The sequence below is a fragment of the Geodermatophilus sp. SYSU D01176 genome, assembly GCF_054050015.1.
The window spans coordinates 1-57,671 of record NZ_JBJGYN010000004.1; the positions used below are offsets into that span (position 1 = coordinate 1).

A 57,671-nucleotide genomic window follows, 5' to 3' on the forward strand; every position below is an offset into this window, starting at 1 on the left:
GTATAAGGGGTGCTTGGGGTGTCCGGCCGTCCACTCCAATCTATCAGGTCAGGTGGACGTGCCGGGTCGAGGCACCCGGGCGACGGGGACCCAGGACGCACGGCGGTGAGCTCAGCTGGTCATCCGGCGGAGGACCGGGCCGGGTCAGCGGCCGGCGCCGACCACCGTCAGCGCGCCGGGCACGCAAACGCTCGCCGCCGGCAGCGGGGCCACCGGCTCGCCGTCGGCGTAGGTGCTCAGCCCCTCCCCCGCCAGCTCCACCCGGCGGGCGCGGTGCACGGTGACCGCCGGGTGGTCGACGTGCGTGCCGGCGGTGAGCCGCGGGCGGGTGCGCACCAGGTCCCGGCGGCTGACCGGGCCGACGACGGTGACGTCGAAGGTCCCGTCGGCGGGGTCGGCGGCCGGGCACACGCGCATGCCGCCGCCGTAGCAGGGGGTGTTGCCGACGGCGACCAGGGTGACGGGGCCGGCCCGCGGCTCGCCGTCGAGGACGAGGGTGAGCGCGCGGGGCCGCAGCCGGGCCAGCTCGGCGAGGACGGCCACGTCGTAGCGGCGCGGCCCGCGCGGCCAGCGCAGCCGGTTGGCCCGGTCGGTGACCGCGGAGTCGAAGCCGCAGCACAGCACGGTGGCCCACCAGCGGTCCCCGGTGCGGCCGGCGTCGAGGACGCACCCCCGCCCGGCCCGCAGATCGGTGGCGGCCGCCTCCGCCGCGGCGCCCGGGTCGGCCGGCACGCCGAGGGCGAGGGCGAGGTCGTTGCCGGTCCCGGCCGGGACGACGGCCAGCGGGGTGCCGGAGCCGGCGACGGCCTGCAGGGCGGCGTGCGCGGCGCCGTCCCCACCGATCGCGACGACGGCGGCGGCGCCGGCGGCGACCGCCTCGGCGGCCTGGCGCTCCGCGGCGGTGCGCGTGGCGGCGGGCAGCACCCGCGGGCGCAGGCCGGCGGCGCGCAGCGCGTCGAGGACGGCGCCGGCGACCGCGCGGGCCCGCCCGCGCCCGGCCGCCGGGCTCACCAGGACGGCGACGTCGTTCCCGGCGCCGTCCCCGCTCAGCGGCGGGTGCGCGCCGGGCCGTCCAGCGACGCGGCCGGTGCCTCCGCGGTGGGGTCCTCCCGGCGCAGGTCGTCGTAGGGGGTGGGGGCCGCGTCCAGCCGGGACGGCGCGGCGTCCAGGGGCGAGGCCTCGTCGTCGGCGAGCTCGTGGAAGTGCTCGGCGGCGTCCCGCTTGGCCCGCCGCCGGTCGACCAACCGGGCGACCTGGATCGCCAGCTCGAACAGCACGATCATCGGCCCGGCCATGAGCAGCATGGTGAACGGGTCCTGCGTCGGGGTGACGAAGGCGGCGAAGACCACCGTCAGGAAGAAGATCCACCGCCGGGCCCCGCGCAGCGCCTCGTAGGTGAGGACGCCGGCCAGGTTCAGCGCCACCGCGATCAGCGGCACCTCGAAGCTCACCCCGAACGCCACGAGCAGGGAGAGCATGAAGCCGATGTAGTCCGGGGCGGTCAGCGCGATGACGGTGCCCTCGCCGGCCAGGCCGAGCAGCAGCTCCAGGCCCGCCGAGAGGGAGACGTAGGCCAGCACCGCGCCCAGCGCGAACAGCGTCGTGGAGACCGCGACGAAGCCGAACCCGTAGCGCTTCTCGTTCCGCTTCAGCCCCGGGGTGACGAACGCCCACAGCTGGTACAGCCACACCGGCGCCGACAGCACCGCCCCGGCCAGCAGGCTGACCTTGAGCCGGATGAAGACCCCACCGAAGACGTCGGTGATCAGCAGGCCGCAGCTGTCGTCGGCCGCTCCGCCGTACCGCAGGTCCGCCGGCAGGCCGCAGTACGGCGCCCGGATGAAGTCGCCGAGGCCCTGCTCGTACCACCAGAACGCGACGGCGGTGGCCAGCAGGAGGGCCAGCAGCGCCTTGGCGATCCGGTTGCGCAGCTCGGTGAGGTGCGCGACCAGCGTCATCGTCGCCGCGGGGTCCCGCGGCGGGCGGCGCCGGCGCAGGCCGGACCGCTTCCGGGCCGGCTCGCCCGTGCCACTGTCGCTCATGGTGGTGCCGGGGGTGGGGGTCAGCGGGTGCTGTCGGCCGGGCCGGCCTGGGTGGCGCGGGCGCGCAGCTCGGCGGCCCGGGCCTCGGCGGCGCGCGCCTCGGCCTCGAGGGCCTCGCGCTCGCGGTCCGCGGCGGTCGCCGGCGGCAGCACCTCACCGCGCACCGGCGCGGTCCGGGCGGCGTCCTTGGTGCGGACGTCGTCGTCCTTCATGCCCTTCATCTCGCCCTTGAAGATGCGCAGCGACCGGCCCAGGGAGCGCGAGGCGTCCGGCAGCTTCTTGTACCCGAAGAGCAGCAGGATGGCCAGGATGATCAGGCCGATCTCGAGCGGTCCGAGGTTGGGCATGGCGGTCCTCCGTGGGTGGGTGGCGTCGTCGATGCTACGTGCCCGCAGGCGTCCTGCCGCCCCCGAAACGGGGGGTGTGGCGGCCCTGGTCAGGAGGGGCGGCGGACCTCGGCGGCGCGGGCGGCGGTCGCCTGCGCCCCGGTGAGCAGCGGGCGGACGTCGTGCTCCAGCGCTGCGAGCTCCCGGCGCAGCCGGCCCGCGGCGCCGAGCAGCCCGTACGCCAGCGCGCCCAGCACGACGACGGCGAGCACGGCGACGGCGATCCACACGACGGTCAGCAGCACGGCTCTCGACCCTAGCCGCCGGAGGTGGACGGGAGCTGTCCGCCGGCTGCATACCGGGTGAGCGCGGCGCGGGCGTCGGCGGCCACGGCCGCGGCCAGCTCGGCCGGCTCGTCCACGGTGGCGGCCCCGCCGAGGGAGGCCACCAGCCGCCGCGCCCAGGCCATGTCGGCGGTGCGGACGGCGACAGCGAGCCCGCCCGGCGGGTCGTCGACCTCGCGCACGTCCTCCACCGGGTAGTACTCGGCCACCCAGCGGGCGGTGCGGGCCAGCCGCAGCCGGACCACCGGCGAGCCCGGCTCGGGCTGGTAGAGGCCGGCGTCCACGTCGCGCAGGTGCACCCCCGGCGGCGGGGACGACGGCTCGTCGAGGACCTGGACGTCGTCGATCCGGTCCAGCCGGAACAGCCGGACGCCGGCGACCTCCCGCGACCACGCCTCGAGGTACCAGCGGCCGTCGACCAGCAGCAGCCGCAGCGGGTCGACGGTGCGCTCGGTCCGCTCGTCCCGGGTGGGCACGTAGTAGTGCAGGTGCAGCGCCCGCCCGCGCTCCAGCCCCTCCCGGACGACGGCCAGCGCCTGCTCCTTGGCGTCCACCGACAGCGCCACCGGCGTGACCCGCTCGGCGGCGTGCCCGGCGGCGGCCGACACCTTGGCCAGGGCGCGGCTGACCGCCTCCCGCTCGGCGAGGCCGGGCAGCTCGAGCAGGGTGCGCAGCGCCACCACCAGCGCGACCGCCTCGTCGGTGGTCAGCCGCAGCGGGCGCACCATGCCCGCGGTGAAGGTGACCCGCACCCGGTCGCCCTCGAAGGCCAGGTCGATGAGGTCCCCGGGCCCGTAGCCGGGCAGCCCGCACATCCACAGCAGCTCCATGTCGCGGCGCAGCTGCCGCTCGGGGACGCCGAAGTCGCGGGCCACCTCGGCCAGCGGCACCCCCTCGGGGCGGGCGGTGAGGTACGGCACCAGCGAGAGCAGCCGGGTCATCCGTTCGGTGGTCGTGGGGGCGCTCACGCCGCCCCCTCCGGTGCCATCGCGGCGAGCCGGGTCAGCCGCTCGACCACCGCCGCCCGCACCGCGGCCGGGGCCTCGACGACGACGTCGGCGCCGTAGGAGGCGATCTCGCCGGCCAGCCGCATCGGCTCGGTGGTGCGCAGCTCCAGCCGGTCGTCCCCGTCCTCGGCCGGCCCCAGCGGAACGGCGTGCCGGCGCAGCCCGACCGCGGTGCCGGGCCGCGCCCGCACCACCACCAGCTGCTCCTCGCCGCGGGCCTGCCCGGCCACCATGGCCGCCAGGTCGACGTCCGCCGGCGGCTCGAACACCCCCGGGGGGCCGACCGCCTTCGGCGCGCCGACGACGCGGGAGAGCCGGAACACCCGCGGCGCCTGCCGGTCGAGGTCCAGCCCGCCGAGGTACCAGCGGCCGTGCCAGGCGACGACGCCCCACGGCTGCACGCGGCGGCGGGTCGGGGCGTCCTCGTCGGGACGGCGGTAGTCGAAGGTCAGCTCCCGGCGGTCGCGGGCCGCGGCGTAGCTGGGCTCGAAGGCCGGCTCGTCGGAGTCCAGCCGCGGCCGCAGCGGGATCGCCCGGGAGGTGTCGACGTCCACCCCGGCGGCCTTGAGCTTGACCAACGCGCTCTGCGCGGCGCCGGCCAGCTGCGCGGACTCCCACAGCCGCAGCGCGAGGCCCACCGCGGCGGCCTCCTCGCCGGTGAGGGTGATCTCGGGCAGCTCGTAGTCGGCGCGGGCGATGCGGTAGCCGTCCTCGGTGTCGAACACGCTGGTGCGGCCGGTCTCCAGCGGCACGCCCATCTCGCGCAGCTCGGCCTTGTCCCGCTCGAACATCCGCTTGAACGCCTCGTCGGCGCGGGCGGTGCCGTCGTCGGGCTCGTACCCGGGGACGGTCGCGCGGATCTTCGCCGCCGTCACGTACTGCCGGGTGCCGAGCAGGGCGATGACCAGGTTCACCAGCCGCTCCGCCCGCTTCGCCGCCACGGCCCCAGGCTAGTTGAAGGACCCCCTGCCCCCCGCCACTCGGCGGCCTCGTCCAGAGGCTCGCCGCGAGCGTGCGAGCGGTGAGGAGGACGGGGGCCTTGTACCTGCAGGGGGCCGGGCGACCCGCGAGCGCGCTGGCTAGCCTGCCCGGGTGGGGGAACACGGGACGACACAGCAGCGGATCCGGTGGCGACGGGGCACGGTGACCGCCCTCGGGCGCGCCTGGCGGGACGCCCAGGAGCTCACCGCCCAGGTCGACGGCGACGGCGAGGTCCGCGCGCTGGCGCACCCGTCGCTGGTCGGCGTCCCGGAGGTCGGCGACACCGTGCTGCTCAACACCACGGCCTGGGCGCAGCGGCTGGGCACCGGCGGCTACGCGCTCGTGGTCGCCGTCCCCGACCGGCTGCCGCCGGACCCCGCGGGCCCCGGCCACCTGGTCAAGGCCCGGTACACGCCGCTGCAGGTGAGCGTGCAGGGCGTCGACGAGCAGGACACCGAGCACCACCGCACGATCGCCGACGCCGAGGACCTCGCCGGGATGCCCGTCGTCGTCGCCGACCTGCACTCGGCACTGCCGGCCGCGCTGATCGGCGTCCTGGCCACCGACCCGGACCTGAGGGTCGCCTACGTCATGACCGACGGCGGCGCGCTGGTCGCCGGCTTCTCCCGGACGCTGTCGTCGCTGACGCCGTCGCTGGCCGGCGTGGTGACCGTGGGTCAGGCGTTCGGCGGCGACCTGGAGGCGGTCACCCTGCACACCGGGCTGCTGGCCGCCAAGCACGTCCTCGGCGCCGACGTGGCGATCGTCAGCCAGGGGCCGGGCAACCTCGGCACCGGCACGCCGTGGGGCTTCTCCGGGGTGGCCGCCGGCGAGGTGTGCAACGCCGTCACCGTGCTCGGCGGGGAGCCGGTCGGGGCGCTGCGCATCTCCGACGCCGACCCGCGGCCCCGGCACCGCGGGGTCTCGCACCACTCGCTGACCGCGTTCGGGCGGGTCGCCCTGGGCGGGGTGACGCTGGTGGCCCCGCGCGGGCTGGGCTCGGAGCTGGGCAGCCAGGTCGAGGAGGACCTCGCCGGCCAGCCGGAGCGCAACCGGGTGGTGTGGATGGACGTCGACGGCCTCGAGGAGGCCCTCGGCCTGTCCCCCGTGCCGCTGTCGACGATGGGCCGCGGCTATCCCGAGGAACGCGCCTACTTCCTGGCCGCGGCCGCCGCGGGCCGCTACGCCGCCCTGCAGGTCCCGCTCGACTGACCGTCGGCCCCTCGGCCCGCGCCGAGTGCGACGAACTCGTGGTGATCAGCCCCTGATGGCCACGAGTTCGTCGCACTCGGCGGGCGTCACATGCTGGCGATGAGCTTGTCCACGCGCTCGTCGACGGCCTTGAAGGGGTCCTTGCACAGCACGGTGCGCTGGGCCTGGTCGTTGAGCTTGAGGTGCACCCAGTCGACTGTGAAGTCCCGGCGCTTCTCCTGGGCCCGCCGGATGAACTCCCCGCGCAGCCGGGCGCGGGTGGTCTGCGGGGGCACGTTCTTGGCCTCGAACACCCGCGGCTCGTGGGCCACCCGGTCGACCTGGTTGTTGCGCTCCAGGAGGTAGTACAGCCCGCGGGTGCGGCTGATGTCGTGGTAGGCCAGGTCCATCTGGGCGATCCGCGGGTGGCTCATCGGCAGGTCCCGCTTGGCCCGGTAGCGCTCGATGAGCTGGTACTTGGTGGCCCAGTCGATCTCCCGGTCGATCAGCGACAGGTCGCCGGTGTCGACGGCCTTGAGCACCCGGCCCCACAGCTCCAGCATCTGCCGGTGCACCGGGCCGAAGCCCTCCCGGTCGACGAACTCCGCGGCCCGGGAGTGGTACTCCGACTGGATCTCCAGCGCCGACATCTCCTTGCCGTTGGCCAGCCGCACCTTGCGCCGTCCGGTCATGTCGTGGCTGATCTCGCGGATGGCGCGGATCGGGTTCTCCAGGCTCATGTCCCGGATCGGCACCCCGGCCTCGATCATCCGCAGCACCAGGTCGGTGACGGCGACCTTGAGCAGCGTCGTCGTCTCGTTCATGTTGGAGTCCCCGACGATCACGTGCAGCCGCCGGTAGCGCTCGGCGTCGGCGTGCGGCTCGTCGCGGGTGTTGATGATCGGCCGCGAGCGGGTGGTCGCCGACGAGACGCCCTCCCAGATGTGCTCGGCGCGCTGGGACACGCAGTAGATCGCCCCGCGCGGGGTCTGCAGCACCTTGCCCGCGCCGACGACGATCTGCCGGCTGACCAGGAACGGGATGAGCACGTCGGCCAGCCGGCTGAACTCCCCGTGCCGGCCGACCAGGTAGTTCTCGTGGCAGCCGTAGCTGTTGCCGGCGGAGTCGGTGTTGTTCTTGAACAGGTAGATGTCGCCGGTCACGCCCTCCTCGGCCAGCCGCTGCTCGGCGTCGACCAGCAGCCCCTCGAGGATCCGCTCGCCGGCCTTGTCGTGGACGACGAGCTCGGTGAGGTCGTCGCACTCGGCGGTGGCGTACTCCGGGTGGCTGCCCACGTCCAGGTACAGCCGGGAGCCGTTGCGCAGGAAGACGTTGGAGCTGCGCCCCCACGACACCACGCGGCGGAACAGGTAGCGGGCCACCTCGTCCGGGGACAGCCGGCGCTGGCCGCGGAAGGTGCACGTCACGCCGTACTCGGTCTCGATGCCGAAGATCCGTCGTTCCACGGACCGACTCTAGGCGCCGGATGCGACGAAAGCTCCCTCTCCGCGCCCGCGTCGCCCCGGGCCGTGGCGGGTGGACCCGATCAGCCCTGCCGGTGCGCGTCGAGCCGTTGCAGCAGGTCGGCGGCCACCTCCTCGACGGTGTCGTGGTCGTTCTGGCTGGCCCGTTGCCGGGCGTGGATCAGCGCCGCGCGGTTGACGGTGCGGAAGTCGCCGTACGGGAAGGCGTAGCGTCCCTTGGTGCCCTCCGAGGCGTCCGGGTCTTCGGCCAGGTGCCATGCGGCGAAGGCGCCGAAGCCCTCGGCTTCGATGAAGGCGTTGGCGGCCGCGGCGTCCGGCGCGACGTCGGACCACGCGGTGTCGTCGTCGTACGTGCCGTCGTCGATCAGCTTCTGCGCCTGCGCGACGGCGGCCCTGTTCACCCGGTACTCCGGCATGCGACCGTCCTACCCGTCCCGGGAGCCGAGGGGCAGGCCCGGGGCACCCGTGCCCCTGCGACCCCGCGCTCCCAGCTGTTCCGTCATCCGGGTCAGGTGGTGGGTGCCTCTCCCCCGCTGCCGGCCGTCCCGCCGCTGTCGGGGGCCGACGGCTCGCCGAGCCCGGCCGGGGTGCCCGGCTGCGGCACGCTGGGCGAGTGCGCGGCGGTGTGCGGCTCCTCGCCACCGACGGCCTCGGGCTCCTCCCGCCGCTCCAGCAGCGGGCGCAGCGCCGCACCGGTGATCCGCCGGAACGCCCGCTTGGGCCGCCGCCGGTCGAGGACGGCGACCTCCAGCTGCTCGGCCGACAGCAGGCCGCCGGGACCGCCGTTGCCGGCCGCGGTGGCCGGGCTGACCGCCGACAGCGCCTGGACGCCGACCTGCAGCGCCTCGGCCAGGGACAGGCCCGGCAGGAAGTGCTCGCGCAGGTTGGCGCTGACCGCCTCGGCCTGGCCGCCCATGACGACGAAGTCGGGCTCGTCGACGACCGAGCCGTCGAAGGTCAGCCGGTAGAGCTGGTCGGTCTCCGGGGTGTCGCCCACCTCGGCCACGCACAGCTCGACCTCGTAGGGCTTGGTCTGCTGGGTGAAGATCTCGCCGAGGGTCTGCGCGTAGGCGTTGGCGATCACCCGGCCGGTGACGTCGCGGCGGTTGTAGCTGTAGCCGCGGACGTCGGCCAGCCGCACGCCGGCCACCCGCAGGCTCTCGAACTCGCTGTAGCGGCCGACGGCGGCGAAGCCGATCCGGTCGTAGAGCTCGCCGACCTTGTGCAGCGTGGAGCTGGGGTTCTCGGCGATGAACAGGACGCCGTCGGCGTAGGTGAGGACGGCGACGCTGCGACCGCGGGAGATGCCCTTGCGGGCGTACTCCGAGCGGTCGCGCATCAGCTGCTCGGGCGAGGCGTAGTACGGCAACGTCATGGCGCTCAGCCCTGCCCCTCGGCGGCGGCCCGCTCGTCGATGATGGTCTTGGCGACGGCGGCGACCTCGTCGTCGGTCAGCCGGACCGCGCCCTCGGCGTCGACCCGGTAGACGATCGGGTACAGCCGGCGCACCGGGTCGGGCCCGCCGGTGGCGGAGTCGTCGTCGGCGGCGTCGTAGAGCGCCTCGACCAGGCTGCGCGTGGCGGCGTCGCCGTCCAGGCCCGGCCGCCAGGTCTTCTTGAGCGAGTTGCGGGCGAACAGCGACCCGGAGCCGACGGCGGCGTAGCCGCGCTCCTCGTAGTTCCCGCCGGTGACGTCGTAGCTGAAGATCCGGCCCGGGATGGTGTCCGGCGCGGCGTCGAGGTCGAAGCCGGCGAACAGCGGGACGACGGCCAGGCCCTGCAGCGCCGCGCCGAGGTTGCCGCGGATCATCTGGGCCAGCCGGTTGGCCTTGCCGTCGAGGGAGAGGGTGAGGCCCTCGATCTTCTCGTAGTGCTCGAGCTCGACCTGGTAGAGCCGCACCATCTCGATGGCGATGCCGGCCGCACCGGCGATGCCGATGACCGACCAGGCGTCGGCCGGGTAGACCTTCTCGATGTCCCGGCTGGAGATCAGGTTGCCCATGGTCGCCCGCCGGTCGCCACCCATGAGGACGCCGCCCGCGTAGGTGACCGCGACGATCGTGGTGCCGTGCGGCGTGATGTCACCGACCGGCAGCTGCGGCACCGGACGGCGGCCCGGCAGCAGGTCCGGCGCGGCCGTCGCGAGGAAGTCGGTGAACGAGGAACCCACCCGGTCCAGGTAGGCGGGCGTGAACCCGCTCCGACCAGCTGACGTCTCGTTCACCCATCCGCCTCTCACCCGCGTGCCGGTATCTCCCGCGCTGTCGCTGGCGACCCTACCGGCGACCCGGACCGGTGGCTGTCCGGCCGGGGCGAACAGCGTGCCGCCTCGGCACCGGAGCCGATCGAGACGGTGGTCCGACGGTCAGCCGCTCGCCTGCATGGCCCTCCAGCGGGCGAAGCCGTGGCTGCACCGCCGGTCACGGGCACGGCCAGGCCGGCCCTGACCGCGCGGGTCGCCGGGCTCCGGCCGGCTGCCGACCGATCGCGGCAAGGCCCGGTGTCGGTCGACGTAGTGGGCGGCTGCACGGAGGACCTCAGGGTCGTCCTTGAACTGCCCGAGCCCACCGTTGCAGTTGAAGCACAGCAACTCGCGGACCTCGCCCGTGTCGTGGTCGTGGTCCACGTGAGCCGCCGGCGCTGTTCGACAGATCGCGCAGAGTCCGCCCTGCGCCTCGAACATCACGTCGGCCTCCTCCGCCGTGATGCCGTACCGCCGCTTCAAGTGGTACGTACGTGCACCACCGACCTTGTCCTTGGACGCCTTGCCCCGGGCGTTGTGACAGGGCTTGCAGTACGTGTGAACGCCGCTACGACTGGCTCGGGACCCAGGGAATTCAGCATGGGGCTTCACCGCATCGCAGTCCGGGCACCACTTGAACCCGTCCGGAACACTCCGCCCCACCGGATATCGACGCGTCGGAGGTCCGATTCGCCGGGCCTTCGACTCCCTGAGCCTGCGTCGGGCATGCTCACGGCAGTAGAACGCCAACCCGTCACGGCGTCGCCTGTCCTTGGTGAAGTGCTCGAAGGGTCGTTCCTCGCCACAATCCGGACAGAACTTCGTCACCGCAACTTCTCATCTCACTGGAATTGCGAGACAGGAATGGTCATTGGCCCCCTTTTTGTACATATGACCTAACGAATTCCTCGCTGTTCTCCTCCAATACCTCGTCAATTTCATCGAGGATGGAGTCGAGGTCCTCGGAGACCTCCTTGTGGCGCTCGGCGACCTCGGTGTCGACCGACGCCTCGACCTCCTCGGTCTCCTCCCGCGTGCGCGTCGAGCGCTGCTGACCGCCGCTGTCCCTCGTGGCCATGGGTTCCTCCCGGTGCAGGTCGTGGCTGGTGCCTGGTGCAGAAGTTACCCGCGAGGTGCGACGTTCGGAGGTCGACCGACCCGGGGGTCAGCCGCCGGTGATGGTGTCGACCAGCTCCTGGGCCGAGGACGTCGACTCGAACAGCGCGCCCACGTGGTCGCGGGTGCCCCGCAGCGGCTCCATCGTCGGGATGCGGACCAGGTTCTCCCGGCCGAGGTCGAAGACCACCGAGTCCCACGACGCGGCGGCCACCTGGGCCGGGTAGCGACGCAGGCACTCCCCGCGGAAGAACGCCCGGGTGTCCGTCGGCGGGCGCAGCATCGCCCGCGTCACCTCCTCGTCGGTGAGCAGCCGCTGCATCGAGCCGCGCGACACCAGCCGGTGGTACAGCCCCTTCTCCGGCCGGACGTCGGAGTACTGCAGGTCGACCAGGTGCAGCCGGGAGTCGCCCCACCCGAGGCCGTCGCGCGAGCGGTAGCCCTCCAGCAGCCGCAGCTTGGCCGGCCAGTCCAGCCGGTCGGCGCAGCGCATCGGGTCGACCGCGAGGTCCTCGAGCACCTCGGCCCACCGGCGCAGCACGTCGGCGGCCTGGCCGTCGTCCTCGCCCCGCCGGTCGACGTGCCGCTGCGCCATCTCCAGGTACGCCTGCTGGACCTCCAGGGCGGTCATCCGGCGCCCGTCGCGCAGCCGCACCTGGTGGGTCAGCGACGGGTCGTGGCTGATCGCCTGCAGCGCCTGCACCGGCTCCTCGATGGAGAGGTCCTGGGTGAGGGTGCGCGCCTCGATCATGTCCAGCACCAGCGCCGTCGTCCCGACCTTGAGGTAGGTGGACAGCTCGGCGAGGTTGGCGTCGCCGATGATCACGTGCAGCCGGCGGTACTTGTCGGCGTCGGCGTGCGGCTCGTCGCGGGTGTTGATGATCGGCCGCTTGAGGGTCGTCTCCAGGCCCACCTCGACCTCGAAGAAGTCCGCGCGCTGGGAGAGCTGGAAGCCCTGCGTGCGGCTCTCGGTGCCGATGCCGACCCGCCCGGAGCCGGCCACCACCTGGCGGGTCACGAAGAACGGGATCAGCCCGCGGATGATGTCGAGGAACGGCGTCCGCCGGTCCATCAGGTAGTTCTCGTGGGCACCGTAGGAGGCGCCCTTGCCGTCGGTGTTGTTCTTGTACAGCTGGATCGGCTGGGTGCCCGGGATGCGCGCGGCGCGCCGGGCCGCCTCGGCCATCACCTGCTCCCCCGCCTTGTCCCACAGGACGACGTCGCGCGGGTTGGTGACCTCCGGCGTCGAGTACTCCGGGTGCGCGTGGTCGACGTAGAGGCGGGCTCCGTTGGTGAGGATGACGTTGGCCATCCCCGAGTCCTCCTCCAGGTCGTTGTGGTCCAGCGCCTGGGCCGGGGAGAGGTCGAAGCCGCGGGCGTCGCGCAGCGGCGACTCCTCCTCGAAGTCCCAGCGCGGCCGCCGCGGCGTGGGGGCCTCGGCCACCGCCCACGCGTTCACGACCTGGCTGGAGAGCGTCGTCGGGTTCGCCGTCGGCTGCCCGGGCACCGAGATGCCGTACTCGACCTCGGTGCCCATGACCCGCCGCACGCTCATGTCGCCACCCTAGGCGTCCGCGGCGACACCGTCCGGGGACGGGCGGGTGTCGCCGCCGGGGCCCGCCACCGGTGGCGGGACGGGTCCCGGGACGGCGGACGGCCCGGCCCCCGCGGTGCGGGAGCCGGGCCCTCGTGCGGCCCCGTCCCGGGTCCCGCCCGGAGCCTGCGGAGGGTGGGAGGACGGGGTCCTCCTGCTACAGGTACTGGCCGGTGTTGGTCGCGGTGTCGATCGCGCGGCCGCTCTCGGTGCCCTTGCCGCTGATGAGCGTGCGGATGTAGACGATCCGCTCGCCCTTCTTGCCCGAGATCCGCGCCCAGTCGTCGGGGTTGGTGGTGTTGGGCAGGTCCTCGTTCTCCTTGAACTCGTCGAGGCAGGCTGCCATCAGGTGGCCGACGCGCAGCCCGCCGGCGCCGGTCTCCAGCCGCTCCTTGATCGCCATCTTCTTGGCGCGGTCGACGATGTTCTGCAGCATCGCGCCGGAGTTGAAGTCCTTGAAGTACAGGACCTCCTTGTCGCCGTTGGCGTAGGTCACCTCGAGGAAGCGGTTCTCCTCGCTCTCGGTGTACATCCGCTCGACGGTGCGCTGGATCATCCCGGCCACGGTCGCCTCGCGGCTGTTGCCGTGCTCGGCGAGGTCGTCGGGGTGCAGCGGCAGCGTGGTGGTCAGGTACTTGCTGAAGATGTCGCGGGCGGCCTCCGCGTCCGGCCGCTCGATCTTGATCTTCACGTCGAGGCGGCCGGGCCGCAGGATCGCCGGGTCGATCATGTCCTCGCGGTTGGAGGCGCCGATGACGATGACGTTCTCCAGCCCCTCCACGCCGTCGATCTCGCTGAGCAGCTGCGGCACGATCGTCGACTCGACGTCCGAGGAGACCCCGGACCCGCGGGTGCGGAAGATCGAGTCCATCTCGTCGAAGAAGACGATGACCGGCGTCCCCTCCCCGGCCTTCTCGCGGGCCCGCTGGAAGACCAGCCGGATGTGCCGCTCGGTCTCGCCGACGTACTTGTTGAGCAGCTCGGGGCCCTTGATGTTGAGGAAGTAGGACTTCGCCTGCCCCTCCCCCTTCACCGCGGCGACCTTCTTGGCCAGCGAGTTGGCCACCGCCTTGGCGATGAGCGTCTTCCCGCAGCCGGGCGGCCCGTAGAGCAGGATCCCCTTGGGCGGGCGCAGCTCGTACTCGCGGAACAGGTCCGCGTGCAGGAACGGCAGCTCGACGGCGTCGCGGATCTGCTCGATCTGCCGGGCCAGCCCGCCGATGTCGCCGTAGTCGATGTCGGGGACCTCCTCGAGGACCAGCTCCTCGACCTCGCTCTTGGGGATCCGTTCGTAGACGTAGCCCGAGCGGGTCTCCAGCAGCAGCGAGTCGCCGCTGCGCAGCGGCTGGTCGGTGAGGGAGTCGGCGAGGTGGACGACGCGCTCCTCGTCGGTGTGCCCGATGACCAGCGCGCGCGGCGCCTCGCCCTCGACCGGCTCCAGCAGCTCCTTGAGCATGACGACGTCCCCGGCACGCTCGAAACCGCACGCCTCGACGACGTTCATCGCCTCGTTGAGCATGACCTCCTGGCCGTGCTGGAGGCCGTCGGTCTCCACGGCCGGGGAGACCGACACGCGCAGCTTGCGGCCGCCGGTGAAGACGTCGACCGTGCCGTCGTCGTGCCGGGTGAGGAAGACGCCGTAGCCCGACGGCGGCTGGCCGAGCCGGTCGACCTCCTCCTTGAGCGTGACCAGCTGGTCGCGCGCGTCGCGCAGCGTGCCGGCGAGCTTGTCGTTGCGCTCCGACAGGAAGGCCGCGCGGCCCTCCGCCTCCGCCACCCGCTCCTCGAGCAGCCGCAGCTGGCGCGGGCTCTCCGCCACCTTGCGGCGCAGCAGGCCGATCTCCTCCTCCAGGTAGGAGATCTGGCTGAGCAGCGCCGTCACGTCACGCTCGCGCCGCGCTCTGAACTCGTCGGGACCATTGCCAAGACCGGGGCCCATCGCGCACCTCCGACACATCGGGAGAGCCAGGACGCAAATCTATACACGGCCGGCCACAGCCTGCCCGGGGCTCGCCCACCAGCGGTCCGGTGCAGGGTCGCGCCGCCGGCCCCGTCCAGGGGCTCGCCGCGAGCCGGCGAGCGGTGGGGAGGGGGGTCCCCTCACTTCTGCGCCCGCCGCTGCCGCAGCGGGGCCACGACCCCCTCGGCCAGCCGCCGCGCGGTGACGAGGAACGCGGTGTGGGCGACCATCCGGTGTTCGGGGCGGACGGCGAGCCCGACCGCGTGCCAGGGCCGCAGCAGCGACTCCCAGGCGTGCGGCTCGGTCCACACGCCCTGCGCCCGCAGCGCCTCGACGTAGGTGGACAGCTGCGTCGTCGTCGCCACGTACCCGACCAGCACGCCGCCGGGACGCAGCGCGGCGGCCACGGTGGGCAGCACCGCCCACGGCTCGAGCATGTCCAGCACGACCCGGTCCACGACCTCCTCGGCCGGGTGCTGGTCCAGGTCGCCCAGCCGCAGCGACCACGTGCCGGGCACCTCGCCGAAGAACGCGCCGACGTTGGCGCGGGCGACGTCGGCGAAGTCCTCCCGGCGCTCGTAGCTGGTGACGCGGCCGTGCTCCCCCACCGCGCGCAGCAGCGAGCAGGTCAGCGCCCCGGACCCGGCGCCGGCCTCGAGCACCCGCATGCCCGGGCCGATGTCGCCGAACCCGACGATCTGGGCGGCGTCCTTGGGGTAGATGACCTGCGCCCCGCGGGGCATGGAGAGCACGAAGTCGGCCAGCAGCGGCCGGAACGCCAGGTAGCCGGTGTTCGCCGTCGAGTGGACGACGGAGCCCTCCGGCGCGCCGATGAGGTCGTCGTGCGCGATCGCGCCGCGGTGGGTGTGGAACAGCTTGCCGGGCTCGAGGACGACGGTGTGCAGCCGGCCCTTGGGGTCGGTCAGCTGCACCCGGTCGCCGGCGACGAAGGCCCCGGGGGCCGGCTCCCCCCGCGGGGCCTCGGGCGTGTCGTCGGTCGGCTCGGCGGTCTGCTGCTGCGCGTCCACGGGCGGCCAGCCTACGGAGGCGCGGCGAGTGCCCGGCGCGCGCGCTCGGAAGTGTCGGTATCCCGGCCTAGCCTCGGACAGGTGACGACGATGGTGCAGACCGGGCAGCCCGCGGACGCGGCTGCCTCTTCCCCGGACGCCCCCGTCGCCGACACGGGGACGGTCGGGGGGCGGCCGCCGCGCCGCCCCTCGCTGTCCCCGAGCCGGGCGGCCGACTTCAAGACCTGTCCGCTGCTCTACCGCTTCCGCACGATCGACCGGCTGCCCGAGCGCAGGAGCCTCGCGGCGGTCCGCGGCACGCTGGTGCACTCGGTGCTCGAGCGGCTCTACGACCTGCCCGCCCGCGAGCGCACGCCGGAGGCGGCGCGCGAGCTGGTCGCCCCGGCGTGGGAGGAGCTGCGGGCCGACCCGGAGGTCGCCGAGCTGTTCGCCGCGGGCGGTGCGGCGGACGACGCCGCGGCCGAGCAGTCCGTGGACGCCCCGTCCCTGGAGGCATGGCTGGCGTCGGCCGGCACGCTGGTGGAGAACTACTTCGCCCTGGAGGACCCGTCGCGGATCGAGCCCGACGGCCGCGAGGAGCTGGTCGAGGTCACCCTGCCCGACGGTCTGCTGCTGCGCGGCTACGTCGACCGGCTCGACGTGGCCCCCAACGGCGCCCTCCGGGTGGTCGACTACAAGACCGGGTCGATGCCGCGCGAGGCGTTCGAGGGCAAGGCCCTGTTCCAGATGAAGTTCTACGCGCTGGTGCTGTGGCGCACCCGCGGCGTGGTGGCCAGCCAGCTCAAGCTGCTCTACCTGGGCAACGGCGACGCGCTGACCTACGCCCCCGACGAGGCCGAGCTCGTCCGGTTCGAGCGCACCCTGCAGGCGATCTGGGCGGCCATCGAGCGCGCGGTCGCGACCGGCGACTTCCGGCCCAACCGCACCCGGCTGTGCGACTGGTGCGACCACCAGGCGCTGTGCCCGTCGTTCGGCGGCACGCCGCCGCCCTTCCCCGCCGAGGCCGCGGCCGCCGCGGGGTGGGCGACGCTCCCGGTCGTCGAGCGCGACTGAGAGAGGACCCCCTGCCCCCCGCCACTCGCGAGGTCGCGGCGGGACCCTGCAGGGGGCCACGGCCCCCGGCCCGGGACGGGGCCGACCTGATCTGGACCGCGGGCGCCGTGACGCGGGAGCATCGCGCATGCGCGGATACCGGGCACCGCGGGCCTTCGACGGCGAACGCTTCCTCCCCGGCGGGGCGCTGGTGCTCGTCGAGGGCCGCACCATCGCGGGCGTCGAGCCCGGCACCGCGCCGGCGCCGGACGGTTGCGCGGTCACCGACGTCCCCGACGGCACGCTGCTGCCCGGGCTGATCGACACCCACGTGCACCTGTGCGCGGACGGCGGCCCGCGGGCGCTGGACCAGGTTCCCGAGCTGGACCCCGCGGAGCTCGACGCCGTCATCACCGCCGCGGAACAGGCGACCCTGCGGGCGGGCGTCACCGCCGTCCGGGACCTGGGCGACCACCACTGGACGGTGCTGGAGCGCGCCGGACGCGACGGCGAGCGGCCCACCGTGGTCGCCGCCGGGCCACCGCTGACCTCACCCGGCGGGCACTGCTGGTCGATGGGCGGCGAGACGACGGGGGTCGAGGCGCTGCGCCGGGCGGTGCGCGAACGGGCCGAGCGGGGCGCGGGCGTGGTCAAGGTCATGGCCAGCGGCGGCGTGCTCACCCCCGGCACCGACCTCACCGCGTGCCAGTTCAGCCTCGAGGAGCTGCGCGCCGTCGTCGACGAGGCGCACCGGCTCGGCCTGCCGGTCACCGCCCACGCGCACGGCCTGGCGGCGGTCGAGCGCAGTGTCGCGGCCGGCGTCGACGGGATCGAGCACGGCAGCTGCCTGACCGGCTCCGGCGTCCACCTGCCCGCCGAGCTGGCCGCCGCGCTGGCCGCCGCCCGCATCGACGTCTGCCCGACCGTCGGGTTCCTGCCCGGCCTGGACCCGCCGCCGCACGTGCAGGCCCGGCTGGCGGCGGTCGGCGCGACGATCGAGGATCACCTGCCGCACGTGGCGGCCCTGCACCGGGCCGGGGTCAGCCTGCTGGCGGGCACCGACGGCGGGGTCGGCCCGCCCAAGCGGCACGGTCAGGTGGCGTACGCGGTGGCCGACCTGGTCGGCCCCTGCGGCGTGCCGCTCGAGGAGGCGCTGACCGCGGCGACCGCCCGGGCCGCCCGTGCCTGCGGGCTGGGCGACCGGACCGGGCGGCTGGCGGCCGGGTACGACGCCGACCTGCTGGTCGCCGACGGGGACGTTGCCGCCGACGTCACCGCCCTGCAGCGGCCGCGCGTCGTCGTCTCCCGCGGCCGGGAGGTGCCGCTCTAGACGCCCGCGTCCACCGCGTCGCGGGCGGCGAGCACCGCGTGCAGCTCGGCCAGGTCCACGCCGACGAGGGTGTCGCGCAGCACCAGGCCGGGTGCCGGCGCGAGCGGCTGCAGGGACGGCACGCCGAGCACGGCGGCCCCGGCCGCCAGGCCGGCGGTGGAGCCCGCGACCGAGTCCTCCAGCACCACGCAGCCGGACGGCTCGACGCCGAGTGCGGCCATCGCCTGCAGGTACGGCGCGGGGTCGGGCTTGCGGGCGGGGACCTCGTCGCCGCAGACGGTGGTGTCGAACGGGGGGACGTCGGGGAACGCGCGGCCGATGGCGTCGAGCACGAGGTCGGCCAGCCGGCGCGGCGTGGTGGTCACCAGCGCGGTCGGGACGGCGGCGTGCCGCACCTCGCTCAGCAGCTCGCGGGCGCCGGGCCGCCAGTGGATCTCCCCGGCGAGCAGCTCCGCGGTGCGGTCCTCCACCCAGCGGGCGTCCGCCAGGAACTCCTCCTCGCTGCGCGCCACCCCGATGTCGGCGTAGAGGACGCCGAGCGCCGTCCGCATGCTCGTGCCGACCGTCTGCTCCCGGGCGGCCTCCGACAGCTTCCCGCCCAGCTCCCGGGCGAGGGCGAACATCGCCTCGCCCCAGTACTGCTCGGTCTCGACGAGGGTGCCGTCCATGTCGCACAGCACCGCCTGCAGCCGCGCGCCGTTCAGTCCGCTGCTCTCCGGGGTGCCCACTGGATCCACGGTACGGCGCGGCCGGGGCCCGGGCCGGTCCCCGGCCGGAGCACCGGCGTGACGGTCACCTCACTCGTCGTCGGTGCGGTACCCGAGGTTCGGGGACAGCCAGCGCTCGGCCTCCGCGAGCGTCCAGCCCTTGCGCCGCGCGTAGTCCTCCACCTGGTCCCGGCCGAGCCGCCCCAGCACGAAGTACCGCGACTGCGGGTGGGCCAAGTACAGGCCGCTGACGGCGGCGCCGGGCCACATGGCCATGCTGTCGGTGAGCGTGATGCCGGTGGCCGCCTCGACGTCGAGCAGCTCCCAGATGGTCCGCTTCTCGGTGTGCTCGGGGCAGGCCGGGTAGCCCGGCGCGGGGCGGATGCCGCGGTACTTCTCGGCGATCAGCGCGTCGTTGTCGAGGTGCTCGTCGACGGCGTAGCCCCAGAACTCCCGGCGCACCCGCTCGTGCAGCCGCTCGGCGAACGCCTCGGCCAGCCGGTCGGCCAGCGCCTCGAGCAGGATCGCGCTGTAGTCGTCGTTGGCCGCCTTGAACGCCGCGACCCGCTCGGCCGAGCCCAGGCCCGCGGTGACGGCGAACGCGCCCACGAAGTCGCGCAGCCCCGTCTCCTTCGGCGCCACGAAGTCCGCCAGCGAGGTGCGCGGCGAGCCGTCGCGGCCCTCGGTCTGCTGGCGCAGCTGGTGCAGCGTCGTCCGGACGGCGGTGCGCGTCTCGTCGGTGTAGACCTCGATGTCCTCGCCGTCCACCCGGTTGGCGGGGAAGAGGCCGAACACGCCGCTGGCCGTCAGCCAGCGCTCGGCGACGATCCGGTCGAGCATCTCCTGGGCGTCCTGGTACAGCCGCCGCGCGGCCTCGCCGGTCGCCGGGTTGTGCAGGATGTCGGGGAACCGGCCGCGCATCTCCCACGCGTTGAAGAACGGCTGCCAGTCGATGTAGTCGCGCAGCTCCTCCAGGGGGTAGTCGGCGAACACCCGGGTGAACTGGGTCGCCGGCCCGTGCAGGTGGTCGCAGTCGGCGCCGGTGCACACGTCCCGGGCCTGCTGCAGCAGCATCCGCGGCCGCGGCGGGACGTAGCCGGTCCAGTCGACCGGCGGGGCGGCGGCGCGGGCGGCCTCCAGCGGCAGCAGCGCGCGGGTGTCCTGGCGGGCGGCGTGCCGCTCGCGCAGGCCCGCGTACTCGGTGTCGACGTCGGCCAGCAGCTTCGGCCGCTGCTCGTTGGACAGCAGCGCGGCGACGACCGGCACCGAGCGGGAGGCGTCCTTCACCCAGATGACCGGCCCGTGGTAGCGCGGGGCCACCTTCACGGCGGTGTGCGCGCGCGACGTGGTCGCCCCGCCGATGAGCAGCGGGATGTCGAAGCCCTGCCGCTCCATCTCGGCGGCCAGGCTGCTCATCTCGTCCAGCGACGGGGTGATCAGCCCGGACAGGCCGATGACGTCGGCGCCCTCCTGCTTGGCGGTGTCCAGGATCTTCTGCGCGGGCACCATGACGCCGAGGTCGACGACGTCGTAGTTGTTGCACTGCAGGACGACGCCGACGATGTTCTTGCCGATGTCGTGGACGTCGCCCTTCACGGTGGCCATCACCACCTTGCCGTTGCTGCGCTCGGCGTCCCCGGGCTGCTTCTCCGCCTCGATGAAGGGCACCAGGTAGGCGACGGCCTTCTTCATCACGCGGGCGGACTTCACGACCTGCGGCAGGAACATCTTGCCGGCGCCGAACAGGTCGCCGACGACGTTCATCCCGCCCATCAGCGGGCCCTCGATGACCTCGATCGGCCGGCCGCCGCGCGCGGCGATCTGCGCCCGCAGCTCCTCGGTGTCGGCCTCGACGAACCCGTCGAGGCCCTTCACCAGGGCGTGGGTGATGCGCTCCTCCACCGGCAGCGCGCGCCACTCCTCGGAGGCCACCTCCTTCGCGCCGCCGTCCCCGGCGTACTCGCCGGCGATCTCCAGCAGCCGCTCGGTGGCGTCGGGACGGCGGGCGAGGACGACGTCCTCGATCCGCTCGCGCAGCCGCTCGGGCACCTCGTCGTAGACCTCGAGGGCCCCGGCGTTGACGATGCCCATGTCCATCCCCGCGGCGATCGCGTGGAACAGGAACACCGCGTGGATGGCCTCGCGCACGCGGTTGTTGCCGCGGAAGGAGAACGACACGTTGGACACGCCGCCGGAGACCAGCGCGCCCGGCAGGTTCTCCTTGATCCAGCGGGTGGCCTCGATGAAGTCCAGCCCGTAGCGGGCGTGCTCCTCGATGCCGGTGGCGACGGCGAAGACGTTGGGGTCGAAGATCACGTCCTCGGCCGGGAAGCCGACCTGGTCGACGAGGATGTCGTAGGCCCGCCGGCAGATCTGCTGCCGCCGCTCCAGGGAGTCGGCCTGGCCCTGCTCGTCGAAGGCCATGACGACGACGGCGGCGCCGTGCTTGCGGCACAGCCGGGCGTGCCGGACGAACTCCTCCTCCCCCGCCTTGAGGGAGATGGAGTTGACGATCGACTTGCCCTGCACGCACTTCAGGCCGGCCTCGATGACCTCCCACTTGGAGGAGTCGACCATCACCGGCACGCGGCAGATGTCGGGCTCGGCGGCGACCAGCTTGAGGAAGCGGTCCATCGCCTCGACGCCGTCGATCATCCCCTCGTCCATGTTGACGTCGATGACCTGCGCGCCGGCCTCGACCTGCTGGCGGGCGACGGCCAGCGCGGTCGGGTAGTCGCCGGCGCGGATGAGGTTGCGGAAGCGGGCCGAGCCGGTGATGTTCGTCCGCTCGCCGACGTTGACGAACAGCGAGTCCTCGTCGACGGTCAGCGGCTCCAGGCCCGACAGGCGCAGCGCCGGGCGCACCCGCGGCGGCGTCCGCGGGGTGCGGCCCTCGACGGTGGCGGCGATCGCGGCGATGTGCGCCGGCGTCGTCCCGCAGCAGCCGCCGACCATGTTGACGAAGCCGGCGTCGGCGAACTCGGCCAGCACCGCGGCGGTCTCCTCCGGCGCCTCGTCGTACTCGCCGAAGGCGTTGGGCAGGCCGGCGTTCGGATAGCAGGAGACGAAGGTGTCGGCGACCCGCGACAGCTCGGCCAGGTAGGGCCGCATCTCCGCGGCGCCCAGGGCGCAGTTGAGGCCCACCAGCAGCGGGCGCACGTGCCGGATCGAGTGCCAGAACGCCTCGGTGACCTGGCCCGACAGCGTCCGCCCGGAGGCGTCGGTGATCGTGCCGGACACCATCACCGGCCAGCGCCGGCCGCGCTGCTCGAACAGCGTCTCCAGCGCGAAGACCGCCGCCTTGGCGTTGAGCGTGTCGAAGACCGTCTCGATCAGCAGGACGTCGACCCCGCCGTCGACCAGGCCGTCGGCCTGCTCCAGGTAGGCCGCGACCAGCTCGTCGAAGGTGACGTTGCGGGCGCCGGGGTCGTTGACGTCCGGGGAGATGGACGCCGTCCGGCTGGTCGGGCCGAGCGCGCCGGCGACGTAGCGCGGCCGGTCCGGCGTCCGGGCGGTCATCGCGTCGGCCTCGGCGCGGGCCAGCCGGGCCGACGCCACGTTGATCTCGTAGGCGAGGTCGGACATGCCGTAGTCGCGCAGCGAGATCGCCGTGGCGTTGAAGGTGTTGGTCTCGACGACGTCCGCGCCGGCTTCGAGGTACTCGCGGTGGATGCCCGCGATGACCTGCGGCTGGGTGATGCTCAGCAGGTCGTTGTTGCCCTGCACGTCGGTGGGCCAGTCGGCGAAGCGCTCGCCGCGGTAACCGGCCTCGTCGGGCCGGTTGCGCTGGATCGCCGTCCCCATGGCCCCGTCGAGCACCATGATCCGCTGGCGCAGCACCGCCGTGAGCTCCGCGGTCGCGTCCGGGCGGAGGGCGGGCGACTCGATGCGGGACTGCACCGAGCCAGGGTAGCCGCCTCCGCGGGCGGCCCGGTCGCCCGCGCGGGCGATGCGGGTCCCACCGTCCGTGTCGAACAGCGCGGCCGGGGAGCGCGACCGACGTAGGCTCGCAGGGGTGATCGACCCGAAGTCCACCCCTGAGGACCTGCCCCGGCTCGACGACCCGGTGGTGGTCGTCGCCTTCGAGGGCTGGAACGACGCCGGGGACGCCGCCACCGGGGCGCTGGAGCACCTGGAGCTCATCTGGGACGCCACCCCGCTCGCCGCGCTGGACCCCGAGGACTACTACGACTTCCAGGTCAACCGGCCCACCGTCTCGCTCATCGGCGGGATCAGCCGGCGGGTCGAGTGGCCCACCACCCGCATCTCCGTGGCCCGCCCGCCGGACTCCGGGCGCGACGTCGTGCTCATCCGCGGGATCGAGCCCAACATGCGCTGGCGCAGCTTCTGCGAGGAGCTCATCGAGCTGTGCCAGGAGCTGGACGCGCGCACCGTCATCGGCCTGGGCGCCCTGCTGGCCGACACGCCGCACACCCGGCCGACCCCGGTGACCGGCTCGGCCTACGACGCCGAGTCGGCGGAGAGGTGGGGGCTGGGCACCTCCACCTACGAGGGGCCCACCGGCATCCTCGGCGTCTTCCAGGACGCCTGCGTGCAGGCCGGGCTGCCGGCGATCAGCTTCTGGGCCGCCGTCCCCCACTACGTGTCCCAACCGCCGTCCCCGCGGGCCACGGTCGCGCTGCTGCAGCGGGTGGAGGAGGTCCTCGAGCTGCACGTGCCGCTGGGTGCGCTGCCCAAGCAGGCCGACGAGTGGGTGCGGACGGTCGACGAGATGGCCAACGAGGACGCCGAGGTCGTCGAGTACGTGCGCTCGCTCGAGGAGCGGGCCACCGAGACCGACCTGTCCGAGGCCGACGGCGACCAGATCGCCCGCGAGTTCGAGCGCTACCTCCGCCGCCGCGGCTCCTCCCCCAACTGAGCCCCGCGCGCTCTCCTCGGCGAGATCTCGTGGTGTCGCACGTCCCGACGGCCGCGGGCGTGCGAGATCACGGGATCTCGCCGTCTCCGCCTCCCGTCTCATCGCTTGTCGCACCCCTTCCTGCGTCGCCCGTGAGTTGGGGATAACGGTCATCGGTGGCGTGGACCGGGCCCGCTGGCGCGGCGGCGGGGTTCAGCGGGTCCGCAGCAGCGGGCGCATGGCCGACGTCGCGTCGGCGTCGAAGAGCCGGTCGTGCGTGGACAGCGCGTACCGGTCGGTCATCCCCGACACGTAGTCGACGACCTGGGTCACCGGGTCGGCGGAGGTGTCGCGGTAGGTGGGCGGGATCAGCTCGGGGTGCGCCAGGTGGTGGTCGACGAGCCTGCGGGTGACGTCGATGGCCAGCTGCTTCTGCCCGGCCGCGGTCTCCGAGGCGTACACCCGCTGGAACATGAAGGCCCGCAGCTCGTGCATGGCCTCCAGCGGCTCGGGCGCCATGACCACCACTCCCCCGTCGGCCAGCGAACCGGCGACGACGGCGTCGATCATCGCGCCCACCATGGAGCTGCCCGGATCGCCGAAGACGGCGCGCGCCCGGGCCGGGAGGTCGCGGACCTGCAGCACCCCGGCACGGACGGCGTCCAGCGCGTCGTGGGACAGGTAGCCGATCCGGTCGGCGTAGCGCACGCACTCCGCCTCGCGGGTGGTGGGCGGCGGGGTGATCTTCCAGCTGTGCGCCCGGATGCCGTCGCGGACCTCCCAGGTCAGGTTGAGGTGCTCGAGCACCTCGACGATCCGCACCCCCTGCGCCGCGTGGTGCCAGCCGCCGGGGACGTAGGGCTCCAGCGCGTCCTCGCCGATGTGGCCGAACGGCGAGTGGCCCAGGTCGTGGCCGAGCGCGATCGCCTCGGCGAGGGGCTCGTTCAGGCCGAGCGCGCGGGCGAGGGAGCGGGCGACCTGGGTGACCTGCAGCGTGTGGGTCAGCCGGGTGACGAAGTGGTCGCCGTCGGGGTTGAGGAAGACCTGCGTCTTGTGTTTGAGCCGGCGGAAGGCCTTGGCGTGCAGGATCCGGTCGCGGTCGCGCTCGAAGGCGGTGCGCAGGTCGTCCTCGGTCTCGGGGACGGCGCGGCCGCGGGTGGCCGTGGACCGGGTGGCCGCCGGCGCGAGGGCCTCCTCCTCGCGCTCGCGGGCCGCCCGACCGACCAGGCGGAAGGACCCCCCGCCCATCAGCGCGACCGGGGCGCCGGCTCGTCGAGGGCGACTCCGAGCAGCGCGTCCACGGCGTCGCAGACGATGCGCGGCGACTCCTCCTCCTGGTCCGCTCCCCCGGCCAGGGTCTGCGCCGCCCAGGAGTCGACCAGGGCGATGGCGCCGGGGCTGTCCAGGTCGTCGGCGAGCCGCTCGCGCAGACCCTGCAGCACGGGGGCGGCGGGGGCGCCGGCGTCGCGGGCCACGGCGCGCCGCCAGGTGTCCAGCCGCCGCTCGGCGTCGGCCAGCAGGTCCGGGGTCCAGGCGCGGTCGGTGCGGTAGTGGCCGGCCAGCAGCGCCAGGCGGATGGCCATCGGGTCGACGCCCTCGCCGCGCAGCTTGGAGACGAAGACCAGGTTGCCGCGGCTCTTGCTCATCTTCTCGCCGTCCAGGCCGATCATGGCCGCGTGCACGTAGGCCCGGGCGAAGGGCTTGGTGGCGGTCAGCGCCTCGGCGTGGACGGCGGAGAACTCGTGGTGCGGGAAGATCAGATCACTGCCGCCGCCCTGGACGTCGAAGCCCATCCCGATCGTCTCCAGGGCGATCGTGGCGCACTCGACGTGCCAGCCCGGGCGCCCGGTGATGCCCCGCGGCCCCGGCCAGGACGGCTCTCCCGGCCGCTCGCCGCGCCAGAGCATGGGGTCGAGCCGGTTGCGCTTGCCGGGGCGGTCGGGGTCGCCGCCGCGCTCGGCGGAGAACCGCAGCATGGTGGCCTCGTCGTAGCCGGACTCGCTGCCGAAGCCGGGGGCCTGCGCGACGTCGTGGTAGACGTCGCCGGTGCCGTCGTCGAGCACGTAGGCCAGCCCCTCGTCGAGCAGGAACTCGACGTGGGCGACGATCCGCGGCACCGACTCCACCGCGCCGACGTAGTCGTCGGGCGGCAGCACCCGCAGCGCGGTCATGTCCTCCCGGAACAGCGCGGTCTCCCGCATCCCCAGCACGACCCAGTCCTCGCCGTCCCGCTCGGCCCGCTCGAGCAGCGGGTCGTCGATGTCGGTGACGTTCTGCACGTAGTGGACGGCGTGGCCGGCGTCCCGCCACACCCGGTTGACCAGGTCGAAGGCCAGGTAGGTGGCGGCGTGGCCGAGGTGGGTGGCGTCGTAGGGGGTGATGCCGCAGACGTACATCCGCGCCGTGGTGTCCGGGGAGGTGGCGACCACCTCGCCGCGCGCGGTGTCGTACAGCTTGAGGACCGGACCTGGGCCCGGGAGGGTCGAGAGGAGCGGGGCGGGCCAGGCGAGCACGGGACGAGCCTAGATCGCCCGGCGGACGCCCCCCGGGCAGCCCGTGGCCGCCGACCGCTCCCCGGCGCCCGCGTCGTACGGGAGAGTGGGGCCTCACCGCCGAGGGGGGACGCCGTGGAGCTCGACGAGTACCTGCCGGTCCTGCAGGAGCGCAACGCGCGCTTCGCCGACGTCGCCGCCGAGGCGGTGCTCGCCCGCGGCTGGCAGGCGCCGGTGCCCGGGTGCCCCGGGTGGACGCTGGCCGACCTGGTGTGGCACCTGGCCGAGGTGCAGCACTTCTGGGCGTGGGTGGTGCGCACCCGCGCGACCGACCCCGGGGGCTACGTGGAGCCGGTCCGGCGTCCGGGCGACGAGCTGCTCGGCTACGCCCTGGGCCAGTCGGCGGAGCTCGAGACGGTGCTGGACGGCGCCGACCCGGCCGAGCGGGTGTGGACCTGGGCGCCCCGGCAGGACGTCGGCTTCGTGCTGCGGCGGCAGACGATGGAGGCCGTGGTGCACACCGTCGACGCCGAGCAGGTGCTCGGCGACGTCCGCCCGATCGCGACCCGCGTCGGCCTGGACGGGCTCGACGAGTGGCTGGAGGTGATGGTCCCCGGCGCGCTGCCGGACGGGCCGCCGGAGGGCGCGCACCCGGTCGTCCTGCACGCCGTGGACGCCGGGGAGGACCGGGTGCTGTTCCCGGGCACGCGGCCGGTGCCGATCGCCCGGCTCACCGGCACCGCGGGCGACCTGCTGCTCGCGGTCTGGCGGCGGGTGCCGCTGGAGGTGCTCACCGTGGACGGCGACGGGCTGCAGGCCGCCGCCATGGTCGACCTGGTGCGGCTGGAGTAGCGCCCGTCCGGGTGCCTCTCGCGCGCGAAAGGCACCCGGGGCCCTCAGGGCCAGGTGGTGGCGTGCCGCTCGAAGTCCTCGCCGGTCTGCACGCCGACGACGTCGAAGACCATCCCGGCCGGGTCCTTCATCTGCCAGAACCCGCCCATGTCCTCCAGCCGCGTCGCGCCGAGCGCCTCCAGCCGGGCGACCTCGGCGTCCACGTCGTCGGTCTCGATGTCGACGTGCCACCGCGGCGGCGTCCCGTCCCCGGTGCGCTGGACCTCGAGGTGGAAGCCGCCGGCGAAGGACCCCAGCGACGACCAGTGCTCGTCCGACGGGTCCGGCGTCACCGGGTGGCCGGTGGCGGCCGACCAGAAGGACCGGCCGGCCGGGTGCAGCTCGGGCGGCAGGTCGAGCATCAGGACGGCCAGGCGGCTGCGATGGGGCACGGGCGGCAACGTAGTGGCCCCCGGCGTCCCCGGGCGAGATCGCCGGTCTCGCCGTGCGGGCCCTCAGCAGGCGATCTCGCCGTCCGGGCACTCAGAAGGGCGGCCAGGGCAGGGCCGGCCAGTCGCCGCTGGGCTGCGGGTACCGGCCGGTGCGCAGCAGCTCGGCGACCCGCTGCTGGGTGCGGCGCACCTCGCGGCGGGTCAGGTGCTCGTGCAGCAGTTCGCCGAGGTCGCCGAGCAGCTCGCCGCCGAGCCGCTCCAGCACCTCGAGCGCCTCGGCCGGCAGCGGCTGGCCGGCCCAGCGCCACAGCAGGGTGCGCAGCTTGGGGTCGACGGAGAAGCAGATGCCGTGGTCGACGCCGTACACGTGCCCGCCGGACGTAGGGATGATGTGCCCGCCCTTGCGGTCGGCGTTGTTGACGACGGCGTCGAAGACGGCCATGCGGCGCAGGCCGGGGTGGTCGGAGCGGACGAAGCCGGCGAGGTCGACGTCGGGGTCGCCGTCCACCCACAGCTGCACCATGCCGGGGCCGAACGGGCCGTCGCGCAGCACCGTCGGCGGCACCACCCGCCAGCCGGTGGCCTCCGACACCAGCGCCGCCGCGACCTCGCGGCCGGCGAGGGTGCCGTCGGGGAAGTCCCACAGCGGCCGCTCGCCGGCGACCGGCTTGTAGACGCACTCGGCCTCGAGCTCGTCGGTGCGGACGTAGCCGACCAGCGTGACGTTGCTGGCGTCGAGCATCCGGCCCTCGAGGTCGATCTCGCCCTCGATCAGCAGGGTGCGCGCCTCGGCGTCGTCGGCGGGGGGGCGCAGACCCGCGGCCGGGTCGGCGGGTCGCTCGGTCATCGGGGCAGCGGCACGGGGCTCAGCGGCGGTAGCCGTTCTGGCGCGGGCACACGTGCCCGGCGGGGTCCAGCGGGAGGGAGCACAGCGGGCAGGCCGGGCGGCCGGCGGCCACGACGCGGCGGGCGCGGACGACGAAGGCGCGAGCGGCGGCGGGGGTGATGGTCACCCGCAGCGCGTCGGGGCCCTCGTCGCTGTCGGAGAGGATGACGTCCTCCTCGACCGGCTCGTCGCCGGCGGCCACGGCCTCGACGACGACGGCCTGCGCCTCGCCGTCCCACGCCAGGCCCATCGCGGCGACCCGGAACTCCTCGTCGACCGGGGCGGTGAGCGGCTCCAGGTCGTCGACCTCGGCGTCCGGCGGGATCACGGTGCCCGGGCGGGTGGCGACCTCGTCGAGCAGCTCGTTCATCCGGTCGGCGAGCACCTGCACCTGCGCCTTCTCCAGCGCCACGCTGACCACGCGGCCGGAGGAGTCGGCGGCCTGCAGGTAGAAGGTGCGGTCGCCGGGCTGGCCCACCGTGCCCGCGACGAACCGGGACGGGCGGTCGAAGAGATGGAGCTGGCGCGGCACGCGCCCAGGTTACGCGGGCGGACCGGTCGGGCGACCCGGGACGCGAGGTCAGGCGGTCGCGCCCGCGCCGCCCCCCACGACGGCGTCGGAGTCGGCCGTCCGGCGGCGCCGGCCCTTCCTCTTCGGCGGGACCAGCGCGGCGACGTCCCCACCGGTGTCGTTCATGCGCACCACGAACGGGCGGGTGTCGGTGTAGGTCACCACCGAGAGCGACGCGGGGTCGACGACGATCCGCTGGAACTGGTCCAGGTGCAGCCCCAGGGCGTCGGCGAGCACGGCCTTGATGACGTCGCCGTGGCTGCAGGCCAGCCAGACGGCGTCCGGTCCCAGCCGCGCGTTCCACTCGCGGACGGCGGCGACCGCGCGGGCCTGGGTGTGCGCCAGCCCCTCCCCCTCCGGCCCCGGGAACACCGCGGCCGACGGGTGCTGCTGCACGACCTTCCACAGCGGCTCCTTGACCAGCTCCTTGAGCGGGCGGCCGGTCCAGTCGCCGTAGCGGGCCTCACCCAGCCGCTCGTCGGTGGCCGGCTCCAGGTCGCGCCCGGCGAGGACGGCGGCGGCGGTCTGCCGGCAGCGCTCCAGCGGGCTGCTGACGACGGCGGCCAGGGGCACCGGCGCCAGCCGCTCCCCCACCGCCTTCGCCTGCAGGGAGCCGGTCTCGTCGAGCTGCACGCCCGGGGTCCAGCCGGCCAGGACGCCGCCGGCGTTGGCCGTCGTCCGGCCGTGCCGCAGGAGGAGAACGGTGGTCACGACGCCCGAGCCTATGGCTCCGCCCCCGGGTCCCGCCCTGAGCCTGCGAAGGGTGGGGAGGACGGGGTCCTTCCGCTGCCCCCCACGCCCCGCGAGCTCGCCGCGGGCCCCTGCAGGAAGGCTGCCCCCACCGCCCGCTGTCGATCATGGGGTCGTTGCCGGGAGATCCGCCGTGTCGAGCGTGTCCCGCTGCCACGACCCCGTGATCGACTCGGCGAGAGGGCTCGGCGCGACCGGCCCCGGCCGGTCCTCACTGCGGGGCGAGGACCCCGGCGCCGACGAGGGCGAGGATGAGCAGCCCGAGCAGCACCCGGTAGACGACGAACGGCGTGAAGCTGCCGCGGTCGAGGTAGCGCAGCAGCCACGCGATGACGACCAGGCCGACGCCGAAGGCCAGCACCGTCGCCAGGATCGTCGGCCCCCAGGAGACCGCCTCTCCCGCGATCCCGCCGGTGAGCGCCTCGGAGACCTGGAAGAACCCCGACGCCAGGACGGCGGGGACGGCGAGCAGGAAGGAGTACCGCGCCGCGGCGGCCCGCGAGTAGCCGAGGAACAGGCCCATGGTGATCGTGCCGCCGGAGCGGGAGACGCCGGGCACGAGCGCCATGGCCTGGGCGAACCCGAAGGCGATGCCGTGCCCGACGGTCAGCTGGTCCAGCTCCCGCTTCTTGCGCCCCACCCGGTCGGCCCAGTAGAGCACCAGCGAGAAGGCGACCAGCGCGATCGCGACGACGCGCAGGTCGCGGAAGGTCGTCTCGATGCGGTCCTGGAACAGCAGGCCGAGGACGCCGATCGGCAGGGTGCCCACGATGATCAGCCAGCCCATCCGGGCGTCGGGGTCGCTGCGCATCGCGCGGTCGCCCAGCGACCGGACCCAGGCGCTGATGATCCGGCCGATGTCGCGGCGGAAGTACAGCAGCACCGCGGCCTCGGTGCCGATCTGGGTGATCGCCGTGAACGCCGCACCGGGGTCACCCCAGCCGAAGGCCTCCCCCACCACCCGCAGGTGCGCGCTGGAGGAGATGGGCAGGAACTCCGTCAGCCCCTGGACCAGCCCCAGGACGACGGCCTCGATCCAGCTCATCGCCCGCTGCACCCCGGTCGGTCGGGGCGGGGACGGGCGGCGGGGGCGGGTCTCCGGAGCACGGGAGGCCACCCTAAGCGGCGGCAGGCACCGGCCGGGTGCGGCGCGCAGGGACGCACCGCGGTCCCCGGCTCTCGTCGGGCCCCGCCGGTAGGTTGGCCTCCCGTGGAACAACGCGCACTCGGCCGCAGCGGCCTGGTGGTCTCGCGCCTGGCACTGGGCACCATGACCTGGGGCCGGGACACCGACGAGGACGAGGCCGCGATGCAGCTGACGGCGTTCGTCGACGCCGGCGGCACGCTGGTCGACACCGCCGACGTCTACTGCGACGGGGAGAGCGAGCGCCTCCTGGGCCGGCTGCTGGCCGACGTCGTCCCCCGCTCCGACGTGCTAGTCGCCACCAAGGCCGTCGGGCGCACCGCGCCGGGGCCGATGGGCCGCGGCGCCTCCCGCGGCCACCTGCTTGCCGCGCTCGACGCCTCGCTGGAGCGCCTGGGCACCGATCACGTCGACCTGTGGCAGCTGCACTCCTGGGACGACACGACCCCGCTGGAGGAGACCCTCGCCGCCTGCGACACCGCTGTCTCCTCCGGCCGGGTGCGCTACGTGGGCATCAGCAACTTCACCGGCTGGCAGACCGCGCAGGCGGTCACCTGGCAGCGGGCCTGGCCCGGCCGGGTGCCGGTGGTCAGCACCCAGGTCGAGTACTCGCTGCTGCAGCGCGGCGTCGAGCGCGAGGTCGTGCCCGCCGCGGAGGCGCTGGGGCTCGGGGTGCTGGCCTGGTCCCCGCTGGGCCGCGGGCTGCTCACCGGCAAGTACCGGCAGGGCCCGCCGGCGGAGTCCCGCGGCGCGTCCCCGCAGTGGCAGGGCTTCATCGACGGGCTGCGCTCGGCCACCGCCGACCGGATCGTCGAGGCCGTGGTCACCGCCGCCGACGGGCTGGGCACGACGCCGCTGGCCGTGGCGCTGGCCTGGGTGCGCGACCGGCCCGGCGTCACCGCCCCGGTGGTCGGCGCGCGCACCGCGCAGCAGCTGCAGTCCTCGCTGGAGGCCGAGGCCGTGCGGCTGCCCGCGGCGATCCGCACCGCGCTGGAGGACGTCTCGGCGCCCTACTTCGGCTACCCCGAGCGGCGGTACGACCGGTGAGCGAGCTCGCGAGCTCACCCAGGAGCGCGGCACCGACGGTCACGGCACCGACGAGCGCCATCGAGGAGGCGTCGTGACCGCCGCCCCGGCCACGCCGGGCGCCGACCCGGTCTTCGCCGCCTTCTGCGCCGCCGGCCTGTGGCCGGGCCTGGGCAAGCGCGCGGCCGCCGAGCTGCCCGCCGCGGGCATCACCTCCCCCGACGACGTCACCGCGGACCGGCTGCTGAAGCTGCCCCGCGTGGGCCGGCAGCGCGCCGAGCGCCTCTTCTCCGGCTTCCTGTCCGCGCAGCCCACCTACGAGGTCGTGGCGCTGCTGGTCGGCGCCGGCCTGGACGCGAAGCTCGCCTCGACCGCCGCCGACGCGCTGGGCAACGACGCCGCCCGCCGGCTGCGCGACGACCCGTGGGCGCTGCTGGGCCTGACCGGGGTCACCCTCGGCGACGCCGACCGGTTGGCGATCGCCGTCCTGCCCGGCGCGGACCGGCAGGACACCCGCCGCGGCCGGGCGATCGTCGCCCAGACCCTGCGGACGGCGACCCGCGACGGGCACACCGTGCTCCCCGCCGACCTGGTGGCCGCCGCGCTGCGCGCCGAGGGCGTCGCCGACCCGGCCGCGGCGATCGTGGCGGCCGTCGAGTCCGGCGAGGTGCTCGAGCACGGGCCGCCGGAGCCGGAGCACGACGAGGACGCCGGTCTCGAGGAGCTGCCCGAGCCCGACCCCGCGCTGCGCATGCTGTCGCTGGCCCGCTACGGCATGGCCGAGGAGGCGGTGGCGGAGAACGTCGCCCGGCTGGCCGCCACCGCCGAGCGGATCGCCGACCCCGCCGCCGTCCGCGCGGTGGCCAAAGGGCTGGACGACGCGCAGAAGCAGGCGGTCGCGCAGGTGCTGGGTGCCGGCGTCTCGCTGCTGACCGGCGGGCCCGGGACCGGCAAGAGCCGCACGGTGGCCGCCGTTGTCAAGCTGCTGCAGTCCAAGGGCACCGAGGTGGCGCTGGCCGCCCCCACCGGGCGGGCGGCCAAGCGGCTGGAGGAGCTGACCGACCACCCGGCCGTGACCGTGCACCGGCTGCTCGGCGCGCAGGGCACCTCCGGCGGGTTCGCCCGCAACGAGGAGTGGCCGCTGGACGCCGACGTCGTGGTGGTCGACGAGGCCTCGATGCTCGACGTGGAGCTGACCGCGGCGCTGCTGGAGGCCTGCCCGGACGGCACCCACCTGCTGCTGGTCGGTGACCCGGCGCAGCTGCCCTCGATCGGCCCGGGCCACGTGCTGGGCGACCTCATCGACTCGGGCGTCGTGCCGGTCACCGAGCTGACCACCCTCTACCGGCAGGCGGAGGGCGGGGCGATCGCGCGGCTGGCCAACGCCGTCCGGGCCGGGGAGCTGCCGCCGGTGGACTCCCCCGACCGCGAGGTCGTCGTCGTCCCGGCCGCCGGCAGCGGGGAGGCGGCCAGGCGGGTGGTGCAGCTGGTCACCGACTCCATCCCGCGGGCGCTGAAGATCGACCCGGCGACGGTGCAGGTCGTCACCCCCGTGCACCGCGGCCCGGCCGGCACGATCGAGCTGAACAAGGCGCTCAAGGCGCAGCTGAACCCAGGCGACGGCACGGTGTGGGGCTTCGACGTCGGCGACCGGGTGGTGGCCACCGCCAACCACCTGGACCTCGAGCCGATCGGGTTCGCCAACGGCGAGGTCGGCGTGGTTACCGGCACCGGCGACGGCACCCTCGACGTCGACTTCGCCTCCGGGCCGGTGACGGTCAGCGGGTCGGCGATGAGCGACCTGCGGCACGGCTGGGCGATCACCGTGCACCGCGCGCAGGGCTCGGAGTGGCCCGGCGTGGTCGTCGTCCTGCCGCCGGAGGCCGGGGGGATGCTGTCGCGGCCGCTGGTCTACACCGCGCTGACCCGGGCCCAGCGGCACCTGTCGATCGTGCACGCCTCCGGGGCGGCGCTGGCCCGGGCGGTGAGCCAGGTCGACGTCCGGCCGCGGCGCACCCGGCTGGCGCAGCTGCTGGCCGACCTCTCCTGATGCCCCCGGGTGCCTTTCGCGCGCGAAACGCACCCGGGGGCATCAGGTGCCTTTCGCGCGCGAAAGGCACCCGGTCAGCCGCGGGCGGCGCAGATCAGCTGCCGGGTGGCCGCCTGCAGCTGGCCCGGGCAGGTCAGCGGCCGCGGGAACGGCATCCGCAGGTCGCGGTGGCCGGCCGGGCGCTCGATGCGCAGCCGGTAGCCGAAGCGGTCCAGGCCGAGCGGGCGGACGACGTCGCGCGGGCCGAGGTCGCCGGCCGGGATGCGGCCGCGCAGCAGGTCGAGGACCTCGGGGTGGTCGCGGTCGAGGTGCTGCAGCATCCGCGCCTCGACCGCGGCCAGCGGGTCCGGCCGGGCCGCGGCGTAGTCCTGCGGGCCCACCTCGGTGCAGCGCTCCCCCTCCCGCAGCACCACCTCGGCGACGTCCAGCCGCAGCAGCGTCGCGCCCGCGCCGACGTCGAGCAGCGACCCGACCGGACGGGTCTCGGCGAAGGCGAGCAGCGCGCCCCGCCGGGCGGTCGGGTGCACCGGGGCGAGCCAGCCGGAGAGCCACACCTGGGCGCGCAGCGGGTCCCGCAACGGCACCGGGGCCCGGTCGCTGACCATCAGGACGGCGGTGAGGTCGTCCCGCCCGGCGAGCGCGGCGTCGACCTCGCCGCCGGTGGGGACCAGCACGTAGGTCGCGCCCGTGGCGGTGGTCGCGTGCGCCAGCGGACGGCCGGCGTCGAGCCCGCGGACGCACAGCGCGGCGGAGCTGCGGCTGGCGACGGTGCGGGCGCGCTCGGCGGCATCGCCCCGGAAGCTGGGCGCGGCGGGGCTCGTCGTCACGGGGGCTCCCTCGATCAGGTGGTTAGGCGAGCCTAACCTGACCGACGCGTCGGCGGTAGCTCCCCGGCGTGCCGCCCGCGAGGCGCCGGGCGGCGGGACGGCGGGACGGCGGGACGGCGGGTCCGCGGCCGTTGCCCGCGGGATCGGCGCGGGTGTTCCATGACCGCCGTGCACGGGGCGCCGGCTCCGTGGCGCCCTGCCGTCCTCCGGGGGCTGGGGTCCATGGCCAGGTGTCGTCGAACGCTCGTCGTGGCGGCCGTCGCCGTCCTCGTCTCCGGCGCCGGGACCGCGGTCGCCGGCGCCGCCCCCGCGGCCCAACCGCTGCCCGGCACGGTCCCCCAGCTGACCTGGGCCGCCTGCGGGACGGCGGCGGCCGGGACGGCGGCCGGCGTGCAGTGCGCCACCGCCGACCTGCCGATGGACCACGACGAGCCGGACGGCGAGAGAATCCGGATCGCCCTCGCCCGGGTGCCGGCCACCGACCCGGCGAACCGGATCGGCTCGCTGTTCATCAACTTCGGCGGGCCGGGCGGTCCCGCGGTGGCCCGGCTCCAGGCCACCGGCGCGGGCCGGCTGGCCGGGCTCAACCAACGGTTCGACATCGTCGGCTTCGACCCGCGCGGCGTCGGTCAGAGCGCCCCGGCCGTCGACTGCCGGCTCGACCCGGAGACCGAGGGTTTCTTCGCGCAGCCCTGGCCCACCCCGCTCGACGTGGACCCGGCTGCGCTGCTCGCGAGCGCCCGGGCCCACGTCGACGCCTGTCTGGCGAACAACGGGGAGTTCCTCGCGCACCTCTCCACCGCGAACGTGGCCCGGGACATGGACCTGCTGCGCTCGGCCGTCGGCGACGAGCGGCTGACCTACCTCGGGTTCTCCTACGGCACCGTCCTCGGCGCCACCTACGCCGCCCTCTTCCCCGACCGGTATCGCGCACTCGTGCTGGACGGCGCGCTCGACCCGGCGGAGTACCTGACCGACCCCGTGTCCCTGAGCACCGCGCAGGCGGCCGGCTTCGAGCGCGCCCTCGACCGGTTCGCCGAGGACTGCGCCCTCGACCAGGCCGCCTGCTCCGGCTTCGGCGGCACCGATCCGCTGCTGGCCTACGACCGCCTGCTCGCGGCGGCCGAGGCGGCACCCATCCCGGCCCCCGGCTACCTCGAGGACCCGCGGCCGGTGACCGCGGACGACATCCGCGAGCTGACCGCGACCCTGCTCTACGCCAAGCGGGCGTGGGGGCTGCTCGCTGCGGGGCTGTCCCCGGCGGCGACCGGTGACGGCTCGACGCTCCGGGCGCTGCTGGACCGGATCGTCTACGCCGACCGGGCGTCCAAGGACCGCTTCCTCGCCATCTCGGCCGGCGAGCAGCAGTGGCCGGCGGACGTCGACGCCTACCTGGAGCGCGGTGCCGCGGAGTGGGCCGCCTTCCCGCACTTCTGGGGCAGCTTCGCCTACGCCGAGATCCCGTGGGCGCTGTGGCCGGTCGAGGACGAGGACGCCTTCGCCGGGCCGTTCGACCTCCCCGAGGCCTCGCCGACGCCGCTGGTCATCGGCACCACCTACGACCCGGCCACGCCGTACTCGGGGTCGGTGAAGATGGTCGAGGCACTGGGGAACGCACGACTGCTGACGATGGAGGGGGACGGGCACACCGCCTACGGCGGCAACTCCGCCTGCATCGACAGCAACACGCAGGCCTACCTGGTCGGCGGCACGCTGCCCGCCGCGGGCACCGTCTGCCGCCAGGAGACGGTCCTCCAGTCGCCGGTGCCGGTGCCGGCCACCGCGGCCGCGCAGGCGCTGGCCGGCCTGCTGCCCTGAGGCACCGGGGCGCCGGGCTACAGGGGGGCGTCGTCCTCGTCGACGGGCACGACGGCCTCCTGCTCGAGGACGTCGGCGGCGTCGGCCTCGCGGTCGCCGACCGGGCGCAGCGGGCTGCCGGCCTCCCCCGGGCGGGCGGCCAGCTGCTGCTCGAGCGCGTCGGCCTCGGGCACGCCCTCCCCCGGCGGGGTGGCGTCACCGGCGAGGGCGACGACCGGCGGGTCGAGCGGGGACTCCTGCTCGGCGCGGTCGGCGTCGGGCACGTCGTTGCCGGGGGCGGTCACGTCGTCCTCCGTGTCGTCGGGGTCGGTTCGCCCCCATCCTGCCGCCCACGGCAACGCCGGGCAGACCGGGAGGCGACGGCCACATGACCGCCGGGCGTCGGGCGGGCACAATCGGCGGGATGGAGGCGGTCGCCGGGGAGTACGAGTTCGCGCCGCTGCGGATCCCACCGGGCACGTCCCGATCCGCGGCGGCGACCATGCTGAGCCTGCAGGCGGACACCGGCGGCTGGGAACTCGCCCGGCTGCAGCTGCACCCCGACGGCACGCGCAAGGTGATCCTGCGCCGCCGGGCCCGGCTGTCCTACCTGCCCAAGCCGCACATCTGAGCCCCGAGGACGGCGCCGCGCCGGGCCGTCCACGCGCGGACGAACCGGTCACCGACGACGACGTCCGGGGCCGGGCCGTGTCCGGGGGTTGCGGTCGCTGCCACCGCACCGGCGTGCGAGGGTCGGTGGACGCCGCCGGCCCGGGCGGCCGGGGAAGGACGGCATGAGAGAGACCCTGACCGACCGGTTCCGGTTCCTGCGCGCCTTCGTGGCGAACCCGCGGCAGGTGGGGGCGGTCCTGCCGACCTCACGCTGGGCCGTCCGCGACATGCTGGACCTGGCCGACGTCCCCCGCGCCGAGCTGGTCGTGGAGCTCGGCGCGGGCACCGGGGTGCAGACCGGCGAGATCCTCGCCCGGCTCGCCCCCGGCGCGCGGCTGGTGGCCCTGGAGATCGACCCGGACCTGGCCAAGCTGCTCGAGGAGCGCTACGACGACCCCCGGCTGCAGGTGGTGTGCGACTCGGCGGAGAACCTCGACGCCCACCTGGGTGGCAAGCGGGCCGACGTGCTGGTCTCCGCGCTGCCCTACACCTCCTTCGACGCCGCGCTGCGCCGCCGGGTGCTGGACCTGCTGCCGGTCACGCTGGCGCCCGGCGGGGTGCTGCTGGTGATCCAGTACTCGCCGCTGATCCTGCGCGAGCTGCGGCGGCGGTTCCCGTCGGTGCAGCAGAAGATCACGCCCTGGAACGTGCCGCCGGCGTTCCTGTACGCCTGCCGCGCCGACGCCACCTGACGGCCCAGCGCATCGAGGATCAGCGCATCGAGGATCAGCGCATCGACGGCGGGCGCAGCGCCTCGGGGACGACGGCGGTCTCGCCGCTCCCGGTCCTCGCACTGGGCACGCCCTTGAACCGGTAGGGCACGGTGCCGACGCCGGGCTGGACGACGTAGGCCGCGCCCGGCTCCCCCGACGTCCAGGCCATGAGCATCGCGTCGGCGACCTCCTCGGCCGACAGCACCGGGAAGCCGGCCTGCGTGAACTGGTCGCGGATCCGGTCGATGATCGCGGTGTCGGCGAAGCCCGGGCAGATCGCGGTGATCGTCGTCCCCTCGCGGGCCAGCCGCGGCGCCATCGACCGGACGAAGGCGATCGCGCCGCTCTTGGCGACGCTGTAACCGGGGTCGGTCGCCATCGGCGAGAGCCCGGCCAGGGACGCGGTGACGACGATGGCGCCGCCGCCGGCCCGCCGGAGCGCCGGCCGGGCGGCGAGCGCGCCGTAGACGACGCCGAACAGGTCGACGTCGACCACGTGCAGGAACTCGTCGAGGTCGACCTCGTCGTCGCTCTTGGCCGCGGAGATGCCGGCGTTGAGGTAGGCGGCGTCCAGCCGGCCGTGCCGGGCCTCGACGCGTTCCACCAGGGCGGCGTTGGCCACGCGGTCGGTGACGTCGAGGACCTCGAAATCCGCGCCCAGGTCGGCGGCGGTGGCGCGCGCCCGCTCGCTGTCGAGGTCGGCGAGGACGACGGTGACCTCCCACTCGCGGAGCTTGGCGGCGAGGGCGCGGCCGAAGCCGCCGGTCCCTCCGGTGATCAGTGCGACGGAACCGGGGCGCGGTGTGGGGGCGGTCACCCGGCCATCAGACCACGGCCGGCCGCGGGGCGAGCGCGGCGTCGACGGCCGCGGTCACGTGCAGCCGGGCCGAGGGCAGCAGCGGCACCGGGCCGTCCCCGGGGCCGAGCAGCAGCTCGAGCTCGGTGCAGCACAGCGCCACGGCGTCGGCCCCCCGCTCGGCGAGCCGGCGGACGACGGCGCGCAGGTCGGCGCGGGTACCCTCGGACAGCACGCCCCGGCACAGCTCGTCGAAGATCGCGGCATCCACGCGGTCGACGTCGTCCTCCGGCGGCACCAGCACGCCGAGGCCGGCAGCCGCCAGGCGGTCGCGGAGGAACGGCGCCCGCACGGTGCCCGCCGTGCCCAGCAGGCCGATCGTGGGGCCGGGCGCGGCGGCGGCCACCGGGTCGGCGATGTGCAGGAACGGCACGCTCAGGGCCGCCTCGATCGCCGGCGCCGTCCGGTGCATGTAGTTGGTGCACAGCAGCACCAGGTCGGCACCGGCGGACTCCAGGGCCCGCGCCTCGGTCGCCAGCAGCGCGGCCGCGTCGTCCCAGCGGTCCTCCAGCTGGCACGCCCGGATGGCACGGAAGTCCAGGCTGCGCACCAGCAGCGACGCGCTGGCCAGCCCGCCCAGCCGTTCCCGCACCAGCTCGTTGGCGGTGCGGTAGTACAGCGCCGTCGACTCCCAGCTCATCCCGCCCAGCAGCCCGATCGTCCTCATGCACCCAGGCTCGCCGCCGGGCAGGGTGCCGTCCAGGCCGGGATGTCGACATGCTGACCCAAGCGGTGCTTGGATGTCGGACCGTGGATCCGCGCCGGGTGCTCGTCTTCCGTGCGGTCGCCCGCGCCGGGTCGCTGGCCGGCGCGGCCCGCGCGCTGGGCTGGACGCAGCCGGCGGTGAGCCAGCAGGTCCGGCGGCTGGAGCGCGAGACGGGCACGGCCCTCGTGCTGCGGCAGGGCCGGGGTGTGGCACTGACCGAGGCCGGCCGGGTCCTGCTGCGGCACGCCGAGGGGGTCGCCGACCGGCTGGCCGCGGCGGAGCAGGAGATCGCGGCGCTGACCGGCCTGGCCGCGGGCACGGTGCGGCTGGCCGCCTTCCCGACGGCCGCGGCGGTCCTGCTGCCGCCCGCGCTGGTCGCGCTGCGCGAGCGGGCGCCGGCCCTGCAGGTGCACTTCACCGAGCAGGAACCGCCGGAGGCCGAGGCGGCGGTGCGCAGCGGCGCGGCGGACGTGGCGCTGGTGTTCCGCCACGAGGACGACGAGGACGCGGTCCCCGGCGACCTGCTGCGCGAGCCGCTGGCGCGCCACCCGGTGCGGGCCGTCGTCCGGGCGGGGTGGCCGCTGCCCGCGACCCTGGCCGACCTGCGCGACGAGCCGTGGATCGCCGGGTGCGTGCGCTGCCGCGGTCACCTGCTGCGCTGCGCGCGGCGGGCCGGCTTCACCCCCGACGTCCGCTTCGCCACCGACGACCACGTCGTCGTCCAGCGCCTGGTGGCCCAGGGGCTCGGCGTGGCACTGCTGCCGAGCTGGGCCCTGGCGGCGAGCACGCAGCCCGGGGTGGTCGCCGTCGACCTGCCCGACGTCGACGGCCGGGTGGTCGAGACGCTGGCGCGCCCGGACGCCCGGCGGGTGCCCGGCGTCGCCGCCCTGCTGGCCGCGCTGCGCGCCGCGGCCTGAGCGGCGTCAGCGGGCGCGCAGGAACCGGTCGAGGACCCGGATGCCGAAGCGCAGCGACGCCACCGGCACCCGCTCGTCGATGCCGTGGAACAGCGAGGCGAAGTCCAGGTCCGGCGGCAGGCGCAGCGGGGAGAAGCCGAAGCAGCGCATGCCCAGGCGCTCGAAGCTCTTGGCGTCGGTGCCGCCGCTCATGGTGAACGGCACCGGGCGGGCGCCGTCGTCCTCGGCCTTCAGCGCGGCCACCATCGCGTCGACCAGCGGGCCGTCGAACGTCGTCTCCACGGCCTGGTCGTGGACGAGCCACTCGCGCTGCACGCCCTCGCCGACGAGGCCGGCCAGCTGGCGCTCGAACTCCTCCTCCTGCCCGTAGAGGAAGCGGCCGTCGACGGTGGCGCTCGCGGTGCCGGGGATGACGTTGGCCTTGTAGCCGGCGTCGAGCATGGTCGGGTTGACCGTGTTGCGCAGGGCCGCGCCGATCATCCGGCTGATGCTGCCCAGCCGGGCCAGGGCCTGCTCGGGCTCGTCGGGGTCGATCTCGATGCCGTAGGCCTCCTCGACGGCGGCGAGGAACTGGCGCATCGGCGGGGTGAGCGTCGTGGGCAGCCGGGCCGCGCCGAGCCGGGCGACGGCCGCGCAGAGCCGCGTGACGGCGTTGTCGTCGTGCACGAACGAGCCGTGCCCGGGCCGGCCGCCGGCGGTCAGCCGCATCCAGGCCAGGCCCTTCTCGGCCGTCTGGACGAGGTAGAGGCGCAGGTCGTCGCGGACGGTGATGGAGAAGCCGCCGACCTCGCTGATCGCCTCGGTGCAGCCGTCGAACAGGTCGGGGTGCTCGTCGACCAGGTAGCGGGCGCCGAGCTTGCCGCCGGCCTCCTCGTCGGCGACGAAGGCGAGGACGACGTCCCGCGGCGGCCGGACGCCGGTGCGCGCCCAGTCGCGGACGAGCGCGAGGGTCATCGCGTCCATGTCCTTCATGTCGACCGCGCCGCGGCCCCAGACGTAGCCGTCGCGCTCCTCGCCGGAGAAGGGGTGCACGCTCCACTCGGCCGGGTCGGCGGGGACGACGTCCAGGTGGCCGTGGACCAGCAGGGCGGGCCGGCTGCCGTCCTGACCGGGAATGCGGGCGACCAGGCTGGCGCGGGTGCGCTCGGACTCCAGGATCGTGCTGGCGATCCCCACCTCGTCGAGCTTGCCGGCCACCCACTCCGCCGCCGCCCGCTCGCCCTTGCCGGTGGCGGTGTCGCCGGTGTTGGTGGTGTCGATGCGGAGGAGGTCGGACAGCAGCTCCGCGACCTCGTCCTGGGCTCGCGCGAGGGGGGCGGGGGTGGTCTCGGACATGCCGACGATCGTGCCACCGGGGGTCTGCAGAGCCCGGCCGAGGCTCGGTTATGCTGGCTCCCGGCGCTCGCGAGAGCGGCCCACCTGTCCGGGTGGCGGAATGGCAGACGCGCTAGCTTGAGGTGCTAGTGCCCTTTATCGGGCGTGGGGGTTCAAGTCCCCCCTCGGACACCCATCCCGGGGCGGCTGCCCCGGGCAACGGGGCACCTGCCCCGGCCGCGGGGTCCCTTCCCGGCCCCTTGAACACCGCTCGCGGCTACTTGAACACCGCGGCACACGGCCGGGGCGACGCCGGTCCAACCTCAAATGCAGCGGCTCGGCGGTCCGTCGCGCCACCCTCCGCCGGTCCGTCGTTGGCCGGCTTCGCCCACCGACACCGCCCGGGTGTCCGAGCCGCAGCCCCGGACACCCGGGATCGACCGATCAACGCCCGGATCACCCCCTCCACGGCCCCTACTTCCGTGCCACCCGCCCCCGGACCGGCGCAGCCGACGACCATGGAAGTCGCGTTGGTTGTGGCCACCGGCGCTCGCGTGACGGTGGACCTGCGCGACCTCGGCGCCGGTCCCCTGGTGCTCCGGCTGATCGCCGCCCGCGGCGACGACTTGCCCCCGACTGGTGCAACGGAGACCACCGCCGTGACCAGGGCCAGCGCAGAGTCGCGGACAGCCAGTACCTCCGCCCGTTCGGCCGCCGAACCTCCGCCGACGTGCGCTACGAGCGGGACTCGGCCGTGACCGGTGCGGCCGCCCGCCTCCGCACCCCCGTGCGTTCGGCCACCGCGGCGGTACCCCTGCCCCCCTCGCCGACCGCATCCGCCTGGCGCTTGCGCGTGCTCACCCCTGCGGGGATGGAGGTCGACGCCCGAGCGGCGATCCGGGCCGCCGCTGAGGAGGGCACAGTGGTTGGTTTCATCACGCTGGTGCCGCGCTGCAGCCAAGCCGCGTTGGCCGCGGCAGCCATCAACAGCGCCAGACCGGCGCCATCTACAGAATCGCCCGGACGAAACGGCACGCCGCCGAGCCGAACCTCGGCCACCGGCGACGGAGCGGCCAGCACCGCCCGCACCTCGGGCATGGCCAAGAGCGCGGCCAGAAACGAGCCCGTGGGCAGGCGCAACTCGGTCGCGCCGGTCGTCCGAAGCGCCACCCGCAGAGTCGAGTCGGCCCGCGGCCGGGCCGCGCGGCGAGGAAGCACGAAGCGCAACCCCGCGCGCCCCCGGATCACGGTCTTACCGGACGGCTCCGCTTGACCAGGTGCCAACAACATCACCCAGACCCCCACACCGCTAATCTACTACGCCAGCAGCGTAGCCAGGAGGGGTTTATGGCCATTCCTACATTGGCTCAGTCGACGCCTGCGACATCCTGCGGCGGCGCCCTGCGGTTGACACCCGCCTGCCCGGAGGCGCTGCGGGCCTTGCTCGATGCCGGCGGCACCGCGGCGTTCATCGGCCGGGAAAGCGGCCGGTGGGGAACGAAGAGCGCGGAACTAGCCGTCGGCAACCTCTTCGGCGGAATGCGCTTGCTGGCCCGCCACGGCATCGACGTGGACCGCGCCGCGCTACCCGCCAAGAACGCTCTGGTGGAGCAGTTGCGCGCGGAGGGCAGGATCATCCGCAGCGTCGAGGCCGGCAGCGGTCGTCCCTTCGAGAACCTCGTCCTCGTCCGCCGCTATGCCAGCAACCTGGTCGTCCACCTGTCCGTCGGCACCGGCCGCAAGATCGACGAGACGCTCCTCCAGCAACCGCTCGCCAAGGACATCGCCGACAACGCGATTTTGGCCCACAACGCGGTCTTACTTGCGTGCCAGGAGGCCACCCGGCTGGGCCGCGGCGACTTCGTCGCCAGCCCGATCGACGCCGCCCTGCAGGCGCAAGCCAAGCGGCGCCACTTCGTGCCGTGGATCTTCCTGGGCGACCGGCCGCCGCACGCCTACGGCCCGGACGTCCGCGACGAACTGCTGCGGGCCGGACGCGGCGGGGAGCAGGAGTCCGAGCACTTCGGCGTGCGGGGCATCAACGGCCGCTACGAGAACACCGGGGAGGAGTTTGTCAACGGCCGGGTGGCCTACGCCTTCGAGCACCCGGTACCGCCGGGCACCGACATCGCGGTACTCCGACGCCTCGGCGGCCGACGCCGGATCCGGATTTGCTACCTCGACGAACCCGGCTCCCGCCCCACCGCCGCGGAGGTCCTCTCCGGCCCGGTCGCCGACGTCGCGCTGGGCCACGGCGAGCTCGTCGACCGCGTCGAGCTGCTCTGCTGGTTCTTCGCCCACTTCGGCCTGCCCGAATGGGGCTACGAGGCGTGTGCCGACTACTTGCTCGCGCACGGCTGGAACACCCAGGCCGCGCGCCAGCGCGGAAAAGCTGGCCGCTACGCACGCCGCACCCCCGACGGCCTCAGCCTCGCCCGCAACGTGTGTCGCCCCATCCTGGATCACCTGGAGGACTTCATCCATGAGCGGATCTCCGTACCCGCCGGTTTGGAGCCGGTAGCGACACTCGCACCGCGAGACGGCCTCGGGTCGGTCGACCTCACCGCCGCCGACGATCCGTCGTCGCCGGCCGAGGACCCGGGCGGCGAGACCCGGACCGCTCCCATGCCAGCCGCGGCTGGGGCTTCCCACCTATACATCGCCGGATTCCGGCCCGCCCGCGGTCACTGGCTCACCGCCGCGGACGCGACTCGGATCAAGAAGGTCCTGCACGAGGGCCGCACCCGGAACCGCAACCGGGGCCGCTACACCTTCGCCGGGCTCCGCGTGCGCACACCTGCCGGACTCGGCCGGCTAAAGCCCCGCTGCCGCGATGGCGACGTCGTCTACTCGATCGAGTTGAGGGCCGAGGGCCGTAGACGCTATCCCTATGTGCGGGTGCCGCATCGCGCGCTGGTCGCCTCGGTCGTGACCGCGCTGGTGGACCACGCCGACCGCCTGGCCCGCTGGCTCGCGGAGCGCGATACCGAGGAAGAGGCCCGGCACAACGCGGAACTGGACGGCCTGGCCAAGGAGCTGACCGAGAAGCGGGCGGCACTCGCCCGGTACGAGGGCAAGTGGATCCAACTCGACGGCCCGGCACTGCTCTCTGCCAAGCAGGAGTACAACGCGCTGAGCGCACAGTGCGTGCATCTGCAGGAGCGACGCGACCGGCTGGAGCGCCCGGCGCACCTGGTCGATGGCACCCACGCCCGCGGCGTCGCCGTGGACGTCTTGCTGGACCTGCTCGTCGACCTGCGAGATCCGCACAGCGTCCGGTACCGGGCGCCGCTGCTGGATGCCCTCGAGCTGACCGTCACGCCCGAGCGGGGCCCGCACCGCGGCCGGGGCTGGGAGCGGCGGCTGCGCTGGCAGGGCGTCTTCCTGCTGCACGACGCCGAGGGCACGTGCCAGATCCCCCTGGCGGGCGCCACCACCCCGCCGCTGACCCCCGGCGTGGCGGAGCTGCTTCTGTCCATGGTGGAGCAACTGCGCGCGGGGGTGCCGTTCCCCTCCACATCCCGGCAGTGGCTGCCCGACCTGCGCGCCGCCCTCGGGATCACGGACGGGATCTTCCGCCTCTCCGCCGTCACCGATCCCCGCCTGCTCCGGCTGGCCATGGACATCTGCCACCCACCAATGCCGTCCGGCACGCGGAACCGCCGGGACGCGGACCCGACCGAGGTGCCCCGCCTCGCCGGCCCGCCGATGCGCCCCGGCCAGCTGCCCGCGCTGGCCCGCCGGTTGGGCGAACCGCTGGCGCTGCTCCGGCGCATTCACTCGCTGTACGTGGCTGCGCCGACGCTGGGCTACCCCCGCTGGTTGCACAGGCCCGCGCCGCGGCTGGCCGCCGTCTTCACGGCCGCCTCCCCGCGGACCGGGATCGTGCGCCGCGCCGACGTGCCCGCCGAGGTCTGGCTGGGCGCGCAGCTGGCGCTCGCGGGAGCGGCCCGCCGCTTCGCGGCGGACTGGGAGCTGCACTCCGACCGCATGGTGCTGCGCGCCTGCGGCCACTGCGGCTCCCGCCGCCGCGTGCCGCTGCTCCTGCCGGAGGCGGACGGAGCGGTCTGTCTCCACTGCCGCCACGACCGAGCCGACGTCCCGTGGCCGGCGCGGTATGACCGCTACCGGGATCGGTGATCGCCCGCTGTCGCCACCCGATCCGAGCAACGCCGCCGGAGGCTTCGCGCCTATGTGGCGTCGCCGTTGGGCGCCACCATGCCGGCCCCTCCTCCCTCCGCATCGCCAAACACGGTGCCTCCGACCTCGGTCACTGACTTCTCGAGCTGGCCGTGGAGATCGCGGCAGTCGAGCGGGACCGGGCACGACGAGTCCTCCACCGACTGACAGCGGTGTGCTGATCGGGTTGGCGGCTCGTGCCGTCGAGGCAGCGAGATCGGCGGGTCTCGTCCGCTGACAACGGCAGCGAGCGAGATGCCGCGCCGCTCACTGCGATGCTGTCTTTGTCCCGCCGCCGTGTCGCGTCACTCGAGGCCGCAAGGACACCCTGACCGCGTTGCGCGTCCAGGCGTGATCGATGGCCTTCCCCGCCCAGACATACGCCTCCCCTGGTTGCAGGTGAGCAAGGTTCTCGGGCCGAAGACCGTTAAGTGCGGAGTTGGCCTTCTGGATGTGCTTGAGCCAGGCCGGCGACGTCATCTTGTGCAACACGACGAGGTCGGAGAGTTCGATGAGGGAGACCGGCACGGAGGGCGGATCCTGGCTGGCAACCAGGATGCTCATGCCCTTGTGCCGCATCTCGCGGACGGACTCGACGAGCACGTCGACGAGGTCGGGGCTGTCGATGTACTTGTGGGCCTCGTCGAAGACGACGAGCTTGTTGAAGTGGCCGCCGTCGACCTTGGCCTCGGCGAAGAGTTGCATGAGCACGACGAAGAGGCCGAGGCTCTCGTCCTTCTCGATGTACTCGTCGCGCAGGTCGACAACGATCAGCCGTCCTGGTCGCACATGATCGGAAATCCGCACCGAGTCGTCGATGTAGTCGGCGGCTAGGTCGAGTCGCTGCCGAGCGAGGTCCTTGAGGTTGTCGGCCATGCCGGAGGACTCCACCCCCTGACGCACGGTGGCGAGGCTCAGGCTGTTGCGATTGGCCTTGAGCACCTGCATGAGCTGACGGACGTACATCGCCTGGTTACCCACCGCGCCGAGCAGGAAGCGCCAGTGCGCGGCCTGCAGTTCGGAGGAGGCGAACAGGAGCGGCTGTACGTCGAGGTCGGGGAACTCCGCGCGGCGCTCCTCGACCTGGTCCCGGGGCGCGAGGAGCAGGACGTCCTCCAGCGCAGCGGGCTCAGCACCGTACCGGGCACGCAGCAAAGAGATCTGACCCTCGACGTCGTTGGCGTGCTTCATCGAGGTGAACTCGGGTGCGTAGTCCTGGGTGCGGCTGTAATGAAAGACGACGGTGGCCAGCGGGTGCGGCAGGTGGTTTACACCAGGAGAGCGCAGGGTCGCGCCCTCGATGATGGAACCGAGGGTGTAGCTCTTGCCGCCGCCTTGGACGCCGAACAGGCTGATGGTGTGGGTCTCGTTGAGGTCGAGACCCGCCTTCCGGCCGCCGGCGGCCTCACCGAGGATCGCCCATTGCGGCGTCGTGTTCGTGACGCCAAGGAGCACCGGTGGTGTGGTCCCCGGCGGCGAGGCGGCCGACACCTCCTCGACGGCGGGGACAGGCTTACCAACGACCGCGGGTGCGACCGAGGCTTCGTCATTCACGCTCGGCCGGTCGCTTGGCGACGGCGAATCGGAGTCTTCGGACACAGCGGCCGTGGCCGCCTCTCGGCCGGGCTCGACAGGAGGCAGAGCCGGCGTCGGCTGCCCGTCGGTCTCGGCTTCCTGCGGCTCGTCCTCCAACGCCTCCAGCGAGGGAGCCCGGAAGGCGGCGTGCTCGCGCCGAGAACGGGTGAGCGCCGGCACGGTGGTGGCGTAGGGCTCAGTGGCGTCGCGTGGCCGGTCGAGCTCGGTCGGCACGCCGGCCAGGAGCTCATCGATCTCGTCACGCCCGATGTGGTGGAACTCCACACCATCGATGACCTCAGGATCGCTGCCCTGACCCGCGAGCTCGAAAATGAGCCCGATTCGCTGAAAGGAGAGGGCGAACCCGTCGTCGAGGGTCTCCAGCAGCCGGCGCGCGTGCGTACTGACGGAGCGCCTGGCCATCCTGTAGCGCTCGGAGCGCTCAAGGTAGAACCGCAGCAGCGCAGCGAACTCGACGTTCTTCACCGCCCGGTCGACCCGGTCCGGGTTGGCGAGGTGGGGATCGAACTGCTCGGCCAGCACGGTCTGTGAGGTCTCGAGCTGTTCGGTGATCGATCGCTGCAGCGCCTCGTGCTCGGTGAGGGTGCCGATCCTGGAGTACGCCTTGACCTCGATCAGACGGCAGGTGATGGTCCGTCGCTTCGCGTCGAAGGAGAAGAGGGCCAGGTCGGTACGCCGCAGCGACTGCTCCGCCCCCGAGCGGCGCCGCGCCTCTACGTAGAGGTCCTGGTGGGCGTCGAGGGGTACGACGATCTGTTCACCGAGCGCCTGCTGGCCCTCAAGGTAGAGCCGCGCCAAGGCGAGCCCGAGCACCTCGGCGCGCTGATTACGCGCAGCGGAGGAGAGCTTGAAGGCGAGGCTGCCCGACAGCAACCGCAGTTGCTCGAAGAAGGTCTGCAGGTGGCGGTCGTCGACCGCCACCCCGTGGTCGCTGATCACCGGCCTCAATAGGCCCCGGAGTTCCTCGACCTTGCGCGAGCTGACCAGGACCTGACGGCCGAGACCGACGCGGCCGGCGACGTAGTCGATCACGAAGTCGCTGCTGCCTGCGCCCCCCGTTGCACGGTCGAAGTACTCCAGCCCAAGCGTCCGGTCGATGATGACCACCCAGTCACTGACGTCGTGGGCCTGGTGCAGCAGGGAGCGCTGCTGGCCGTCGAGGGTGAGGATGGTGGTGGGCACATGCCCGGTCCCCGTGCCGTCTGTGGCGACACTGGCCGCGGCATGGGCCAGCGTGCTCGGCAGTTCGGCGAGCATGTCGCTGAGGCCGCTGGCCGTGGCACCGGGTCGGGCGAAGACCGGGGTCTTGCGCCAGGTGACGCTGGCCCCGTCGTCTTCACCGTCGAACGCCGTGGTCGCCTGTTGGATCAGCCCGTACGCCGGCGGGTGCGCGATGTGCTGGACCGGCCCGGTCTCGTGCTCCTCACCGGAGAAGGCGTCGACAAAGATCGTCAGGTGAGCCTCGAACTCGGCTGTGCGGTTCTCGAACTCGTCCATGGACCGGATCGAGTAGGCGAGCTTGGGCACGCTGCCGTCCTGACGGGAGCCGAACGCGTCGGCCTCGTCGCTAGTGAATCGACTGTCGGAGCGAGTCAGGTCGGCCAGTGCCTCGCCGATACCGGGCATGGCCGTGTTGGGAGTGCACAGCCGCAGGTCGTAAGTTAGGTCCCGGGTCGTCGAGCGGCGCTGGAGTTCCAGGAGCATCTCGGCGATCAGTGCCGCGTCGCCGGGGTTGATCACGTTGACAACCAGGGTGCGGACATAGGCGTGCTGACGTACGTACCGCTCCACTCTGTCGGCCAGCACGCCGGCCGCCTGGTTGCCCCCGGCGGCACGGGGTGCATCCGGTACGCCGAGCGCGGCGGACAGCTTGTTGAGCAGGCCGATCGCGTCGTCGGTACGTGGGTGGACCAGGGCGGTCCAGAAGGGCGTCAGGTTGCCCACCGCGGCGAACAGGTGGTGGTTGTCCTGTCGCGGCACGGCGAAGGGAAAACCGAGGGAGTCGAGCCTGTTGAAGAAGCTCGCTGCCGCGTCGGCGGCGGCCTCCTTGGTGTGGGCGGCGAGCTCCCTGCGCCAGGCTGCGCCGACACCGCTCCACTGGGAGAACCACAGCAACCGCAGCGGATGCGTCGGCCCGACCAGCAGGATTCGATGGACGTCACCGATCGCGTCGAGATAGCGCACCGCGACGGCATCGATCTGTTGCAGCCCGGCAAGGGCCCGCAACGCCGCTCCCCGCTCGCTCTTCGCGACCTCTCCGGCATGGGCGGCCTGCGCGGCGATCAGTCGCTGATAGCTGGCCGCATACGCGACGATCTCGGCTGAGAGCGCCGGGAGATTGGTTGTCTCGACGACACCGCCCGGCTCGTCGTCGTCGGACGCACCGGTACCCGCGATCGCCTCGAACAGGGTGTCGCGAAGGTCGATGAACACACCGAAGGCCTGTTCCGCCGCGGGCCCGAGCGAGGCCACCCAGGGGATCTCGTCGCGCACGGGGGCTGCGGCGGCTCCCTCTTGGCCGAGGGCGAGCTGCCACATGCCGAGCTCACGCGGGCTGCTCACGGTGGCGCGCTCGATCTGGGTCAGCAGCCGGGACAGCCTGATCTCGACCCCGCCGCCCCCGGCTACGTGCACGTTGGCGCTGGCGTGCGCCGTCGTGCGCGAGCCGTTGACCCACGAGACCTCACCGGGAGTGAGCTCCTTGTCGGGGCGCCCGTCGGCGAGGCGGCCGAAGGCGAGCCGCTGGATCGCGTGGGTGAGGCTCTCGTACCGCTGGGCTCGGGTCTCGGGTGGCTCCTCGCTCTCGTCGGCGTTGACGACGTAGAACAGCTCGCTCATGCCCGAGGCAGGGGCGGTGACGATCCGGCGATCGGTGTCCGCGAGCGGGGTGATGATCAGGCGGTGCCAGCCCTCGTCGAGCTGGGCCTTGCGCAGATTGCGGATGGTGCCCTTGTAGCTGCTCTTGGGGCGTGCGCCGGCCGCAACGTTGACGACCTTGCCGGTCGGTTCGCCGTCCTCGGAGACCAACTCGACACGGAGCTTGAGCAGCCCGTCGGCGGTGGTCAGCGCCGGGTCGATCGTGATCGTCGCGGCGATGTCCTTGGCACCGGCGGGCCCGGCGATCAGGTACGGCTGTCCGGCGAGGGTCTCCAAGACCGGGTAGGTCTTGACGTGTTCGGGGTCGTCACCGACGACCGAGAGCCCGACGGCGTGGAGGTCGATCTTGAGCTGTACCTCACGTTCGCTGGGTGCGGGCCATCTGTCGAAGGTCAGGCTGCGGTTATCGCGGTCGGTGATGATCCGGCGGGTCCAGACGGCGCGGTCCTCGAGACCGATCTTGCCGGCGAAGCGGGCGAGGCGGGCGGTGAAGTCGGGGTCGGTGAGGCCGAGGGAGAGCACCCGCTGGCGCTCGTCGAGCTCGCTGCGGCTGAGGTCGTCGACGTGGGCTCGGTTGCGGCCGACCCGCTCGGGCACGTCCTCGACGTCGGTGAACAGCGACAGGTCAGGCACCAGGCCGAAGCAGTAGAGCGCCGCCCCGGCGGCGTCGGGCTCGTAGTCGTTGGCGGCGAGGGTGAGCAGGTAGCGCACCCATGCCTGGTCGGTGGAGCGGTTGTCCCTCTTCGCGGTGAGGGCCTGCTCTAGGCGGAAGATCCCGCCGCGGAGCGAGGCCGGCACCCGGCTGATCAGCTCCGCGCGCACCAGGGCGTAGGCGTTGCCGAGCTCGATCTCCTCGAAGGTGGCCACCCCGAAGGAGTCCTCGGCGCTGGCACGAAGGCCCGGGGGCACGAAGACCAGCATCGGCCCCGAGGTCCCCTCGACCGGCCGATTCCGCAGTTCCACGAGTTGGGTGCTGGTCACCAGGGTGTCGTCGCCCTGGGCGACCTCCTCGTCGGTCGCCAGCAGGCAGACCACGGTGCCCGGCAGGGTCGCGGTACGCAGCCGGTGCACGAGGCGGGCGGCGAGCTCGCCATCGAGTTCGGTGACGCGCATGCAGTGGCCGGCCTGCCGGCTGGTGAGCAGCCCAAGTAGGTGAGGGACGAGCACGTCCTCCAGGGCGCTGCGGATCTCTGCAAGGGTGGGCTCGGTCAGTCCGACCGCGGTGGCCGTCAGCGGGTGCTCCTCTCCGGGTGAGCGCCGATGGTGAAGCGCGGGGTGACGGTCTGGGTCAGGTAGGCATCGGAGAGATCGCGGTAGTAGCCGATCTCGCGAAGCCGGTCGACGAAGGCGGCGGTGTTGGCGCGCAGCGCAGCCCGGTCAGGCAGGTCGGGGCCGTGGAAGCCGTCCTCGGTCGGGAGGGTGTCGATGTAGAGCCCGTAGCGGGTCTGCAGCGTGTCGAGGACCTCGTCGACCCGCATGGGCCGGGTGCGCATCCGCCCCGAGTCGTCGGGCTGCACGAGGCACACCTGCAAGAGCACCTCCAGCAGCCGGGAGTCGAGCACGAAGCGACGCACGCCGGCCCTGCCCCGCGGCTGGGTCAGCAGCTCCCCGGCCCGACCCTTGAGGAACATCGAGTCCAGGCAGTCGACCAGATACTTACGTTGAAAGGCCCCGCGGTAGTGCATGATCAGCTCGAGGTAGGTGTCGAGCCGGCTCAGGTCGAGGTCGATGATGGTCTGCAGCTCGGGGGCGAGCGGCTCCTCCTCGTCGTCGAGGATTCGACGCACCCGCATGTCGAAGAAGACCTCCCGGTCCGCCTCGTACCTCCTGTCCAGCAGTGCGATCGCATCGGCCGCCGGCAGGTGATCCCGACCGGGCATCGACAGCTTGCCCCGCCGGTGCAGGTCCTTGGCGAAGTCGGTGAGCTTCAGCACCGCGAACGTGCCTCGGACGAACTGCGGTAGCCGGCCATACCAGGTGGCCGCGCTGTGGACCGCATACGCCGCGGGCGGCCCGCTGTCCGAGCCTGCGACGTCGACGAAAAGATGCGGGCGGAAGCGGCACTGCTCGTCGCGCTTGTGACCGACAGTGCAGGCGTGATCGACGGCGCCGTCGCGCACGGCGGCGGGCACGAGCTTGAACAACCGCAGGTGGTAGAGCGCCAGGTGAAAGGAGAGCAGGATCTTGAGGTGCTCCACGAGCACGGTGCGCGGCATGAACTCCCGGTGCAGCAGTAGTCGCAGCACGTCCTCACCGAGCAACTCGGCCGGCTGGCGGCACAGCTGCTTCTGCTCCCGACGCGATGAACCGTCGGGGCGGTCCTGTGCCTTGCCCTGAGTGGCCTCGACCATGCTGAGCAGCGCCTGCGACTCCACGTCGATGTCGGGGCCCGGCACGACCTCGCCGGTGGCTGGGTCGATGTCGGAGAAGAAGAACTCCCGCAAGGCGTTCAGGGCGAGGTCGTTGACCGCGAGCATCTCGTAGAGCTGCTCGTCCGCGCCGTAGGGGCGGGACCGGGTGGTGTTGCGCAGCCGGTAGGCGAACCCGTGCAACGGACGCGGCCCGGCCACCGCCTCGGTCACCCGGCCACGGTTCACCAGGTCGAGCAGGTGGGATGCGACCCAGCGGCGGCTGATGTCCTCGTTGTCTGCGAACCCGTCGAACCGGCCGGACTTGTCGCTGACCAACAGCTCGAGATAGGCGTCGACATCCAGGTCGGTGGCCCGCCGCACCCGGCTGGTGACACCGCCGTGCCACAGCCTGGCCAGGAACGCGGTGAGGACCCGGTCCATGGTGAGCGACTTGTAGTCGATGCGGCTGATCGTGTCGCACCGAAAGGCACGGTCCTTGTTGTCTAGCGCCATTCCGCCTCCTCGGTTGCGGGCACGAGCGCCTCCTGGGTGATCAGGTGGAGCACCCCGTCATCACTGCGTCGCACGGTGTGCATCGCCGACCCGTCAACGGTCAACAGCACCTCCCGGTAGGGCACCGCGGCGAGCTGGTTCTTGAACACCGCCAGTGCGAGTGCGTAGCCCTGGTCGTCGTCGATGCTGGCCTGATAGCCACGGCGGAACCGTTCGATCAGCTCGAAGAGATCCAGCCCGATCCGCAGCTCCGCCGGCGGAATCTCCGCCCGGCCCGGGTCGGTGTAGGTGAGCCTCAACGCCGTCGGCCGAGTCTCCAGGTACGGGTGGGCGTCGGTGCCGACGCGGCCGGCCCGGAAGCCCTCACCGGGGAAGCGGCGCAGGCTGCGGATGGTGCCGCGTACGACGTCGCGGACCCGAATGACGAGCCCACCGGCGGCAAGCTCCGACGAGACGACGCCCTCGCTGCGGTTGAGTGCCTCCAGGAAGAGTCCGGTCGGCACCGGCCGCTTGCCGTCGAGCAGTTTCAGAAAGGACTGCACCGAGGCGTAGGGCAGCATCTTGATCGCCTCGCCGGGGTCGCGCATCTCGAAGTACGACAGTCGGCGGGCTGCGGACACGAAGCCGATGACGTCATCCGGGTGGGCGTCGGCACCGCTGACTTCGGCGTGCAGCGCCCGGAGCAGGTTCCGCTCCGGGGTGATCCGGTCGGTGGCGCTCACCAGGTAGTGCTCTAGCAGGCCTTCGCTGGCCAGACGCCGGTCGAGCACCGGCTGAGGTGGTCGGGCGACGTCGACATGGCGGAGCTGGAGGAGCAACCGATCACGCTCGGTCCCGGCGTCGCCGCCCCGGTAGGCGCTGAAGTAGTGGCTGGCCAGGATCGGCTCGGACCGCTGCGCGGCGTAGAGGTCGTGGATCTCGGCGCAGTCGCGCCCCGACGTGAGGGTGTAGGCCAGTGCGGAGCGCAGGTCGCGCAGCGTGATGTGCAGTCGACCGCGGAGCTGGGCGACCTCGTAGATCCGGCGCATCCGCTCCTTGACCTGCGGTCCGACGATCGGGTGGGCGATGGTGGCCGCGTTCTGCCGGGCGTAGCAGCCCTCCGCGAGGGCACAGCCGTCGCAGGCGGTCCAGAACTCCGGGCGGACCATCGAGTCGAGCATCCGCTCGAGGATCGAGTCGGAGGATCCATCGCCGCTGCGCGCGGCGGCCGAGCGGACGGTGACATCGCGGAGATTGAGGTTGACCACCGCAACCGACCCGGGCTCGTCGTCCTCGCCACGCAGCCCGACCTCGACGATCCGGGTCAGGGCCGCGAACTTCCCCGAGTGGTGGCTGAGGAAGTCGACCAGTCGGCCCTCATTGACCGCGATCAGCCGCGTCTCCCCGATCAGCTCACCGACCTCGTCGGCACCGGCGAAGGGAGCGAAGAACTCCGCGAGCACCTCGTCGCTGACGACACCGTCCTCGTCCTGGCTGCCGTCGTAGTTGGTGTGAAAGCGGCGCCCGTCGAGCTCAAAATCGGTGCCGTTGGCCCGCTCGGAGGTGAAGGTCGCACCCCGCTCACGTGCGGTCGCGGCGAGGCTCTCCAGGAACGCGGTCTTGCCGTCACCGGCGTTGCCGGTGACGATCACCAGCGAATGCTTGCCCGCCAACACGCTCGGCGCCAGGGCCAGGTCGAGCCCGGTGAGCACATAGACGCGGAGGTCAGTCGCATCCATGCCGCGGGTGCCGCGGTTGCTGCGCCTGCTCTGGCTGTAGAGCGTCTGCAGATGGGCGACAAACGGGTTGCGCTCGGACGAGGCCCGATCGCCGTCAGTCGCCCCGACCGGAGCGGGCTTCACCGGCCCGGGGAGCTTCGGCTTCGGTTGCTCGGCAGCCGCCAGGAGCGCGGTGTGGAGTTCCTCGGCGCTGGTGAACCGGCCACCGCGTTCGGGCGAGATCGCCTTGAGGATCGTCTCCACCAGTCTCGCCGGCACCGCAGGAAGGCTGTACCGCTCGCGCGGGTCCTCGGCCGACACCGCGGGCGGCGGCGTGCTGGCGCCGTCCCACGGATAGGCGTTGGTGAGCGCCTCGTACAGCGTGATCCCGAGCGCGTACAGATCCCGGTCGACGTAGCCGGCGGCGCTGGCCGGCACCTGGTCGAGATCAGGCGGGGTGTAGCGCGGGGTGCTGGCGGTGTGGCCCTGGGTGCTCTCGGGGGTCTTGGCGATGCCGAAGTCGAGGATCTTGACGCCGTCCTCGGTCCACAGCAGGTTGCCGGGCTTGATGTCGCAGTGCCACACGTCCAGGCTGTGCAGGTATTTCAGCCCGTCGGCGACGTCGAGACCGATACGCAGCACGTCGCTCGGGGTGAGCGTGCCGCCTCGGATCACTTCGCCGAGGTCCTCGCCGGTCACGAACTCGAAGACCAGGAACGGATACGGGTACGGCTGCGGGAGGACGTCGACGTCGAGCATCCGCACCACGTTCGGATGGGCCTGCGCGTCCTGGAGCCGAGACAGCACCATGCCCTCACGGCGGGCCCGCTCCCGGGTGCCCTCCTCGTCGCGCAGGATCAGCTTGATCACCCGATCGACGTTGCGCATGGTGTCGAAGACCCGGTACGCCACCCCGCTCGCTCCGGGCGTGCCGAGCCGCTGCTGCACGATGTACTTGGTGCCGAGCGCGAAGTCCCGCGGCAGGTTCCGCCAGTACTGCGGGTCCCGGCGCTTGTCGTCGTCACCGGCCTGCGACGCCTCCGGCGGCGCCGGAGGCTCTCCCCCGCCTCCGCCGGCGACCCGGCGCTTGGGCCGGTTGACCTCGCCGATGGCCAGCTCGAAGCGGCGGATCGCCTCCCGCGCGTCGGGCCGGTCCTCGGGCTTGGCAGCGCACAGCAGTGAGAGCCAGTGGCGCAGCGGCGCGGGCACGTCGGCCTGCTCCAAGTCCTTCTCCGGGAGCACTCCGCCTGCCCTGACCTGCTCGGTGACCGAGCCGAACGGCAGGTGGCCGGTGAGCATCTCGAACCCGATGACGCCGAGGGCGTAGATGTCGGCCTTGTCGGTCATCTTGCCCGGGCTTTCCAGCGCCTCGGGAGCGAGGTAGGCGTTGTCGGCGGCGGCGTGGGCGTCCAGGGCGACCGTGTGGGCACGCATCTGGGCGGTCTTGGCGTAGTCGAAGCCAGTGATCATCGCCCGGCCGTCCTGGGTGAGCAGGATCGTGGCCGGGCTCAGTGCCCGGTGCACGATCTTGCGGGACTGGGCGTGCGCCAGTCCGGCGAGCACCTGCCGCAGGATCAACAGCTTCCGGTCTCGGGTCAGCGGCTCGACCGGCTGCTCGCCCAGGTGCAGCCGCAGCGCGTGCCCGGGGATGTCGTCGTAGACGGTGACGAAGCCACGGTCCTCCGGGTCGGGAAAGAAGTCCTTCACCCCGACGATCGCCGGATGCGGCGGCAGCTTGCCCAGGGCTTCGTAGGCGATACCGATCTGCTTCTGTTGCTTCTCCCGCTGGCCTGTCGGCGCGTACAGGTCGGCCTGCCGCACGACGAGCCGCACCGTGCCCGAACCCTGCACGGCGTTGGCGTTCTTCGCGCGATACTCCCCCACCACGTCGATCCCGTCGGCGTGGATGGTCTCGCTCAGCGTGTCGAGCACCAGCCAGTTGCCGAACTGCAGCGGGCCGGTCGGCACCCGACCGATCCGCTTGACCTCCTCGACGATCGTGTCGTGGTGGCGCTGGATGTCGACGTCGACAGAGAACGAGCCGGTCGGGACCCGGGAGACGTCGGCGAGCAGGGCGACCAGGTGCTGCCGGTTGACCGTCGAAGCCGCGTCGCGTTGAGGAGTGTTGTGGTCGACGAGGCGCGCGTCGGCCGCCGAGAGCACAACCGCGGCATCGACGTAGACGCGAGAGAGCTGAGGGTATGCCTCCTCGAGGAGGCTCTTGAGCCGCTTGGCGTTCTCCCGCAGCTTCGGCAGCGGCGTGTGGAACGGGGACCGCCCCGCCGGCATCCACCGCGACCCCTGCACGTCGATGCGCCCGAATGTGCCCTTCACATCGATCACGTAGACCATGTGGCCGGTCACGACCACGAGGTCCACCTCGAAGAGCCGGCCCCGGCTATCCGGGATCTCCAGGGAATGCAGGACCGTCCACTCATCTGACCCGTGATCGCGCAGGTGAGCAATGACAGCCCGCTCCGCATCGTTCACGGGCGGCCCGATGGGAACGATCCTCGCCATCAGCCCTCGGCCCCCTCAATCGCGGCCGTCAGCAACGACAGCGCCTCGTCTTCCAGCGCATCCGCACGGTCACGGTCGAGGTACGCCTGTCGGACCGTGTCCGCGATGGAGTCTCTGTCTGACGCTGTGGCAGTAGGCACGGGCATCTGATGCAGGAGCGAGGAGTGAATGCTTTGGGGCCCAGACCCCGCCAACATGCTTCGAAACATCCGGTGAGCGACGGGCGAGCGGAGAAATGCATACAGGTAGGCGCCCGGCACCTCTGGGTCACCGCTCTCAACTCGAAGCAGATCCTCCGTGAACGAGTACTTGAGCCACTCGCCGGTGATCAACACAGACCTTCCAAATAGCCCGTTCTCACTCGGCATGCCTCGCGCCGCAGTCAGGATCGTTTCGTTGGACACCTTTAGGGAGAAGCCCTTCGGGGCTCGAATCCAGCGCTCCTCCGGACGGATCCAAAACAGTTGCTTCTGTCCCATGAATGGAACACCCTCGCCTGGCTCAGTGGCAACCCGAGTGAAGCGCATGCCCCGCTCAAGCGTGCCGCCAGCACAGATGTCGCCCAGAGTTCGGAACGGAACAGATTGAAGCGCCTCGCGTAGACGAACGGCTCGACGAGTGAAGTTCATGGCCCGAAGAGACAGCGGGGTCAGTTCAGATACCGTGAACCCAAGATCTGGTTCTTCGCTATGC

46 protein-coding genes and 1 tRNA gene (1 of these 47 running past the window's edge) are annotated in these 57,671 nt (G+C 73.4%); 13 read left to right on the plus strand and 34 right to left on the minus strand.

The features are described from left to right. Positions 1 to 144 precede the first annotated feature (144 nt). From ACI78Z_RS03935 to ACI78Z_RS03960, 6 genes are all read right to left on the minus strand, one after another. Positions 145 to 1,011 (minus strand): diacylglycerol kinase family protein, encoded by an 867-nt coding sequence (locus ACI78Z_RS03935; protein WP_457035213.1) that lies wholly within the window; start codon positions 1,009 to 1,011, stop codon positions 145 to 147. Positions 1,012 to 1,046: 35 nt separating this feature from the next. Next, positions 1,047 to 2,042, minus strand: coding sequence for a twin-arginine translocase subunit TatC (tatC, locus tag ACI78Z_RS03940; protein ID WP_457035214.1), 996 nt, complete (start codon positions 2,040 to 2,042; stop codon positions 1,047 to 1,049). Positions 2,043 to 2,062: 20 nt separating this feature from the next. Further along, a complete protein-coding gene (gene tatA / locus ACI78Z_RS03945; RefSeq protein WP_457035215.1) occupies positions 2,063 to 2,389 on the minus strand; it encodes a Sec-independent protein translocase subunit TatA in 327 nt (108 codons plus the stop codon). A gap of 89 nt (positions 2,390 to 2,478) precedes the next feature. Further along, a complete protein-coding gene (locus ACI78Z_RS03950; protein WP_457035216.1) occupies positions 2,479 to 2,673 on the minus strand; it encodes a hypothetical protein in 195 nt (64 codons plus the stop codon). A gap of 11 nt (positions 2,674 to 2,684) precedes the next feature. Then, positions 2,685 to 3,680, minus strand: a complete 996-nt coding sequence (locus ACI78Z_RS03955) for a helix-turn-helix transcriptional regulator (RefSeq protein WP_457035217.1) — start codon at positions 3,678 to 3,680, stop codon at positions 2,685 to 2,687. Continuing rightward, the gene (locus tag ACI78Z_RS03960; protein WP_457035218.1) at positions 3,677 to 4,660 is read right to left on the minus strand and encodes a helix-turn-helix transcriptional regulator; all 984 of its coding nucleotides are present in this window, start codon (positions 4,658 to 4,660) and stop codon (positions 3,677 to 3,679) included. Before ACI78Z_RS03960 ends, ACI78Z_RS03955 begins: the two co-directional genes overlap by 4 nt. A gap of 151 nt (positions 4,661 to 4,811) precedes the next feature. Here ACI78Z_RS03960 and ACI78Z_RS03965 point away from each other — a divergent pair, with 151 nt between their 5' ends. After that, entirely contained in the window at positions 4,812 to 5,912 is a 1,101-nt protein-coding gene (locus ACI78Z_RS03965; RefSeq protein ID WP_457035219.1) for a DUF3866 family protein, read from the plus strand. Between the two features lie 86 nt (positions 5,913 to 5,998). Here the strand turns inward: ACI78Z_RS03965 and pafA are convergent, their stop codons facing one another. The 9 genes from pafA to ACI78Z_RS04010 form a co-directional block, all read right to left on the minus strand. Further along, the gene (pafA, locus tag ACI78Z_RS03970) at positions 5,999 to 7,357 is read right to left on the minus strand and encodes a Pup--protein ligase (protein ID WP_457035220.1); all 1,359 of its coding nucleotides are present in this window, start codon (positions 7,355 to 7,357) and stop codon (positions 5,999 to 6,001) included. 80 nt (positions 7,358 to 7,437) lie between these two features. Then, positions 7,438 to 7,791 carry a hypothetical protein gene (locus ACI78Z_RS03975; protein ID WP_457035221.1) on the minus strand — a complete coding sequence of 118 codons (354 nt, stop codon included), beginning with the start codon at positions 7,789 to 7,791 and terminating at the stop codon, positions 7,438 to 7,440. A gap of 92 nt (positions 7,792 to 7,883) precedes the next feature. Next, the gene (gene prcA, locus ACI78Z_RS03980; RefSeq protein WP_457035222.1) at positions 7,884 to 8,750 is read right to left on the minus strand and encodes a proteasome subunit alpha; all 867 of its coding nucleotides are present in this window, start codon (positions 8,748 to 8,750) and stop codon (positions 7,884 to 7,886) included. A 5-nt stretch (positions 8,751 to 8,755) separates the two neighbouring features. Beyond that, complete coding sequence (prcB, locus tag ACI78Z_RS03985; protein WP_457035223.1) at positions 8,756 to 9,598, minus strand: proteasome subunit beta; 843 nt, start codon at positions 9,596 to 9,598, stop codon at positions 8,756 to 8,758. 141 nt (positions 9,599 to 9,739) lie between these two features. Next, entirely contained in the window at positions 9,740 to 10,444 is a 705-nt protein-coding gene (locus ACI78Z_RS03990; protein WP_457035224.1) for an endonuclease VII domain-containing protein, read from the minus strand. Positions 10,445 to 10,484: 40 nt separating this feature from the next. Beyond that, a complete protein-coding gene (locus ACI78Z_RS03995) occupies positions 10,485 to 10,694 on the minus strand; it encodes a ubiquitin-like protein Pup (RefSeq protein ID WP_457035225.1) in 210 nt (69 codons plus the stop codon). A gap of 87 nt (positions 10,695 to 10,781) precedes the next feature. Next, a complete protein-coding gene (gene dop, locus ACI78Z_RS04000) occupies positions 10,782 to 12,287 on the minus strand; it encodes a depupylase/deamidase Dop (protein ID WP_457035226.1) in 1,506 nt (501 codons plus the stop codon). 196 nt (positions 12,288 to 12,483) lie between these two features. Then, positions 12,484 to 14,208, minus strand: coding sequence for a proteasome ATPase (gene arc / locus ACI78Z_RS04005; protein ID WP_457035227.1), 1,725 nt, complete (start codon positions 14,206 to 14,208; stop codon positions 12,484 to 12,486). Between the two features lie 218 nt (positions 14,209 to 14,426). Continuing rightward, complete coding sequence (locus tag ACI78Z_RS04010) at positions 14,427 to 15,314, minus strand: tRNA (adenine-N1)-methyltransferase (protein ID WP_457035228.1); 888 nt, start codon at positions 15,312 to 15,314, stop codon at positions 14,427 to 14,429. A 90-nt stretch (positions 15,315 to 15,404) separates the two neighbouring features. Here ACI78Z_RS04010 and ACI78Z_RS04015 point away from each other — a divergent pair, with 90 nt between their 5' ends. Next, positions 15,405 to 16,367: a RecB family exonuclease gene (locus ACI78Z_RS04015; protein ID WP_457035358.1), complete on the plus strand. Its 963-nt coding sequence runs from the start codon at positions 15,405 to 15,407 to the stop codon at positions 16,365 to 16,367. 127 nt (positions 16,368 to 16,494) lie between these two features. Beyond that, a complete protein-coding gene (locus ACI78Z_RS04020) occupies positions 16,495 to 17,676 on the plus strand; it encodes an amidohydrolase family protein (RefSeq protein ID WP_457035229.1) in 1,182 nt (393 codons plus the stop codon). Here ACI78Z_RS04020 and ACI78Z_RS04025 read toward each other — a convergent pair. Together ACI78Z_RS04025 and metH are read right to left on the minus strand one after the other, a co-directional pair. Further along, positions 17,673 to 18,404, minus strand: a complete 732-nt coding sequence (locus ACI78Z_RS04025) for an HAD family hydrolase (RefSeq protein ID WP_457035230.1) — start codon at positions 18,402 to 18,404, stop codon at positions 17,673 to 17,675. The genes ACI78Z_RS04020 and ACI78Z_RS04025 overlap by 4 nt on opposite strands. A 69-nt stretch (positions 18,405 to 18,473) precedes the next feature. Then, positions 18,474 to 22,283, minus strand: coding sequence for a methionine synthase (metH, locus tag ACI78Z_RS04030; protein ID WP_457035231.1), 3,810 nt, complete (start codon positions 22,281 to 22,283; stop codon positions 18,474 to 18,476). Positions 22,284 to 22,398: 115 nt separating this feature from the next. Here metH and ACI78Z_RS04035 point away from each other — a divergent pair, with 115 nt between their 5' ends. After that, positions 22,399 to 23,262: a PAC2 family protein gene (locus ACI78Z_RS04035; protein WP_457035232.1), complete on the plus strand. Its 864-nt coding sequence runs from the start codon at positions 22,399 to 22,401 to the stop codon at positions 23,260 to 23,262. A 192-nt stretch (positions 23,263 to 23,454) separates the two neighbouring features. Here the strand turns inward: ACI78Z_RS04035 and ACI78Z_RS04040 are convergent, their stop codons facing one another. Together ACI78Z_RS04040 and mshC are read right to left on the minus strand one after the other, a co-directional pair. Continuing rightward, complete coding sequence (locus tag ACI78Z_RS04040; protein ID WP_457035233.1) at positions 23,455 to 24,489, minus strand: HD domain-containing protein; 1,035 nt, start codon at positions 24,487 to 24,489, stop codon at positions 23,455 to 23,457. Then, positions 24,489 to 25,754: a cysteine--1-D-myo-inosityl 2-amino-2-deoxy-alpha-D-glucopyranoside ligase gene (gene mshC, locus ACI78Z_RS04045; protein WP_457035234.1), complete on the minus strand. Its 1,266-nt coding sequence runs from the start codon at positions 25,752 to 25,754 to the stop codon at positions 24,489 to 24,491. Before mshC ends, ACI78Z_RS04040 begins: the two co-directional genes overlap by 1 nt. Before the next feature lie 114 nt (positions 25,755 to 25,868). Between mshC and ACI78Z_RS04050 the strand changes: the two genes are divergently transcribed. Continuing rightward, positions 25,869 to 26,585 carry a maleylpyruvate isomerase family mycothiol-dependent enzyme gene (locus ACI78Z_RS04050; protein ID WP_457035235.1) on the plus strand — a complete coding sequence of 239 codons (717 nt, stop codon included), beginning with the start codon at positions 25,869 to 25,871 and terminating at the stop codon, positions 26,583 to 26,585. Positions 26,586 to 26,629: 44 nt separating this feature from the next. Here ACI78Z_RS04050 and ACI78Z_RS04055 read toward each other — a convergent pair whose 3' ends face one another. The 5 genes from ACI78Z_RS04055 to ACI78Z_RS04075 all read right to left on the minus strand — a co-directional run bounded on the left by ACI78Z_RS04055 (position 26,630) and on the right by ACI78Z_RS04075 (position 30,268). Then, complete coding sequence (locus tag ACI78Z_RS04055; RefSeq protein ID WP_457035236.1) at positions 26,630 to 27,016, minus strand: VOC family protein; 387 nt, start codon at positions 27,014 to 27,016, stop codon at positions 26,630 to 26,632. A gap of 91 nt (positions 27,017 to 27,107) precedes the next feature. Beyond that, entirely contained in the window at positions 27,108 to 27,863 is a 756-nt protein-coding gene (locus ACI78Z_RS04060; RefSeq protein ID WP_457035237.1) for an SCO1664 family protein, read from the minus strand. Positions 27,864 to 27,882: 19 nt separating this feature from the next. After that, positions 27,883 to 28,434 carry a DUF3090 family protein gene (locus ACI78Z_RS04065; protein WP_457035238.1) on the minus strand — a complete coding sequence of 184 codons (552 nt, stop codon included), beginning with the start codon at positions 28,432 to 28,434 and terminating at the stop codon, positions 27,883 to 27,885. A 48-nt stretch (positions 28,435 to 28,482) separates the two neighbouring features. Next, positions 28,483 to 29,184, minus strand: a complete 702-nt coding sequence (locus ACI78Z_RS04070) for a histidine phosphatase family protein (RefSeq protein ID WP_457035239.1) — start codon at positions 29,182 to 29,184, stop codon at positions 28,483 to 28,485. A gap of 250 nt (positions 29,185 to 29,434) precedes the next feature. Continuing rightward, the gene (locus ACI78Z_RS04075; protein ID WP_457035240.1) at positions 29,435 to 30,268 is read right to left on the minus strand and encodes an undecaprenyl-diphosphate phosphatase; all 834 of its coding nucleotides are present in this window, start codon (positions 30,266 to 30,268) and stop codon (positions 29,435 to 29,437) included. Between the two features lie 165 nt (positions 30,269 to 30,433). Here ACI78Z_RS04075 and ACI78Z_RS04080 point away from each other — a divergent pair, with 165 nt between their 5' ends. Both ACI78Z_RS04080 and ACI78Z_RS04085 read left to right on the plus strand, forming a co-directional pair. Further along, positions 30,434 to 31,414 (plus strand): aldo/keto reductase, encoded by a 981-nt coding sequence (locus tag ACI78Z_RS04080; RefSeq protein ID WP_457035241.1) that lies wholly within the window; start codon positions 30,434 to 30,436, stop codon positions 31,412 to 31,414. A 73-nt stretch (positions 31,415 to 31,487) separates the two neighbouring features. Beyond that, positions 31,488 to 33,443, plus strand: coding sequence for an AAA family ATPase (locus ACI78Z_RS04085; protein WP_457035242.1), 1,956 nt, complete (start codon positions 31,488 to 31,490; stop codon positions 33,441 to 33,443). Between the two features lie 74 nt (positions 33,444 to 33,517). Here ACI78Z_RS04085 and ACI78Z_RS04090 read toward each other — a convergent pair whose 3' ends face one another. Next, positions 33,518 to 34,270, minus strand: coding sequence for a DUF2470 domain-containing protein (locus ACI78Z_RS04090; RefSeq protein WP_457035243.1), 753 nt, complete (start codon positions 34,268 to 34,270; stop codon positions 33,518 to 33,520). A 249-nt stretch (positions 34,271 to 34,519) separates the two neighbouring features. Between ACI78Z_RS04090 and ACI78Z_RS04095 the strand changes: the two genes are divergently transcribed. After that, positions 34,520 to 36,088, plus strand: coding sequence for an alpha/beta hydrolase (locus ACI78Z_RS04095; RefSeq protein WP_457035244.1), 1,569 nt, complete (start codon positions 34,520 to 34,522; stop codon positions 36,086 to 36,088). A gap of 17 nt (positions 36,089 to 36,105) precedes the next feature. Here the strand turns inward: ACI78Z_RS04095 and ACI78Z_RS04100 are convergent, their stop codons facing one another. Continuing rightward, positions 36,106 to 36,372: a hypothetical protein gene (locus ACI78Z_RS04100; protein WP_457035245.1), complete on the minus strand. Its 267-nt coding sequence runs from the start codon at positions 36,370 to 36,372 to the stop codon at positions 36,106 to 36,108. 83 nt (positions 36,373 to 36,455) lie between these two features. Here ACI78Z_RS04100 and ACI78Z_RS04105 point away from each other — a divergent pair, with 83 nt between their 5' ends. Together ACI78Z_RS04105 and ACI78Z_RS04110 are read left to right on the plus strand one after the other, a co-directional pair. After that, positions 36,456 to 36,698 carry a DUF5703 family protein gene (locus tag ACI78Z_RS04105; RefSeq protein ID WP_457035246.1) on the plus strand — a complete coding sequence of 81 codons (243 nt, stop codon included), beginning with the start codon at positions 36,456 to 36,458 and terminating at the stop codon, positions 36,696 to 36,698. A 163-nt stretch (positions 36,699 to 36,861) separates the two neighbouring features. Then, complete coding sequence (locus ACI78Z_RS04110; RefSeq protein ID WP_457035247.1) at positions 36,862 to 37,431, plus strand: class I SAM-dependent methyltransferase; 570 nt, start codon at positions 36,862 to 36,864, stop codon at positions 37,429 to 37,431. Positions 37,432 to 37,465: 34 nt separating this feature from the next. Here the strand turns inward: ACI78Z_RS04110 and ACI78Z_RS04115 are convergent, their stop codons facing one another. Further along, positions 37,466 to 38,269: an SDR family oxidoreductase gene (locus ACI78Z_RS04115; protein ID WP_457035248.1), complete on the minus strand. Its 804-nt coding sequence runs from the start codon at positions 38,267 to 38,269 to the stop codon at positions 37,466 to 37,468. Positions 38,270 to 38,276: 7 nt separating this feature from the next. Next, positions 38,277 to 38,975 (minus strand): aspartate/glutamate racemase family protein, encoded by a 699-nt coding sequence (locus ACI78Z_RS04120; RefSeq protein ID WP_457035249.1) that lies wholly within the window; start codon positions 38,973 to 38,975, stop codon positions 38,277 to 38,279. A gap of 83 nt (positions 38,976 to 39,058) precedes the next feature. Between ACI78Z_RS04120 and ACI78Z_RS04125 the strand changes: the two genes are divergently transcribed. Then, positions 39,059 to 39,931, plus strand: coding sequence for a LysR family transcriptional regulator (locus ACI78Z_RS04125; protein WP_457035250.1), 873 nt, complete (start codon positions 39,059 to 39,061; stop codon positions 39,929 to 39,931). 6 nt (positions 39,932 to 39,937) lie between these two features. Here the strand turns inward: ACI78Z_RS04125 and ACI78Z_RS04130 are convergent, their stop codons facing one another. Next, positions 39,938 to 41,266: a M20/M25/M40 family metallo-hydrolase gene (locus ACI78Z_RS04130; protein WP_457035251.1), complete on the minus strand. Its 1,329-nt coding sequence runs from the start codon at positions 41,264 to 41,266 to the stop codon at positions 39,938 to 39,940. 86 nt (positions 41,267 to 41,352) lie between these two features. On the opposite strand from ACI78Z_RS04130, the gene ACI78Z_RS04135 reads away from it, so the two are divergent. Beyond that, a tRNA-Leu gene (locus tag ACI78Z_RS04135) sits at positions 41,353 to 41,437 on the plus strand. 543 nt (positions 41,438 to 41,980) lie between these two features. On the opposite strand, the gene ACI78Z_RS04140 is transcribed toward ACI78Z_RS04135, so the two are convergent. Then, a complete protein-coding gene (locus ACI78Z_RS04140) occupies positions 41,981 to 42,550 on the minus strand; it encodes a hypothetical protein (protein ID WP_457035252.1) in 570 nt (189 codons plus the stop codon). A gap of 42 nt (positions 42,551 to 42,592) precedes the next feature. Here ACI78Z_RS04140 and ACI78Z_RS04145 point away from each other — a divergent pair, with 42 nt between their 5' ends. Beyond that, positions 42,593 to 45,385, plus strand: coding sequence for a hypothetical protein (locus ACI78Z_RS04145; protein ID WP_457035253.1), 2,793 nt, complete (start codon positions 42,593 to 42,595; stop codon positions 45,383 to 45,385). A 306-nt stretch (positions 45,386 to 45,691) separates the two neighbouring features. Here the strand turns inward: ACI78Z_RS04145 and mads8 are convergent, their stop codons facing one another. The 4 genes from mads8 to mads5 all read right to left on the minus strand — a co-directional run. Continuing rightward, positions 45,692 to 51,010, minus strand: coding sequence for a methylation-associated defense system ATP-binding protein MAD8 (gene mads8, locus ACI78Z_RS04150; RefSeq protein ID WP_457035254.1), 5,319 nt, complete (start codon positions 51,008 to 51,010; stop codon positions 45,692 to 45,694). 116 nt (positions 51,011 to 51,126) lie between these two features. Beyond that, entirely contained in the window at positions 51,127 to 52,761 is a 1,635-nt protein-coding gene (gene mads7, locus ACI78Z_RS04155) for a methylation-associated defense system protein MAD7 (protein WP_457035255.1), read from the minus strand. Further along, the gene (mads6, locus tag ACI78Z_RS04160; protein ID WP_457035256.1) at positions 52,752 to 56,978 is read right to left on the minus strand and encodes a methylation-associated defense system protein kinase MAD6; all 4,227 of its coding nucleotides are present in this window, start codon (positions 56,976 to 56,978) and stop codon (positions 52,752 to 52,754) included. Before mads6 ends, mads7 begins: the two co-directional genes overlap by 10 nt. After that, positions 56,978 to 57,671: the 3' end of a methylation-associated defense system restriction endonuclease subunit S MAD5 gene (gene mads5, locus ACI78Z_RS04165; protein ID WP_457035257.1), read on the minus strand. Its footprint extends 719 nt past the window's final position; the window shows 694 of its 1,413 coding nt (coding positions 720-1,413); the start codon falls outside the window, past its right edge; the stop codon is at positions 56,978 to 56,980. The genes mads6 and mads5 overlap by 1 nt, the downstream gene beginning before the upstream one ends.

Bases quoted from the DNA above. Each gene is read 5' to 3' on its own strand.
- ACI78Z_RS04015 (WP_457035358.1), top strand. From the start codon at position 15,405: ATGGTGCAGACCGGGCAGCCCGCGGACGCGGCTGCCTCTTCCCCGGAC.
- dop (WP_457035226.1), bottom strand. From the start codon at position 12,287: ATGAGCGTGCGGCGGGTCATGGGCACCGAGGTCGAGTACGGCATCTCG.
- ACI78Z_RS04130 (WP_457035251.1), bottom strand. From the start codon at position 41,266: ATGTCCGAGACCACCCCCGCCCCCCTCGCGCGAGCCCAGGACGAGGTC.
- mads8 (WP_457035254.1), bottom strand. From the start codon at position 51,010: ATGCGCGTCACCGAACTCGATGGCGAGCTCGCCGCCCGCCTCGTGCAC.
- ACI78Z_RS04075 (WP_457035240.1), bottom strand. From the start codon at position 30,268: ATGAGCTGGATCGAGGCCGTCGTCCTGGGGCTGGTCCAGGGGCTGACG.
- tatC (WP_457035214.1), bottom strand. From the start codon at position 2,042: ATGAGCGACAGTGGCACGGGCGAGCCGGCCCGGAAGCGGTCCGGCCTG.
- mads7 (WP_457035255.1), bottom strand. From the start codon at position 52,761: ATGGCGCTAGACAACAAGGACCGTGCCTTTCGGTGCGACACGATCAGC.
- ACI78Z_RS04145 (WP_457035253.1), top strand. From the start codon at position 42,593: ATGGCCATTCCTACATTGGCTCAGTCGACGCCTGCGACATCCTGCGGC.
- ACI78Z_RS04105 (WP_457035246.1), top strand. From the start codon at position 36,456: ATGACCGCCGGGCGTCGGGCGGGCACAATCGGCGGGATGGAGGCGGTC.
- ACI78Z_RS03995 (WP_457035225.1), bottom strand. From the start codon at position 10,694: ATGGCCACGAGGGACAGCGGCGGTCAGCAGCGCTCGACGCGCACGCGG.
- ACI78Z_RS04060 (WP_457035237.1), bottom strand. From the start codon at position 27,863: ATGACCGAGCGACCCGCCGACCCGGCCGCGGGTCTGCGCCCCCCCGCC.
- ACI78Z_RS04040 (WP_457035233.1), bottom strand. From the start codon at position 24,489: ATGGGCGGGGGGTCCTTCCGCCTGGTCGGTCGGGCGGCCCGCGAGCGC.
- tatA (WP_457035215.1), bottom strand. From the start codon at position 2,389: ATGCCCAACCTCGGACCGCTCGAGATCGGCCTGATCATCCTGGCCATC.
- ACI78Z_RS04020 (WP_457035229.1), top strand. From the start codon at position 16,495: ATGCGCGGATACCGGGCACCGCGGGCCTTCGACGGCGAACGCTTCCTC.
- mads6 (WP_457035256.1), bottom strand. From the start codon at position 56,978: ATGGCGAGGATCGTTCCCATCGGGCCGCCCGTGAACGATGCGGAGCGG.
- ACI78Z_RS04120 (WP_457035249.1), bottom strand. From the start codon at position 38,975: ATGAGGACGATCGGGCTGCTGGGCGGGATGAGCTGGGAGTCGACGGCG.
- prcA (WP_457035222.1), bottom strand. From the start codon at position 8,750: ATGACGTTGCCGTACTACGCCTCGCCCGAGCAGCTGATGCGCGACCGC.
- ACI78Z_RS04110 (WP_457035247.1), top strand. From the start codon at position 36,862: ATGAGAGAGACCCTGACCGACCGGTTCCGGTTCCTGCGCGCCTTCGTG.
- ACI78Z_RS03975 (WP_457035221.1), bottom strand. From the start codon at position 7,791: ATGCCGGAGTACCGGGTGAACAGGGCCGCCGTCGCGCAGGCGCAGAAG.